This window comes from Burkholderia sp. CpTa8-5 (genome assembly GCF_017815045.1).
GTDB classification, from domain to species: domain Bacteria; phylum Pseudomonadota; class Gammaproteobacteria; order Burkholderiales; family Burkholderiaceae; genus Burkholderia; species Burkholderia sola.
The window spans coordinates 1-56,900 of record NZ_JAGIQD010000011.1 but is presented as its reverse complement, the minus strand read 5'-3'; the positions used below and the strand labels follow the sequence as shown (position 1 = coordinate 56,900).

Annotated in this window: 53 protein-coding genes, 1 other RNA gene and 1 pseudogene (1 of these 55 running past the window's edge); 34 read left to right on the top strand and 21 right to left on the bottom strand. The window is 66.1% G+C overall.

Annotation, left to right across the window (positions count from 1 at the left end):
* The 4 genes from xdhC to J8I35_RS18360 form a co-directional block, all read right to left on the bottom strand.
* Positions 1-751, bottom strand: the 5' portion of a protein-coding gene (xdhC, locus tag J8I35_RS18375) for a xanthine dehydrogenase accessory protein XdhC (RefSeq protein ID WP_050011566.1). 254 nt of this gene lie to the left of the window's left edge; only the first 751 of its 1,005 coding nucleotides appear in the window; the start codon lies at positions 749-751; the stop codon falls past the left edge of the window.
* 620 nt (positions 752-1,371) lie between these two features.
* A complete protein-coding gene (locus J8I35_RS18370) occupies positions 1,372-1,884 on the bottom strand; it encodes a disulfide bond formation protein B (protein ID WP_050011565.1) in 513 nt (170 codons plus the stop codon).
* Between the two features lie 158 nt (positions 1,885-2,042).
* A complete protein-coding gene (locus J8I35_RS18365; RefSeq protein WP_050011564.1) occupies positions 2,043-3,419 on the bottom strand; it encodes an amidase in 1,377 nt (458 codons plus the stop codon).
* A gap of 6 nt (positions 3,420-3,425) precedes the next feature.
* Positions 3,426-4,106 (bottom strand): GntR family transcriptional regulator, encoded by a 681-nt coding sequence (locus J8I35_RS18360; RefSeq protein ID WP_209926473.1) that lies wholly within the window; start codon positions 4,104-4,106, stop codon positions 3,426-3,428.
* A gap of 280 nt (positions 4,107-4,386) precedes the next feature.
* On the opposite strand from J8I35_RS18360, the gene J8I35_RS18355 reads away from it, so the two are divergent.
* Both J8I35_RS18355 and J8I35_RS18350 read left to right on the top strand, forming a co-directional pair.
* Positions 4,387-5,577, top strand: a complete 1,191-nt coding sequence (locus J8I35_RS18355; protein WP_050011561.1) for a type 1 glutamine amidotransferase — start codon at positions 4,387-4,389, stop codon at positions 5,575-5,577.
* Positions 5,578-5,692: 115 nt separating this feature from the next.
* Positions 5,693-6,391, top strand: a complete 699-nt coding sequence (locus J8I35_RS18350; RefSeq protein ID WP_209926472.1) for a DUF2968 domain-containing protein — start codon at positions 5,693-5,695, stop codon at positions 6,389-6,391.
* A 78-nt stretch (positions 6,392-6,469) separates the two neighbouring features.
* On the opposite strand, the gene J8I35_RS18345 is transcribed toward J8I35_RS18350, so the two are convergent.
* Positions 6,470-7,438, bottom strand: coding sequence for a hypothetical protein (locus tag J8I35_RS18345; RefSeq protein WP_209926471.1), 969 nt, complete (start codon positions 7,436-7,438; stop codon positions 6,470-6,472).
* Positions 7,439-7,791: 353 nt separating this feature from the next.
* Between J8I35_RS18345 and J8I35_RS18340 the strand changes: the two genes are divergently transcribed.
* Positions 7,792-9,087: an MFS transporter gene (locus J8I35_RS18340; protein WP_050011558.1), complete on the top strand. Its 1,296-nt coding sequence runs from the start codon at positions 7,792-7,794 to the stop codon at positions 9,085-9,087.
* Between the two features lie 81 nt (positions 9,088-9,168).
* Here J8I35_RS18340 and J8I35_RS18335 read toward each other — a convergent pair whose 3' ends face one another.
* On the bottom strand, positions 9,169-11,076 hold the full coding sequence (locus J8I35_RS18335) for a tetratricopeptide repeat protein (RefSeq protein ID WP_050011557.1): 1,908 nt from the start codon (positions 11,074-11,076) through the stop codon (positions 9,169-9,171).
* Positions 11,077-11,134: 58 nt separating this feature from the next.
* Between J8I35_RS18335 and J8I35_RS18330 the strand changes: the two genes are divergently transcribed.
* Positions 11,135-12,778, top strand: a complete 1,644-nt coding sequence (locus tag J8I35_RS18330; RefSeq protein WP_209926470.1) for an FAD-dependent monooxygenase — start codon at positions 11,135-11,137, stop codon at positions 12,776-12,778.
* Between the two features lie 8 nt (positions 12,779-12,786).
* Here J8I35_RS18330 and J8I35_RS18325 read toward each other — a convergent pair whose 3' ends face one another.
* The 4 genes from J8I35_RS18325 to J8I35_RS18310 are packed head-to-tail and all read right to left on the bottom strand — an operon-like array spanning position 12,787 to position 18,089.
* Complete coding sequence (locus tag J8I35_RS18325; protein WP_050011555.1) at positions 12,787-13,038, bottom strand: formate dehydrogenase subunit delta; 252 nt, start codon at positions 13,036-13,038, stop codon at positions 12,787-12,789.
* 7 nt (positions 13,039-13,045) lie between these two features.
* Positions 13,046-15,997: a formate dehydrogenase subunit alpha gene (gene fdhF, locus J8I35_RS18320; protein WP_050011554.1), complete on the bottom strand. Its 2,952-nt coding sequence runs from the start codon at positions 15,995-15,997 to the stop codon at positions 13,046-13,048.
* 17 nt (positions 15,998-16,014) lie between these two features.
* On the bottom strand, positions 16,015-17,592 hold the full coding sequence (locus J8I35_RS18315; protein WP_124595023.1) for a formate dehydrogenase beta subunit: 1,578 nt from the start codon (positions 17,590-17,592) through the stop codon (positions 16,015-16,017).
* A complete protein-coding gene (locus tag J8I35_RS18310) occupies positions 17,589-18,089 on the bottom strand; it encodes an NAD(P)H-dependent oxidoreductase subunit E (protein ID WP_089488256.1) in 501 nt (166 codons plus the stop codon). Before J8I35_RS18310 ends, J8I35_RS18315 begins: the two co-directional genes overlap by 4 nt.
* A gap of 131 nt (positions 18,090-18,220) precedes the next feature.
* Between J8I35_RS18310 and J8I35_RS18305 the strand changes: the two genes are divergently transcribed.
* The 3 genes from J8I35_RS18305 (at position 18,221) to J8I35_RS18295 (ending at position 20,406) form a co-directional block, all read left to right on the top strand.
* Entirely contained in the window at positions 18,221-19,327 is a 1,107-nt protein-coding gene (locus J8I35_RS18305; protein WP_124629891.1) for a substrate-binding domain-containing protein, read from the top strand.
* Positions 19,328-19,428: 101 nt separating this feature from the next.
* Positions 19,429-19,698, top strand: coding sequence for a hypothetical protein (locus J8I35_RS18300; protein ID WP_050011550.1), 270 nt, complete (start codon positions 19,429-19,431; stop codon positions 19,696-19,698).
* 354 nt (positions 19,699-20,052) lie between these two features.
* Positions 20,053-20,406: a DUF4148 domain-containing protein gene (locus tag J8I35_RS18295; RefSeq protein ID WP_050011549.1), complete on the top strand. Its 354-nt coding sequence runs from the start codon at positions 20,053-20,055 to the stop codon at positions 20,404-20,406.
* 402 nt (positions 20,407-20,808) lie between these two features.
* Here J8I35_RS18295 and J8I35_RS18290 read toward each other — a convergent pair whose 3' ends face one another.
* The 4 genes and pseudogenes from J8I35_RS18290 to J8I35_RS18275 form a co-directional block, all read right to left on the bottom strand.
* On the bottom strand, positions 20,809-23,082 hold the full coding sequence (locus J8I35_RS18290; RefSeq protein ID WP_209926469.1) for a VapE domain-containing protein: 2,274 nt from the start codon (positions 23,080-23,082) through the stop codon (positions 20,809-20,811).
* Between the two features lie 124 nt (positions 23,083-23,206).
* A complete protein-coding gene (locus J8I35_RS18285) occupies positions 23,207-23,572 on the bottom strand; it encodes a hypothetical protein (protein ID WP_175978912.1) in 366 nt (121 codons plus the stop codon).
* Positions 23,569-23,814: an AlpA family phage regulatory protein gene (locus J8I35_RS18280; protein WP_209926467.1), complete on the bottom strand. Its 246-nt coding sequence runs from the start codon at positions 23,812-23,814 to the stop codon at positions 23,569-23,571. Before J8I35_RS18280 ends, J8I35_RS18285 begins: the two co-directional genes overlap by 4 nt.
* Before the next feature lie 1,121 nt (positions 23,815-24,935).
* A pseudogene (locus J8I35_RS18275) lies at positions 24,936-25,564 on the bottom strand (iron chelate uptake ABC transporter family permease subunit); the annotation flags it as partial.
* Positions 25,565-25,791: 227 nt separating this feature from the next.
* On the opposite strand from J8I35_RS18275, the gene J8I35_RS18270 reads away from it, so the two are divergent.
* The 9 genes from J8I35_RS18270 to J8I35_RS18230 all read left to right on the top strand — a co-directional run bounded on the left by J8I35_RS18270 (position 25,792) and on the right by J8I35_RS18230 (position 31,981).
* Positions 25,792-26,043 carry a hypothetical protein gene (locus tag J8I35_RS18270; RefSeq protein WP_157727002.1) on the top strand — a complete coding sequence of 84 codons (252 nt, stop codon included), beginning with the start codon at positions 25,792-25,794 and terminating at the stop codon, positions 26,041-26,043.
* A 3-nt stretch (positions 26,044-26,046) separates the two neighbouring features.
* Complete coding sequence (locus tag J8I35_RS18265) at positions 26,047-26,709, top strand: hypothetical protein (RefSeq protein ID WP_209926466.1); 663 nt, start codon at positions 26,047-26,049, stop codon at positions 26,707-26,709.
* Positions 26,706-26,999, top strand: a complete 294-nt coding sequence (locus J8I35_RS18260; protein WP_175978916.1) for a hypothetical protein — start codon at positions 26,706-26,708, stop codon at positions 26,997-26,999. Before J8I35_RS18265 ends, J8I35_RS18260 begins: the two co-directional genes overlap by 4 nt.
* The gene (locus tag J8I35_RS18255; protein WP_175978917.1) at positions 26,986-27,186 is read left to right on the top strand and encodes a hypothetical protein; all 201 of its coding nucleotides are present in this window, start codon (positions 26,986-26,988) and stop codon (positions 27,184-27,186) included. The genes J8I35_RS18260 and J8I35_RS18255 overlap by 14 nt, the downstream gene beginning before the upstream one ends.
* Entirely contained in the window at positions 27,183-27,485 is a 303-nt protein-coding gene (locus tag J8I35_RS18250; RefSeq protein WP_209926464.1) for a hypothetical protein, read from the top strand. Before J8I35_RS18255 ends, J8I35_RS18250 begins: the two co-directional genes overlap by 4 nt.
* Before the next feature lies 1 nt (position 27,486).
* Entirely contained in the window at positions 27,487-28,161 is a 675-nt protein-coding gene (locus J8I35_RS18245; protein WP_209926462.1) for a hypothetical protein, read from the top strand.
* Complete coding sequence (locus J8I35_RS18240; protein ID WP_209926460.1) at positions 28,161-28,397, top strand: hypothetical protein; 237 nt, start codon at positions 28,161-28,163, stop codon at positions 28,395-28,397. The genes J8I35_RS18245 and J8I35_RS18240 overlap by 1 nt, the downstream gene beginning before the upstream one ends.
* A 53-nt stretch (positions 28,398-28,450) precedes the next feature.
* Positions 28,451-30,784 carry a right-handed parallel beta-helix repeat-containing protein gene (locus J8I35_RS18235; protein WP_209926458.1) on the top strand — a complete coding sequence of 778 codons (2,334 nt, stop codon included), beginning with the start codon at positions 28,451-28,453 and terminating at the stop codon, positions 30,782-30,784.
* Positions 30,785-30,865: 81 nt separating this feature from the next.
* Positions 30,866-31,981 carry a hypothetical protein gene (locus J8I35_RS18230; protein WP_209926456.1) on the top strand — a complete coding sequence of 372 codons (1,116 nt, stop codon included), beginning with the start codon at positions 30,866-30,868 and terminating at the stop codon, positions 31,979-31,981.
* 235 nt (positions 31,982-32,216) lie between these two features.
* On the opposite strand, the gene J8I35_RS18225 is transcribed toward J8I35_RS18230, so the two are convergent.
* Complete coding sequence (locus tag J8I35_RS18225; protein ID WP_209926455.1) at positions 32,217-32,651, bottom strand: hypothetical protein; 435 nt, start codon at positions 32,649-32,651, stop codon at positions 32,217-32,219.
* A gap of 435 nt (positions 32,652-33,086) precedes the next feature.
* On the opposite strand from J8I35_RS18225, the gene J8I35_RS18220 reads away from it, so the two are divergent.
* The gene (locus tag J8I35_RS18220) at positions 33,087-33,341 is read left to right on the top strand and encodes a hypothetical protein (RefSeq protein WP_209926453.1); all 255 of its coding nucleotides are present in this window, start codon (positions 33,087-33,089) and stop codon (positions 33,339-33,341) included.
* Positions 33,342-33,408: 67 nt separating this feature from the next.
* Positions 33,409-33,789: a helix-turn-helix domain-containing protein gene (locus J8I35_RS34860; RefSeq protein WP_348522271.1), complete on the top strand. Its 381-nt coding sequence runs from the start codon at positions 33,409-33,411 to the stop codon at positions 33,787-33,789.
* A gap of 12 nt (positions 33,790-33,801) precedes the next feature.
* Here J8I35_RS34860 and J8I35_RS18210 read toward each other — a convergent pair whose 3' ends face one another.
* The 6 genes from J8I35_RS18210 to ompA form a co-directional block, all read right to left on the bottom strand.
* Entirely contained in the window at positions 33,802-34,329 is a 528-nt protein-coding gene (locus J8I35_RS18210; protein ID WP_209926451.1) for a hypothetical protein, read from the bottom strand.
* A gap of 8 nt (positions 34,330-34,337) precedes the next feature.
* Positions 34,338-35,579, bottom strand: coding sequence for an integrase arm-type DNA-binding domain-containing protein (locus J8I35_RS18205; RefSeq protein ID WP_209926450.1), 1,242 nt, complete (start codon positions 35,577-35,579; stop codon positions 34,338-34,340).
* A 179-nt stretch (positions 35,580-35,758) separates the two neighbouring features.
* Positions 35,759-36,128, bottom strand: a transfer-messenger RNA (tmRNA) gene (gene ssrA / locus J8I35_RS18200).
* Between the two features lie 17 nt (positions 36,129-36,145).
* The gene (gene gph, locus J8I35_RS18195; RefSeq protein ID WP_089488627.1) at positions 36,146-36,859 is read right to left on the bottom strand and encodes a phosphoglycolate phosphatase; all 714 of its coding nucleotides are present in this window, start codon (positions 36,857-36,859) and stop codon (positions 36,146-36,148) included.
* Positions 36,860-36,872: 13 nt separating this feature from the next.
* Positions 36,873-37,571, bottom strand: coding sequence for a bifunctional 2-polyprenyl-6-hydroxyphenol methylase/3-demethylubiquinol 3-O-methyltransferase UbiG (ubiG, locus tag J8I35_RS18190; protein WP_124556037.1), 699 nt, complete (start codon positions 37,569-37,571; stop codon positions 36,873-36,875).
* A gap of 152 nt (positions 37,572-37,723) precedes the next feature.
* A complete protein-coding gene (gene ompA / locus J8I35_RS18185) occupies positions 37,724-38,392 on the bottom strand; it encodes an outer membrane protein OmpA (RefSeq protein WP_050011546.1) in 669 nt (222 codons plus the stop codon).
* 562 nt (positions 38,393-38,954) lie between these two features.
* On the opposite strand from ompA, the gene gyrA reads away from it, so the two are divergent.
* The 16 genes from gyrA to cysM all read left to right on the top strand — a co-directional run bounded on the left by gyrA (position 38,955) and on the right by cysM (position 56,681).
* Positions 38,955-41,558 (top strand): DNA gyrase subunit A, encoded by a 2,604-nt coding sequence (gene gyrA, locus J8I35_RS18180; RefSeq protein WP_050011545.1) that lies wholly within the window; start codon positions 38,955-38,957, stop codon positions 41,556-41,558.
* Between the two features lie 83 nt (positions 41,559-41,641).
* Entirely contained in the window at positions 41,642-42,241 is a 600-nt protein-coding gene (locus J8I35_RS18175) for a DUF2059 domain-containing protein (protein ID WP_006486966.1), read from the top strand.
* A gap of 157 nt (positions 42,242-42,398) precedes the next feature.
* On the top strand, positions 42,399-43,481 hold the full coding sequence (serC, locus tag J8I35_RS18170) for a 3-phosphoserine/phosphohydroxythreonine transaminase (RefSeq protein ID WP_050011544.1): 1,083 nt from the start codon (positions 42,399-42,401) through the stop codon (positions 43,479-43,481).
* A 33-nt stretch (positions 43,482-43,514) separates the two neighbouring features.
* Complete coding sequence (pheA, locus tag J8I35_RS18165) at positions 43,515-44,597, top strand: prephenate dehydratase (protein WP_050011543.1); 1,083 nt, start codon at positions 43,515-43,517, stop codon at positions 44,595-44,597.
* Between the two features lie 176 nt (positions 44,598-44,773).
* Positions 44,774-45,700 carry a prephenate dehydrogenase/arogenate dehydrogenase family protein gene (locus J8I35_RS18160; protein ID WP_209926449.1) on the top strand — a complete coding sequence of 309 codons (927 nt, stop codon included), beginning with the start codon at positions 44,774-44,776 and terminating at the stop codon, positions 45,698-45,700.
* Between the two features lie 13 nt (positions 45,701-45,713).
* Positions 45,714-47,018 (top strand): 3-phosphoshikimate 1-carboxyvinyltransferase, encoded by a 1,305-nt coding sequence (gene aroA, locus J8I35_RS18155; RefSeq protein ID WP_209926448.1) that lies wholly within the window; start codon positions 45,714-45,716, stop codon positions 47,016-47,018.
* A 12-nt stretch (positions 47,019-47,030) separates the two neighbouring features.
* Positions 47,031-47,717: a (d)CMP kinase gene (gene cmk / locus J8I35_RS18150; RefSeq protein WP_006476573.1), complete on the top strand. Its 687-nt coding sequence runs from the start codon at positions 47,031-47,033 to the stop codon at positions 47,715-47,717.
* Between the two features lie 124 nt (positions 47,718-47,841).
* The gene (gene rpsA / locus J8I35_RS18145) at positions 47,842-49,572 is read left to right on the top strand and encodes a 30S ribosomal protein S1 (RefSeq protein ID WP_011694214.1); all 1,731 of its coding nucleotides are present in this window, start codon (positions 47,842-47,844) and stop codon (positions 49,570-49,572) included.
* Between the two features lie 22 nt (positions 49,573-49,594).
* Complete coding sequence (locus J8I35_RS18140) at positions 49,595-49,918, top strand: integration host factor subunit beta (RefSeq protein ID WP_006486894.1); 324 nt, start codon at positions 49,595-49,597, stop codon at positions 49,916-49,918.
* Between the two features lie 221 nt (positions 49,919-50,139).
* On the top strand, positions 50,140-50,433 hold the full coding sequence (locus J8I35_RS18135) for a LapA family protein (protein ID WP_012328123.1): 294 nt from the start codon (positions 50,140-50,142) through the stop codon (positions 50,431-50,433).
* 55 nt (positions 50,434-50,488) lie between these two features.
* Positions 50,489-51,661: a lipopolysaccharide assembly protein LapB gene (gene lapB / locus J8I35_RS18130; protein WP_050011540.1), complete on the top strand. Its 1,173-nt coding sequence runs from the start codon at positions 50,489-50,491 to the stop codon at positions 51,659-51,661.
* Between the two features lie 66 nt (positions 51,662-51,727).
* The gene (locus J8I35_RS18125; protein ID WP_209926447.1) at positions 51,728-53,128 is read left to right on the top strand and encodes a UDP-glucose/GDP-mannose dehydrogenase family protein; all 1,401 of its coding nucleotides are present in this window, start codon (positions 51,728-51,730) and stop codon (positions 53,126-53,128) included.
* A gap of 7 nt (positions 53,129-53,135) precedes the next feature.
* A complete protein-coding gene (rfaE1, locus tag J8I35_RS18120) occupies positions 53,136-54,086 on the top strand; it encodes a D-glycero-beta-D-manno-heptose-7-phosphate kinase (RefSeq protein WP_124557718.1) in 951 nt (316 codons plus the stop codon).
* A gap of 63 nt (positions 54,087-54,149) precedes the next feature.
* A complete protein-coding gene (gene rfaD, locus J8I35_RS18115; protein ID WP_050011537.1) occupies positions 54,150-55,142 on the top strand; it encodes an ADP-glyceromanno-heptose 6-epimerase in 993 nt (330 codons plus the stop codon).
* A gap of 74 nt (positions 55,143-55,216) precedes the next feature.
* Positions 55,217-55,564 carry a helix-hairpin-helix domain-containing protein gene (locus J8I35_RS18110; protein WP_209926446.1) on the top strand — a complete coding sequence of 116 codons (348 nt, stop codon included), beginning with the start codon at positions 55,217-55,219 and terminating at the stop codon, positions 55,562-55,564.
* A gap of 214 nt (positions 55,565-55,778) precedes the next feature.
* Complete coding sequence (gene cysM / locus J8I35_RS18105) at positions 55,779-56,681, top strand: cysteine synthase CysM (protein ID WP_050011535.1); 903 nt, start codon at positions 55,779-55,781, stop codon at positions 56,679-56,681.
* Positions 56,682-56,900 lie beyond the last annotated feature (219 nt).

Sequence of the window (56,900 nt, the reverse complement as noted above, 5' to 3'; positions counted from 1 at the left end):
GCACGAAATCGAGTGCGTGGTCATGCGTCATCACGACGAAGTAGGACTGCGGCGGCGCCGCGTCGACCGCGTCCGCCGGGGAAGCGGCCGCGTCGATCGCGAGATTGCCGATGCCGGCGAGCGCGTCGGCCGGCGGGAACGCCGCATCGGGCCGGTCGATCCAGCGCACGTGGCACGGCAGCGTCGCCAGCACCTTCACGAGCGCGGTGCCGATATGCCCCGCGCCGAACAGCATGACGGGGAACGCATACGGCGCGATCGTTTCGGTCATCAGCGATACGCCGCCGGTTTCCCACAGCAGGCAGTCGGCGCGCGCGGCTTCCGATTCGGGCTCGCTCAACAGCGGCGCGCCCGGCGAGGGGCCGAATGATACGCTACGCACGGTCGCGGCGCCGGCCGCGACGCGCTTCGCGAGCGACATGATCCAGCCGAGGTCGCCGACGTCGAGCCGCTCGAACGCGAGCACCACGGCGCCGCCGCAGCACTGGCCGAGGCTCGGGCCGAGCGCGAGCCGCTCGAGCCGGCGCGCGTGCGGCACGTGCGCGCCGTCCTTCAGCAGGTGCCGCGCGATCTCGATCGCCTTCCATTCCAGATGACCGCCGCCGATCGTATGGCGGGCCGTGTCGCGCGTGACGAGCATCTTGGTGCCGGCCTCGCGCGGCGCGGAGCCGTCGGTATGCGCGACCGTCACGAGCACGGCCGCTTCGCCGTGCGCGAGCAGTTGCTGCAGATCGCCGAGCCAGGCTTCCATCAGCACGCTCCGTTCGGGACGACGCCGCACGACGCGCGGCGCGCTCTGGCGGGCGCGGCGGCAACGAGGGCGGACAGGAGCGGGGCTGGCCGGCTGCACGGCCGATGCCGTGCGGCGGCCGCGGACCGACGGCGTGCGCGACCGGCGCCGCCGGACGCGCGGACGCCATGAGGGTGACGGATGCGGATGGTTTGCGTTGTCATGATGAATCCAGTCGACATTGCGGATCGGGCGCGCGTTACGCAGGCAGCGGTGAGACCGCCTGGCCTCGCGCACGTAGATCGCCATCCAGCCCCGAAGATAGCACCGCCACGCGGCGGGAACATGGCCGGGCGGTGATCCGGGCTATCAGGCGGCGATCATGTCGATCATAGGCCCGCCGCGCGGAATCGGGGGACCGATGCATGTACATCGGGCCGAAACGCATGTGGGGCGGGGCGGGGGTGTGGCGATCGCGCGACGCGCGCCAGCCCGGAACGCCGGGCGGCGGCGGGATAGGTGTTTATACGCGGCGACCGGGCAAGGCCGGCGCAGGCCGCAGCCGGGTGACGACTCGCCGGCGGCGCGCGGCCCATTCGGTCGGGCCGCGCATGCGATGGGCCGGCACCGCGGCCGGTGGGTCAACCCGCGAGCTTGCGGCGATGGCGCCAGAGGCTCGCGACGACCGCAATCAGGATCGCGGCGAAGCCGATCAGCGCCCAGCCGGGCAGCAGGATGCCCAGGATCGGCGGGTAGACGGTCTCGCACAGCCCGGCGACCTTGAACATGCCGGGGAACCACTGCGCGGGCGGCAGGCTGTCGACGATCGGCTGCAGCGTGTCGAAGCCGCAACTGAAGCCCGGATTCATCTGGATCGACAGGTGCCGCGCGGCCGTGCCGACACCGCCGGCCGCGGCGATCGCGATCAGCAGTTCGAGCACCCAGACGCCGCGCCAGTTGCGGATCCCGGCAGCCAGGAACGCGAAGATCCCGATCGCGCAGAAGAAGTAGCGCTGGATGATGCACAGCGGGCACGGGTCTTCGTTCTTCACGTACTGCAGGTACAGCGCGCCGGCCAGCAGGGCGATGCACACCCATCCGAGCAGCATCAGCAGGCGGCGTTCGCGGCGGAGGGCAAGCGTGTAGTCGTTCATGTCGGCGGGATTCCTCGTCGGTCGGTCCGGAAAACAATCGCGCGATTTTAGCGCGAATGATCTGGCACGAAACTGACAGCGCGCGTGCGGCAACCTGCCGCACCGCGCGCGGGCCGCCGGCGATCGGCTCGCCATCGGCTTGCGATCGGCCGGCGCGGTCAGCGGATCGTGTTCAGTACGGCCTCGACCGATTGACCGATCGCAAGCAGCGCGTCGTCGCGATGCGGCGCCGCCGCGAGCATCAGGCCGACCGGCGCCGCGTCGCGCGGATGGCACGGCAGCGACAGCCCGCACGCGTCGAGGAAGTTGAACGCGCTCGGGTTGCGCAGGATCAGCGCGTTGGTGCGCGTGAACGCGTCGTCGTCGGTTTCGAGTTCGGCGATGCGCGGCGGCACGACCGGCACCGTCGGCGCGACGAGCGCATCGAAGCGCGACCAGACCGTGTGCGCGGCTTCGTCGAGCATCGCGGCGCGCGCGGCCAGCAGGTCGAGATAGTCGGCCGCGCTCGCGGGTTCGCCCTTCAGGATCCGCGTCAGCACGCGCGGGTCGTACTGGTCGCGATGCTTCGCGAGCAGCGGACGGTGCCACGCGTACGCCTCGATCGGCGAGAAGCCGAAACGGTTGATCTCCGGCAGCCGGTCGAGCGCGGGGAAGCGCACGTCGGTGACGATCGCTCCGGCCGCTTCGAGATGCTTGAGCGCGGTGTCGAGCGCGGCCGCGACGTCGGCATCGACGCCGTCCGTCACGTAGTTCGTCAGCACGCCGAGCCGCACGCCTTCGAGCGGCCGCGCGGCCGGTACGTGCGGCTCGAGCCCCGCGAGCATCCGGTCGACCAGCGCGCAGCACGCGACCGTCAGGCCGATCGGGCCGAACGAGTCGAGCGTCGTCGACAGCGGCACGCCGCCTTGCGTCGGGATCCGGCTCGCGGTGGGCTTGAAGCCCGTCAGCCCGCATAGTGCGGCCGGAATGCGGATCGAGCCGCCGGTGTCGGTGCCGAGCGCGACGGCGGCCATCCCGTCGGCGACCGACGCGGCCGCCCCCGACGACGAGCCGCCCGAAATCCGCGCATCGCCCGGTACGTCGCGGTGGTACGGCGAGCGCGGGTGGCCGAAGTGCGGATTCAGCCCGAGCCCGGAAAACGCGAACTCGCTCATGTTGGTGCGGCCGACCAGCACCGCGCCCGCGCGCTTGAGCCGCGCGACGGCGACCGCATCGGTGTGCGCGGCCGGCGCGCCGTCGAGCACCCGCGAACCCGCGCGCGTGACCTGGCCCGCGACGTCGAACAGGTCCTTGACCGACACCGGAATGCCCGCGAGCGGCGACAGCACCGTGCCCGCGGCGCGCAGCCGGTCGTGCGCGTCGGCGGCCGCGCGGGCGTTGTCGGCATCGACTTCGGTGAAGACGACGGCGCCCTGGCCCGACGGATCGGCGATCCGGTCGAGCGCGGTGTCGACGAGCACGCGGCTCGTGGTCCGGCCGGCGGCGAGGTCGGCGGCGAGCTGGGCGAGCGGGGGGAAGGGCGTGAAAGTGGTCATGGCGGCTCAGGGGCGAAGATGTTGAAGAAGCGTGGAGCGGAACGAATCGATATGGCTTTCGACGGCCGCGCGCGCACCGGCGGCGTCGCGCGCGGACAGCCGGTCGAACAGCGCGCGGTGCTCGTGCTGGACGTCGGCGAGATGGTGCGGTTCGGACAGCGTGACGAACCAGAAGCGCAGCGAGCGCTCGTGCAGCGCGCGCAGGATGTCGGCGAGGACCGCATTGCGCGCGGCCGCGGCGATCGTCTGATGAAACGCGCGGTCGAGCTCCATCATGCCCTCGACGTCGTGCATGTCGACGCAGGCCTGCCCGTCGTCGAGCAGCGTGGCCAGGCGCGCGAGATCGTCGGGGGTCGCATGGCGCGCGGCGAGTTCGGCGCAGTGCGCTTCGTTGACGCGCCGCACGTCGATCACCGCGACGATGTCGTCGAGCGACAGCGGCTGCACCATCAGGCCCTTGCGCGGCATCACGGACAGCAGCCCTTCGAGCACGAGCCGATGCACGGCCTGATGCACCGGCGTGCGGCCGATGCCCGTGCGTGCGACGAGGTCGGCTTCGTTCAGCGCGGCGCCCGGCTTCAGGCGCATCGTGATGATGTCGCGCTGGATCAGCGCGTACGCGCGGTCGGCGAGGCTGGCTGGCGACGCGGCGGCCCGGTCGAGGGTGAGGTCGGTCACGGTACTCATGCCGGTGGCGGCGCGGCGGCCGGGAGGGGCGCGATCATGGCGCGGAGGCTCCGGAAGCGTGGACGATCGCTGGATATTATTGTGATATATCAGTAGTGTCCAGTGCCGGCGAGGCCGGGCAATCGGTGCCGACGCGCGAACGGCGTCGTTCTGCGGCGTGCGTGGCCGCCGACTTGCAACAATATCGACAGGATGTTGCAGGTTTGCCGCGCGATCGTGCACTGAAGCATAATGAATCCTCGTCTATCCCTACGCGCGAGCGACGCATCAGACTATCGTCATGAGCGAAAACACGCCTTCCCCGGCCGGTCTGCCCGGCACCTCTTCCGCTTCTTCCGATTCCCCCCGTCCCGATCCGGCGAAAACGCCCGATGCGCCGGCCACGCAGGCCGCCGCGGAGCATGTCGCCGATGACGGCGCGTCGCCCGTCACGGCTGCATCCGAACCCGGTGCGCCCGGTGCGGCAGGCGCCGTCGGCGACGGCGCGGCCGCGCCCGCGCCGCTGAAGCCAGGCGCACCGCCGCCCGGATTCGGCGCGCCGCCCGATTTCGACACGCCGCGGCCGCCGCCCGCGAGCGCGCAGAATGCGCCGCCCGCCTATCTGAAGCAGAGCGACACGCCGTGGTCGGTGTTCGGCCGGATCGTCGCGGCGCGCGCGCGGCGGCTGTTCGACCGCGCCGGCCAGCGCATCACGCAGCGCACGCTGCGCATCGGCGTGTCGGCGCGGATCTTCCATCCGGAGCCGGGCGCGAAGGGGCTGCGCGGCAAGACGCTGCAGTATCTCGAGGAATCGATCGCCCACTGGGTGATGTCGCGCGACGTGCTCGTGTTCATGATTCCGACCGTCGGTCATCAAGGCATGATCCATCCGAGCAACATCCGCCTGCGCGATTACGCGAAGCATCTCGACGGCCTGCTGCTGCAAGGCGGCGCCGACGTGTCGCCGCAAACCTATGCGGCGTCGGATGCGCGTCCCGAATGGCCGGGCGATCGCGTGCGCGACATGTACGAGCTCGAACTGCTGCACGAATTCGTCGAGTCCGGCAAACCCGTGCTCGGCGTATGTCGCGGCTGCCAGCTGATCAACGTCGCGTTCGGCGGCTCGCTGTACCAGGACATCGCGACCGACGTGCCGACCGCGCACGCGCACGTGAGCGAGCATTACGACCAGCATCGTCACGCGATCCGCTTTCCCGATTCGTCGACGCTCGCGAGCATGTTCCCGGGGCGCAGCGAAGCGATCGTCAACTCGATTCACCACCAGGCGATCCGCGATCTCGGCCGCGATCTGAACATCGAGGCCGTGTCGGCCGGCGACGGGATCATCGAAGGCATTCGCCATCGCCGTTCGCCGTTCGTCGTCGGCGTGCAGTGGCATCCGGAGTTCCATCGCGCGGGCGGTTCCGAACTGCTCGACTGCACGCCGCTGCTCGACGCGTTTCTGCGCGCGGCGCGCGAAACGCGTCTGTAGCACGCCGTATTTTCCGTGCTGAACGAAGGCCGGCCGCATCCCGATTAATTCGAGATGCGGCCGTTTCGTTTTGCACGATAATCGCCAGTTCCGATTCGTTCGCCGGAGTCTGACGTTGGCTTTCCGAAATTTCCCCCCTGCACGATGCGCAACGTGGATCGTTGCGCTGGCTGCCTGCGCGCAAGCGGGCACGGCCTGGTCTACCGACGCGACCGCACCCGTCGCCGGTACGCGTCCGGCGGTCACGAGCCTGAGCGGCAGCGCGGCGCCGGCGCCGGCGGCGTCGGCCGCGACGGACGCCGCCGTGCAAGGCAACGTCGCCGAGCTGACGCAGATGCTGCACGACGGCCGGATCGTCGAGATGCGCACGACGTACAACGGCAGCTACGGTGCGAGCCTGATGTTCGATCCGCGCGAGATGACGTATTACGTCGCGCTGTTCCAGGACAAGAACCTGTGGCGCGTGATTCGTTCGCAGGAAAAGACGCGCGCGGAGATGGTGTACGCGAATTTCGTCCAGCAGACGGCGCAGCTCGCCGAGATCGAGATCCGCCGGACCGAGCTGCAGGCGCAGAAGGCATTTCTCGAACGCGTGATCGCGCTGCAGGCGAATCGTGCGCAGCAGTTGCAGGCCGATCTGAGCGTCGCGCGCAGCCAGCAGGCCGAAGTCGCGCAGCGGCAGAAATCGGCGCAGGAGCAGGCGCAGGCGCTGCAGGTCGAGAAGCGGGCGGCGCAGTTGCAGTTGCGCGATCTGCAGGAGCAGGTGCGGCAACTCGAGAAGCAGACCGAGACGGGGCTGCCCGTGCACAAGTAACGTGTCGTCGAGCGGACGAAACGAGACGAGCGAAAACCCGGCGAAGCGATCTTCGCCGGGTTTTTTATTGCGCGGGCGTCAATGCGCGAACGCGTCCGGCACGTCGGTCACGCGGCGGTGCGACAGGTGCGACGTCCAGTCGACGCCGGCCGGCGGGTGCGCCGGCCGGGCCGGCTGCGCGGCGCGCAGCGCGTTCGCCATGGCGATCAACGTGGCCGGATCGTCGAACGAGTCGCGTGTATCGCGCGTATCTGCCGTGCGCAGCGGCCGAGCGAGTCGATCGCGTGTGCCGGTGTTGGCCGCGTCGCGCTGGAACGGCGCACGCTGGAGCGGCTGATGTGCGGCGAGCCGCGGCACGACCGGCGTACGGGTCGGGGCGTTTGCCGTGCGCTGGCCGGTTGCCCGACGTGGCGAAGCAGGGGCGGCATGCCGCACGTCGGCCGTCGCTTGCGGGTGAAGCGTTGCGGGTCGAAGCGCGACGCGATGCTTGGCTGGCGGCGATTCGACCGTGTTCGCGACAGGCGTCGCCACCTTGTGCTGCGGCATCGCATGCGTCGACGTATCCGGTTGCGCCGCCGCGATACGTATCGTACCGGTCGATGTCGCGGCGTGATCGGGCGTACTGCCGGCCGCCTGGATCGCGTACGCGGGACCGGAACCCGCGGGCCGGTCGTACGTGCCGATCAGCCAGCCGATGATGCCGAGCGCGCCGATGCTCCAGCAGACGACGTACATCGCGCGCCGGTCGCGAGCGTGGCGCGCGGAATGGCGCAAGCGCCGGCCCGGGACAACTGTCGACGGGACAGGCAGCCCGGCCGAAGCCGGCAGCGACGCCGCCACGGATAGCGGCTGCCATCGGCACTCGCGGTGCGGTCGGTCGACATCGATGCAGGACGTCGTCAGCGTCGCGAGGCAGTTCCTGCCGGGCCCTGCGCCGGGTGCGCCGCGAAATCGCCATTCGCGGCCGAACGGCGGGACGTGGTCGAGCGGGGTGGCGCGAGGGCGGGCGAGCGCGCCTTCGACCGGGACGAGGGGCGATGGGATCATGGCAGGGGCGTCGTGCGACACGGGCATCCGTGCCGGCGCGGCGTGAAAATGTCGTCGCAAATCGTGACATTGTGGTCAGCCGGCGAAGGTCGGTCGATCAGATCGATCTGATTCTTGTGTCCGCTTCGGGGCGACTTGTACGAGGCGGACATCGCGACGTCGGTGACAGGGGCGCTACAAGGCAAATGTCGGGTTGCCGTGGCATGATTCGCGGATCATGCCGGCGGCGCGCCGTTACGCGCCGTGCCGCCGGCGGGCAGCGATGCCCGTGCGCGTCGGCCCGACCCGGCGCGGCGCGCGTCGCCGGATCCATGCGGCGCGGTATTCGCGCCATCCGAGCTGAGCGAGAAACCATGTCCACAGCGTCGCCTGCCATCGCGCAGGAATCGAAAGTCCGCACCGTCTTCCGGGTCGTCAGCGGCAACTTCCTGGAAATGTACGACTTCATGGTCTACGGGTATTACGCGTCGGCCATCGCGAAAACGTACTTTCCGAGCGGCAACGCGTTCGCGTCGCTGATGCTGTCGCTGTCGGTATTCGGCGCGGGCTTCCTGATGCGACCGGTCGGCGCGATCGTGCTCGGCGCGTATATCGACCATCACGGCCGCCGCAAGGGGCTGATCCTGACGCTCGGGCTGATGGCGATCGGCACGCTCGCGGTGGCCGCGATACCGGGCTATGCGACGATCGGCGTGCTCGCGCCGGTGCTCGTGCTGCTCGGCCGGTTGTTGCAGGGCTTCTCGGCGGGCGTCGAACTCGGCGGCGTGTCGGTCTACCTGTCGGAGATCGCGACGAAGGGCCACAAGGGGTTCTATACGTCGTGGCAGTCGGGCAGCCAGCAGGTGGCCGTCGTGTTCGCCGCGTTCGTCGGCGTCGTGCTGAACCGCGCGCTGCCGGTCGAGGAAATGACCGCGTGGGGCTGGCGCATTCCGTTCCTGATCGGCTGCCTGATCGTGCCGTTCCTGTTCCTGATCCGCCGTTCGCTGAAGGAGACCGACGAATTCCTCGCGAAGCGCCACCGCCCGACGATGGGCGAGATCATGCGCTCGATGCTCGACAACTGGGGTGTCGTGGTGGCAGGCATGGGGATGGTGATCATGACGACGGTGTCGTTCTACATGATTACCGCGTACACGCCGACGTTCGGCAAGGAAGTGCTGCATCTGTCGTCGCTCGATGCACTCGTCGTGACCGTCTGCGTCGGGATCTCGAATCTCGTGTGGCTGCCGCTGTCCGGTGCGCTGTCCGACCGTATCGGCCGCCGCCCGGTGCTGATCGCGTTCACCGTGCTGACGCTGCTGTCGGCTTACCCGGCCGTGCGCTGGCTCGTCGGCGATCCGTCGTTCCTGCGGCTGCTCGCGGTCGAGCTGTGGCTGTCGTTCCTGTACGCGTCGTACAACGGGGCGATGGTCGTCGCGCTCACCGAAGTGATGCCGGCCGACGTGCGGACGGCCGGTTTCTCGCTCGCGTACAGCCTGGCCACGACGATCGGCGGCTTCACGCCGGCGATCTCGACGCTGCTGATCCACCAGACCGGCAACAAGGCGGCGCCGGGGCTGTGGCTGAGTGTGGCCGCGATCTGCGGCTTGATCGCGACGCTCGTGCTGTACCGCACGTCCGACGCGCGCAACCAGTACAAGTCGGCCTGACGGCGGCCGGCATAGCGCGCGACGTCGGCCGCGGATCACCTTGAACAAGGGAGCGCAATGCGCTCCCTTGTTCGTTTGCGGTCATGCTTCGCGCAGCATGTCGGCCACCGTGGCCGCCACGTCGGGCCACGCGCCCGGCGCAGGCTGGCGCGCGATGCTGGCGCGCGCATACCACGGACAGTCGTCGCCGGTGAACCAGCGCCAGTCGGGAGCGAACGGCAGCATGACCCACAGCGGCTTGCCGAGCGCGCCCGCGAGGTGCGCGACCGCCGTGTCGATCGTGACGACGCCGTCGAGGCGCTCGACCAGCGCGGCCGTATCGGCAAAGTCGTTCAGCCGGCCGTCGAGACGATGCACGCGCGGATGCGCGTCGACGCGCGCGCGTTCGTCGTCGTCGAGCGCGGGCTGCAGCACGATCCAGTCGATGTCCGGCAGCGCGAGCAGCGGCGCGAGCGCATCGAACGGCATCGAGCGGTTTTCCTGCGCCTGTCGGCGCCCCGACCACGCGAGGCCGAACTTGCGCTTCGACTGCCCGCCGAGCGAGCCGCGAAAGCGCCGCCGGGCGCCGTCGGGTGCATCGAGGTAGCGCGAGCCGACGATGTCTTCCGGCTGAAGCCCGAGCAGGAACGGCAGGCTCATCAGCGTGCAGGCGACGTCCGCGGCCGGCGGCTTCGCGGCGCCTTGCGGGACGAGCGTCACGCGCCAGCGCGCGGCGGCCGGCGTCAGCAGCGCGACGAGTTCCGGCTGGACTTCGAGCACGACGCGCGCGCAGCGTGCGCGCACCTGCGGCACGAAGCGGACGAACTGCAGCGTGTCGCCGAACCCCTGTTCCGCGCGGATCAGCAGCGTGCGCGACGTAATCGGCTCGCCTTGCCAGCGCGGCAGCGCGCCGAGCGGCGTCGCGCCGGGCGTCTCGTGACGCGCTTCGTACGCGGGCAGGCCGCGCGTGAAGTCGCGCAGCGTCAGCAGCGTGACCGCGCGATGCAGCCGCGCGAGCGTGAGATCGGGCGCGACGCGCAGCGCCTGGTCGAATGCGCGCAGCGCCATCTCGTGCGCGCCGAGCGCGTGATGTGCGTTGCCGAGATTCAGCCACGCGAGCCCGAACGACGGATCGAGCCCGACGGCGCGCTCGTAGTAGGGCAGCGCGTCGCGGTGGCGCGCCTGCGCGCAGAGTGCGTTCGCGAGCCCGAACAGCGCGAGCGGAAACGGCGGGTGCAGTGCGAGCGCGGCTTCGAACGCCGCGGCCGCCTCGGCATGCCGGCCGACCGCATCGAACGTGTTGCCGAGATTGAAATGCGCGGCGACGAACCGCGGCTGCGCGGCGATCGCAGCCTGGAAGTGCGCGATCGCATCGTCGGCGCGACCCATCGCGCTCAGCGCCATCGCGAGGTTGTTGTGCGCGCCCGCATGGCCGGGCCGTAGCTCGAGCGCGCGACCGAACGCGGCGAGCGCGTCGTCGTGGCGGCCGAGCGCGTTCAGCGCGTTGCCGAGATTGTTGTGGATCGATGCGTCGTCGGGCGTGAGCCGCAGCGCACGGCCGAACGCGTCGATCGCATCGTCGTGACGCTGCAGCGCCGCATACGCGTTGCCGAGGTTGTAGTGCGCGAGCGGGAATTCGGGCGCGAGCGTCAGCGCGTTGCGGAAGCGGTCGATCGCTTCGTCGAGCCGGCCCAGCGCTTTCAGCGCGTTGCCGAGATTGAGCTGCAGCGCGGCATCGTCCGGACGCAGCGCGACGGCGCGGCCGACGAGGTCGGCTGCCTCGGCATGCTGGCCCTGCTGGTGCCGCAGCACGCCGAACAGGTGCAGCGCGTCGGCGTTGGCGGGGTTGGAGGCGAGTGCGTGGCGATAGCCGTGCTCGGCCTCGGCGAGGCGGCCCGCGCGATGTGCGGCGTACGCCCGGTCGAATGCGGAATCCATGACGCGAAAAGGGGCGGAAAGCGCGTATTTTCCCACACCGCGCGGCGAGGCCGCGCATCGGCCGGTCGGCATATGGCCCCGTCACGCGGAGCGGCGTAGACTGGCAGGGTCGCGTGTCATCGAGGTCTCCATGGCTGACACACTATCCGATATCCCGCCCGTGCTGATCGTCGGCGCGGGGCCGACCGGCCTTGCCGCGGCGATGAGCCTCGCGCGGACTCGCGTGCCGGTGCGCATCATCGATCGTCTCGCCGCACCGGCGCCGTTTTCGCGTGCGATCGGCATCCAGGCGCGCACGCTCGAACTGCTGGAGCAGCATCGCGCGGTCGAACCGTTTCTCGCGCTCGGCCATCGCGCGCATGCGGCCGAGCTGCATGCCGACGGCCGCGTGATCGCGCGACTCGATTTCGATCCGCTGCAAACGCGCTATCCGTATCTGATGTTTCTCGACCAGAGCGTCACCGAGCGGCTGCTCGCCGAGCACCTGGCCGGAATGGGCGTGACCGTCGAACGCGGTACGGCGCTGGCCGCGTGCGACACGGGCGCTACGTCGCTCGACGTGACGCTGCGCCGCGCCGACGGCCGCGACGAGTCGTTCGCGCCGTCGTACCTGATCGCCGCCGACGGCGCGCACAGCACGGTCAGGCACCTGCTCGGCCTGGGCTTTACCGGACATGCGTTCGAACAGACTTTCCTGCTGGCCGATTTCGCGGCGATACCCGACTGGTCCGACGAGGAGATCCACCTGTTCACGACGCCCGCGGGCATCGCGGGCCTGTTTCCGATGGGCGGCGGCCGTTACCGGCTCGTCGCCGACCGGCCGCCCGGCAGCGGCGCGTCGCCCGACTCGACGCCGTCGCTCGACGAATGCGACGCGATCATCCGCGCGCGCGTCGGCGCATCGATCTCGCCAAGCGATCTCGCGTGGTCGTCGTATTTCCATCTCCACAGCCGGATGGTCGACCGGCTGCGTCACGGCCGCGTGTTTTTCGCGGGCGACGCCGCGCACGTTCACAGCCCGGCCGGCGCGCAGGGCATGAACACAGGCATCCAGGAGGCGTTCAACCTCGGCTGGAAGCTCGCGCGCGTGCTGCGCGCCGGTGCGCCCGAGCGGTTGCTCGACACGTATCACGCGGAGCGCCATCCGATCGAGCGCGACGTGTTGCGGCAGACCGGTTTCGTCACGCAGGTGGTCGAAGCCGAGCGCGGCGCGATGAAGCTGCTGCGCGATCACGTCGTGCCGCTGCTGGCATCGTTCGGGCCGATGCGCGACGCGCTCAGGCGCACGGTCAGCGAGCTCGGCGTGCAGTACCGGAAGAGTCCGCTCACGCTCGAGCGTGTGCTCGACGGCGGTCCGCGCGCGGGCGAGCGCGCACCCGACGCGCTCGTGCACGTGCTCGACGGGCCGCTCGGTCGCGCGCCCGGCACGGCGCGGCTATACGATCTTCACGATCCGGCGAGTTTCACGCTGTTGCTGCTGGAAGAGCCGGCGAATACCGACGCCGGCGAGGTGCCGCCGATCCCGGCCGATGCGCAGGCGCTCGTGCAGGGGCTCGAACGGATCATGCCGGAAGCGGTGCGCGTGTGGCGCGTCGCCGATGCCGAAGGCGACGGCGCCGCGGGGCTCGCGCAGGAATACGGCCGCTCGCGGCCGTCGTTCTATCTGCTGCGGCCGGACGGCTATGTCGCCGCGCGCGGGCGCACGGCGACCGACGCGAACGCGCTGCTGCGCCACTGCGAAAGCTGGTTCGCGGGCATGTCGGTATCCGCGTAGCCGCGCGCTCAGGCGGGCGCCGCGGCAGGGACGAGCGACGCGCGATGCGCGGCGATCGCATCGCGCACGATCGGCGCCGCGCGCTGTCCGGCTTCACTCGACGGATCGTCGAGCGCGGCGAGCAATGCGCGACGCATCCGCGGCTCCCAGAAGCGCCGGATATGCTCGGCGATGCCGGCCAGCGCTTCGTCGCGATCGGGCATCGATTCGAAGAACGCGCCGATCTGGTTGGCCATGTCGATCAGGTGGTCGTGGTCCATGGTTGCCTCACTTGCCCGTCGTCGCGGCGGCCGGCTCGGCGGCGCGGCGCTCGAGCAAATCGAGCTGCTCCGAGTTGAAGCGCGCATACGCTTGTTGCCAGTCGGACGGTTGCGCCACCGGCAGCACCTGCACGGCCGTCACCTTGTATTCCGGGCAGTTCGTCGCCCAGTCGGAGCTGTCCGTCGTGATCACGTTCGCCCCCGATTCGGGGAAGTGGAACGTCGTGTACACGACGCCCGGCTGCATGCGCTCGGACACCAGCGCGCGCAGCACCGTCTGCCCCGCGCGCGATTCGATGCCGACCCAGTCGCCGGTGCGGATCCCGCGATCCTCCGCGTCGTGCGGATGGATCTCGAGGCGATCCTCTTCGTGCCACCGGACGTTTTCGGTCCGGCGCGTCTGCGCGCCGACGTTGTATTGCGACAGGATGCGGCCCGTCGTCAGGATCAGCGGATAGCGCTGTGTGACCTTCTCCGGCGTCGGAATGAACTTGGTGATCACGAACCGCCCCTTGCCGCGCACGAACGTGTCGATGTGCATGGTCGGCGTGCCTTCCGGCGCGTGTTCGTTGCACGGCCATTGGATGCTGCCGAGCGCGTCGAGCTTCTCGTACGACACGCCCGAGAAGGTCGGCGTGAGTCGCGCGATCTCGTCCATGATTTCCGACGGATGCGTGTAGTGCATGTCGTAGCCGAGCGCCTGCGACAGCAGCAGCGTGACTTCCCAGTCCGCGTAGCCCGCGAGCGGCGGCATCACCTTGCGCACGCGCGAGATCCGGCGCTCCGCGTTCGTGAACGTGCCGTCCTTTTCGAGGAACGTCGAGCCCGGCAGCAGCACGTGCGCGTATTTCGCGGTTTCGTTCAGGAAGATGTCCTGCACGACGATGCATTCCATCGCCGACAGCGCGGCCGCGACGTGCTGCGTGTTCGGGTCCGACTGGACGATGTCCTCGCCCTGGCAGTAAAGCCCCTTGAAGCTGCCGTCGAGCGCCGCGTCGAACATGTTCGGGATGCGCAGCCCCGGCTCCGGCTGCAGCGTGGCCGACCACGCCTGTTCGAACTGCGTGCGCACGACCTCGTCGCTGATGTGCCGGTAGCCGGGCAGTTCGTGCGGGAACGAGCCCATGTCGCACGAACCCTGCACGTTGTTCTGGCCGCGCAGCGGATTGACGCCGACGCCTTCGCGGCCGACGTTGCCGGTCGCCATCGCGAGGTTCGCGATGCCCATCACCGTCGTCGAGCCCTGCGCGTGTTCGGTCACGCCCAGGCCGTAATAGATCGCGGCGTTGCCGCCCGTCGCGTACAGGCGTGCGGCCTCGCGCACCAGCTCGGCCGGCACGCCCGTCACGTCCGCGGTCGCCTCGGGCGAATTGTCCGCCTGCGCGACGAAGTCGCGCCATTGCTCGAACGCGCGCGTGTCGCAGCGCTCGGCGACGAAGGCGTCGGCCACCAGCCCTTCGGTGACGATTACGTGCGCCAGTGCGTTGACGATCGCGACGTTGGTGCCGGGGCGCAGCTGCAGATGATGCGTGGCCTTCACGTGCGGGCCGTCGACGACGTCGATGCGGCGCGGGTCGATCACGATCAGCTTCGCGCCTTCGCGCACGCGCCGCTTCAGCCGCGAGCCGAACACCGGATGGCCGTCGGTCGGGTTCGCGCCCATCACGACGATCACGTCGGCCTGGCCGACCGATGCGAACGTCTGCGTGCCGGCCGATTCTCCGAGCGTCGTCTTGAGGCCATAGCCGGTCGGCGAGTGGCACACGCGGGCGCAGGTATCGACGTTGTTGTTGCCGAACGCCGCACGCACGAGCTTCTGCACGAGATAGGTTTCCTCGTTCGTGCAGCGCGACGACGTGATCCCGCCGATCGAATCGCGGCCGTACTTCTGCTGCAGCTTGCGGAATTGCGTCGCCGCGTAGGTGAGGGCCTCGTCCCAGCTCACTTCGCGCCACGGGTCGGTGATCTTCTCGCGGATCATCGGCTTCGTGATGCGGTCCTTGTGCGTCGCATAGCCCCACGCGAAGCGTCCCTTCACGCACGCGTGGCCTTCGTTCGCGAGACCGTTCTTGTGCGGCGTCATGCGCACGACCTGCGTGCCCTTCATCTCGGCCTTGAACGAGCAGCCGACGCCGCAATACGCGCAGGTCGTGACGACCGAGTGCTCGGCCTGCCCGAGCTGCACGACGGATTTTTCCTGCAGCGTGGCCGTCGGGCAGGCGGCGACGCACGCGCCGCACGACACGCATTCCGACGCCATGAACGATTCGCTTTCGCCGGCGGCGACGCGCGATTCGAAGCCGCGCGCGGCGATCGTCAGCGCGAACGTGCCCTGCGTTTCCTCGCACGCGCGTACGCAGCGGTTGCAGACGATGCACTTCGACGGATCGTACGTGAAGTACGGATTCGATTCGTCCTTCGTGTCCTTCAGGTGATTGGCGCCATCGAAGCCGTAGCGCACTTCGCGCAGCCCGACCACGCCGGCCATGTCCTGCAGCTCGCAGTCGCCGTTGGCCGGGCAGGTGAGGCAGTCGAGCGGGTGATCGGAGATGTACAGCTCCATCACGTTGCGGCGCAGGGACTGCAGCCGGTCCGACTGCGTGCGCACCTTCATGCCGGCTTCGGCCGGCGTCGTGCACGACGCCGGATAGCCGCGCCGGCCTTCGATCTCGACGAGGCACAGCCGGCACGAGCCGAACGGCTCGAGCGAATCGGTCGCGCACAGCTTCGGGACGTTGACGCCGGCTTCGATCGCCGCGCGCATCACCGATGTGCCGGCCGGCACCGTGACCGGCTGGCCGTCGATTTCGAGCGTGACGTCGGTATCGGCGTACCGTTGCGGCGTGCCGTAGTCGGTCTCGTCGTGCGGATCGCGTGCGTGCGCCTGGGCGGCGCTCTTGCACGCGCATTGGCCCGAGCCGCAGCCGCCTTGGCGGACGTTGTTCGTGTCGAGGGACATGCAGGGCTCCTTCTGGGTCAGGCCGCAGCCTTGACCGGGCCCGACGCGGCATCCTTGCCGGCAGCGAGCCCGAAATCTTCGGGGAAATGGTCGAGCGCGGACAGCACCGGGTACGGCGTCATGCCGCCCATCGCGCACAGCGAACCGGCGAGCATCGTGTCGCACAGGTCGCGCAACAGCGTGATTTGCCGCTCCGACGTGTCGCCGTCGCGGATCCGCGCGATCGTCTCGACGCCGCGCGTCGAACCGATCCGGCACGGCGTGCACTTGCCGCACGATTCGATCGCGCAGAACTTCATCGCGTATTCGGCCAGCTCGGCGAGATTCGACGTGTCGTCGTGCAGCACGATGCCGCCGTGGCCGACCACCGCGCCGATCGCCGTGTACGCCTCGTAGTCGAGCGGCACGTCCCACTGGTGATCGGGCAGGTAGGTGCCGAGCGGGCCGCCGACCTGCGCGGCGCGGGCCGGCCGGCCGCTGGCCGTGCCGCCGCCGAAGTCGAACAGCAGTTCGCGCAGCGTGACGCCGAACGCGAGCTCGACGAGGCCGCCGTGACGGATGTTGCCCGCCAGCTGGAACGGCAGTGTGCCGCGCGAGCGGCCCATCCCGTAGTCGCGATAGAACGCGGCGCCGCGCGCGAAGATCACGGGCGCCGTCGCGAGCGTGATCACGTTGTTGATCACGGTCGGCTGGCCGAACAGGCCCGCGAGCGCGGGCAGCGGCGGCTTCGCGCGCACGACGCCGCGCTTGCCCTCGAGCGATTCGAGCAGCGCCGTTTCCTCGCCGCACACGTACGAGCCCGCGCCTTTCGCGACGTGCAGCTCGAACGCATGCGCGGAGCCCAGCACGTGCTCGCCGAGCCAGCCGGCTTCGCGTGCGCGGACGATCGCGGCTTCGAGCGTCGCGATCGCGTGCGGGTATTCGCTGCGCACGTAGATGTAGCCGACCGTCGCGCCGGTGGCGACGCCCGCGATGATCATCCCTTCGATCAGGCAGTACGGATCGCATTCCATCAGCAGGCGGTCGGAGAACGTGCCCGAGTCGCCTTCGTCCGCGTTGCAGACGATGTATTTTTGCGCGGCGCGGGCTTGCCGCACGGTACGCCACTTGATGCCGGCCGGGAACGCCGCGCCGCCGCGGCCGCGCAGCCCCGACTCGATCAGCGTTTCGCATGCGGCGTCACCGTCGAGCGCCAGTGCGTTCTTCAGGCCGGCGAGGCCTTCGTGTTTCAGGTAGTCGTCGATCGACAGCGGATCGGTCAGGCCGATCCGCGCAAACGTGAGTCGTTGCTGGCGGGCGAGATACGGCAGCGCGTCGACGAGGCCGACACCGCTCGGATGCGCGCCGCCATCGAGCCAGTCGGCGTCGAACAGGGCCGGCACGTCGGCGGCCGACAGGTTCGCATAGCCGACGCGGCCCGCGGCCGTCCCGACCTCGACGAGCGGCTCGAGCCACAGCAGCCCGCGCGAGCCGTTGCGGACCAGTTCGATCGCGACGCCGCGCCGTTCGGCTTCGGCCGCGATCGCGGCGGCGAGCGCGTCGGCGCCGAGCGCCAGCGCGGACGAATCGCGCGGAACGTAGATGCGGGTCGTCATGCGGCCTCCGGCGTGTGGGCGACCGCGTCGGCCAGCAGCGCGTCGAACTTCTCCGGCGTGACCTTGGCGTGGAGCACGCCGTTGACCGTCATCGACGGCGATTGCGCGCACAGTCCGAGGCAGTAGACCGATTCGAGCGCGACGTCGTCCGGCGTGTGGCCCGCGGCCCCGTCGCCGTGCGCGGCGTCGAACCGGCAGCCCGTGCGGGCTTCCGCGTGGGCAGCGAGCGTTTCGCAGCCCATGCTGCGGCACGCTTCGGCGCGGCACATCTGGATCGTCACGCGCGCGGGCGGCGCGGTGCGGAAATGGTGGTAGTAGGTCAGGACGCCGTGCACTTCCGCGCGCGACAGGTTCAGCGCTTTGGCGAGCGGTGCGACGCAGCCCGAAGGCACGTAGCCCGCGTCGTCCTGGATCGCGTGCAGGATCGCGACGAGCGACCGGCCGGCGCGCGCATGGCGCTCGACGAGCGCGTCGGGCGCAGGGGAATTCGGGGACATCGGTTATGCTCCTCCAAAGTCTCATATGCGCTCGGAATTCATATAGTGCGCAGCGTGACTTCGTTCTGATTGATTTTCACCAACGATAAGCGGAAGATTTCGCGGTCGCAATAGGAAATCGGAGTACATAATTGATTCGGATCGAATGCGACGCGTATCTGACCGTGCGCGACACCGAAGGCCGGTCGGCCAGCCTGTCCGACGTCGCGCCGCTGCTGGAACTCGTGGCCGGGACGGGCAGCATCGCTCAGGCCGCGCAAGCCAAGGGGCTGTCGTACCGGCACGCGTGGGGCATGCTGCGCGCGCTGGAGTTGTGCGTCGGCGGCGCGCTGATCGAGACCGCGCGCGGCAAGGGGTCGACGCTGTCGGCGCTCGGGCAGGCGGTCGTCGATGCGCAGCGCCTCGCGCGCAGCCGCCTCGACGGGAACCTGCGCACGCTGGCGGCCGAGGTGGCCAGCGAGCTGAACCGCCGGCTCGCGCAGCGCGACGGGGCCGTGCGCATTCATGCGTCGCACGGGTACGCGGTGGCGACGCTCGTCTCCGCACTCGTCGATGCGCAGGCGGCCGTCGACATCAAATACCGCGAGAGCGTCGAGGCCGTGCAGGCGCTCGCGCGCGGCGAATGCGACCTCGCCGGCTTCCATTTGCCGCGCGGCGCGTTTCGCGCGCAGTGCGCGCAAATCTACCGGCCGTGGCTCGACGACACGCGCCACGTGCTGATTCACCTGACGCGCCGCCAGCAGGGATTGTTCGTTCCCCGCGGCAACCCGAAGCAGGTCCGCGGGCTCGCGGATCTGGCACGCAACGACATCCGCTTCGTCAACCGGCAGCCGGGGTCTGGCACGCGCATGCTGCTCGATCTCGCGTTGCGCGCGATCGGCATCGATCCGGAGCGCATCGACGGCTATGCGTCGGCCGAACTCACGCATTCGGCGATCGCGGCGTTTGTCGCGAGCGGCATGGCCGATCTCGGTTTCGGCGTCGAGCCGGCCGCCCGTCATTTCGGGCTCGACTTCATCCCGGTCGTCGACGAGGACTATTACTTCGCCTGCGAACGCGCGCGGCTCGATGTGCGGCCGCTGGCCGATGTGCTGGCGCTGCTGCGCGACGCACGCTTCGTCGAGCGCGTCGCGCATCTCGACGGCTACGATCCGGCCGCGTGCGGCGCGCTGGAGCACATCGCGACCGGGCTGGCCGGCGGCGACGGCGCGCGCGCGCCGGACGGCAATTCCCGGTAACGCGGCGGCGATCGAATCGCGCTGCAGCAGCGAGGGATTTGCGCTACGCTTGCCGCTCGATCAACGTTCCAACAAGCACGCCGTTCAGGCGTCATCCCGACATGAAATTTTCCGTTCCCCTTGCCGCGGCAGCGTTGACCGCGGGGCTGCTGGTCGTCGCTTCGCCGTTTGCGTTCGCGCAGAATTCCCCGGGTGTGCCCGGCGGCATCCTGAGCGAACAGTTCCGCCTGAACGAACACCCGCAGATGCCGTTCGCGGCGTCGGCGCCGTCGGAGAAATATCAGAGCGGCAAGAAGTCGGCATTGCGCCGCAAGGGTGACCTGGGCGACCCGAACGGCTGCAACCTGAAGTGCCCGATGGATACCCGGTAACGGGCAGGCAGCGTGTCGGCGCCCGAGCGGGGCGCCTCTTCTGCGCCGCAGCGTGATCCACTGACGGACGCTGCGTACGTTCCACCCCGATCTCGCTTGATTCGAGCCCCGCGAAGCCCGTCGCTTCGCGGGGCTCATGCTTTCTGGCGAGCGTTCATGTAATGCGGGATGGACGAAGCGGCCGTTCGCCCGCATGGGCCGCGCCGACAGTGATTAAGGGTTAACCCGTAAATCAGGAAGGATGTCTTCCTCAAACCTGCCTTATTCTTAAGCATCCACCTACATAAACTTCGGTTTGTCGGCGCTGATCAAGGTGTTCACCGCCGAATCAGACAAATCTGGAGGTAGGTCATCATGAAGTCGCTCGTTCAAGCCGTTGTCGTTGCCGCTGCTCTCGTTGCTCCGGTCGTGTCGTTCGCCCAGTCGGGTTCGACGATCACCCGTGCGCAGGTCCGTGCCGAACTGGTTCAACTCCAGCAGGCCGGTTACAACACCGCCCGCGGCGAGGACCCGCATTATCCGGAAGCGATCCAGGCCGCAACGGCGCGTGTCGCGGAGCAGCAGCGCAGTGCGCTCGCACAGGCTCGAGGCGCCGACGCCGGCGGCTACGGTGCGCAGGCGCAGGGCGCATCGGCGTCGGGTTCGCGCGCAATGGGTGTGCGCCCGGCCAGCGCGGAGGAAATGAAGTCGCTGTATCGCGGCAGCTAAGCGGCACCTCGCCCGGTATGGGCGGCGCGGGCCCCGGCGCGGCGATGCGTCGCGCGCTGCCCGAAGCCTGACCACCGGGCCGGCCGCCACCCGGCGCAATCGACGATGGCGCGGGCGCGGCAGAAACATCCGTCACCTCCGGCCGCCGAACACCGGCGGCATTCCGCCCGGCCCGTCCGTGGCTGGGCGCTTTTTCGGAAGGGAAGGCGTGGGGCGTGCGCGTTACGCCGGCAACAAAAAACCCCGCAGACTGGCGTCATGCGGGGTTCGTGCGACGAGCGCGGAATTTGGTGGGGCGGCGGCACTCGCATTGTGGCGTGTAATCCTTTCCTGTATTGGGATTTCATGTATTTTTGAATTGAAGAACCCCCAAAAAAGCCCCCGGCGATGACGCGTTGGTGGTCAGTCCAGATCCGGGAACCAAGCTTTCCGAACCCGCGCGCCGATGCGCTTATCCCGCTTCTCGTAACCGAGCTGGCGCAGGATTTTTCCGATTCTCATGTCGGTTGCGCGATTCAGTCGGCTAGCGTCTAGGCGCAGTGCCTCAGCGGCTACATCGCATATGAGCAGGTATTCTCGCTCGCCCGGCGCGGGCTCGTCGTCGAACCGAGTGGCAGCAGCGCCGTTGAGCCACTGCTCGACCATCGGCAGCCACGGGTCGTCGTTAGCCGGCGCGGCCGCGAACGCAGCGTGTTCGTCCTTGGCAAGGCGTTCGGCTGCCTGCCAACGGATACCGCCGTTCATAAAAAGAGTGCGGCCTTCGGCCCACAGCTGATCTCGATCGCGCATTACCGCGTCTATGTCGACGTTTCCGACGCGTATCGGGAGCCAACGTCGGTTGCCAGTTTCGTCGATCAAAATGCCTTCTTCGTTGCTGGTGCCAATGAAGACCAGGCGACGGGGCACTGTCGTGGCGTGCTCTTTGTACAACTGCCGATACGTATCTTGCGTCGCGGTAATGAATGCCTTGATCGACTCGATTTCGCGCGTGCGCATGCCCTTCAGTTCTGCTATTTCGCCTACGAGGGCGCCCCGCATCTTACGGGCGGTTTCGGCGTCCCGCGTGCCGAGGTCGATTTCGACATACTGATCGGCGTGCGGTACCATCGCCGCGATTGCCGATGACTTTCGCAGACCCTGATCGCCGATGAAGATAGGCACCATATCGGCCTTGACGCCCGGTTCAAGCACGCGGCCCGCGAATGCGGTCCAGAGGTAGAGCGACACGGCGCGCGCGTACGGCGAGTCAGGTACGCTGAAATACACCTCCATGAATCGATCGACGCGCGGTGCGCCATCCCACGACAAGCCGTTCAGCCAGTCAATCGCCGAATCGAATTTCCGCTCGCGGGCAACGAGGTGCACCGCGTCGCGGATCATCTCTCGGCCGATCGGCTTAAAGCCGCCCTGCTCGAGGCGGATGCGGAGCCGTGTGTAGTCCTCGTCAACGAATGGGCGCCACATAGGTGCGTCGGGATCCGACCACGTCAGCTCGTCGCGGAAGGTGTCAAAACGGATGTCGGCGCCGGCAACGTGAGGTGCGCGTAGCGCGAGCTGCGTGTTTCCGATCGTCGCTAGGATCGCACCGGCCTTGTCGTACTTAAATGGCGGTCGGTAGGGCTCCTGCTGTGCGAGTTCGGCCGGCATAGCCGTAAAGTCCCCCTCGATCTGCTCACGCTCCCATTCGTCGTATGCGGCTGGGCTGTATCTCTTTGCCAGTGTATGAAGCGTGCCGATCGTGGCCGCGTCGGAGCGTTCCGTGCTTGCACTGTTCCACACCTTCTCGACCGCGGCGCGGCCGCCGTAAGCGTATTCGGCGGTTGCCGACCATTCGTCGCAAATATCCATGCCTTCGGCAGAGCCGCGGGTTTCATGGTGGACGCCAAATTGCACGTCTCGCCATTCGGCATAGCTCCCGTCTGCGGGAATCATGCCGAGCAGCGCGCGAATTTCGTCAATGCGCGGTGCGGTCGACGGTAAGGCGCGGCCGCGCATATGTTTGGCGGAGATGTCGTCGGTCTGGATATGGGCCAATGCCGCCAGATCGGGAAGCGTGTACGTGCGATCTGTCGCGTAGAGAATGCGCGATGCGCTCGGCGCAGTGGGGTAACCCTTTCTGAGTTTGGACTCGGTCGGCCAGTTCCATGTGCCTGGCACTCGCATGATCCGGTCGCAGTTGTGTGTGTCGGGCCCGTCGAATTCCTTGCCGATAGCCGCGTTGATCTGTTCGTAGTTCGTCGCCCACTCATCGGTCAGCGGCGTTGGCGCGGCAAGCCGGAAAAACGCTTGCAGCCCGTTGCCCGAATCGATGATGAAGGACGCATGCTTGCGTAGACGATCGGCGTGCGGGCCGAGCAAGTGACCGCGCGCCGCGTCGTATGAGCCGAATCCCTTAATGTCTGGATCGCAGTCGCTCCACGCGAATCGCGCCGACGCCATGTCCGCTTTTGCGGGTTTGCGTTCGAAGCACGTAGCGTCGTTAGGTAGCCAATAGATATTGCTCGCGGCAGTGTTGTGCGTGCGCGCATACTCGATCAGTGCATCGGTTTCCGCCGGTACCGCGAAAGTCCGTGCTCGCGGCTTGCTTCCAGCCGCAGCGGCGATGCGGAGCAACATCAACTGACCGCCGTCGGGGCGCGCCAGAGTGACGAACTGACGCAGCACGTCGACGTCCACTTCAGCACGCGGGCGACTCGATTGGTCTTTAATTTCTGTAGGAGTTCTATTCATTAAAGGGCGATTGGCTTAGCCATTGTGTACCTGTTTTACCGGCTCGCCGGCAGCGTAAGGTAGCCGGCGCTCACGTGGCCAACCCGCACATGCGTTTCAGTTTCTTGTTCGCGTTCGGCAACGTGCCGCCGACCTTCGACAAGGTCAGCCCTACGCAGTGTCCGCTGAGGTGCCATTCGACGGCTTGTTGCGCACGTCGGCCACCTCCAGGGCGATGAGTTACGCGATTGTCCGGTTCGATGATCGCGTCCGGCAGGCCGCGGTCCTCGAGGGGACCGTAGGGCATTTCGATCGGATAGACCTCGGTGCGGATGCCGTCTTGAGCGCTGACAATGCGCCACGCAACAACGGTTGTTACTCGAACGCAGTGTTCCTCGTCGAGCACGCGCAGCGCGAGCGTGCCGGCGGCGGCTGGAATAATCGTCGCTTCGCTCATGCTGCCACCTCGTCAGTTTGTTGCGCGCGATAGCCGTTGGGATCCGCGAACCAGCGATGAATTTCACGGTTCGGCCAAGCCACCGAATAGCTACCGAGCTTGACCCGTTTCGGAAAGCGGCCGGCACGTTCGCGATTTGTGACCGAAGACAAACACAGCGGAACGAATTGCTTCAGTTCACCCCATCGCGTGTAGCCGTCCAGGGGGAGCGTCAATGGTGAGGTGCTGCGGTCTGCGGCCATTTGTTTCGCCTTGTGGTGCGTTGAGATAGCCGCATTTCAACGTGCCGCGCATAGGTCTGACAACCCTGTAAGGCTGTGCCGTACACCCCAAAATGTCCTGGTATTGCGTACATACCTTGACACCCCGGACGCGCATGTTTGACAAGGCGATGCGGGAATCGAATTCGAAATATGAGGCGTTCGAAGACAGTGGATGTTGTTTTCTGATGTACAGCGCAGCCTTACAGCGATTTGCTGCGAAAGTGCAAGGTTTTGCTATCCGTGATCGAGTTTCGGGGAGGGTGTTTTATCTGGGCTCGCATTTCGGGTCAAATCTTGCGTATTTGCCGCTTCCATGCTGTGTAGAGGGGAGACTCTAAATTGCCATTCCGGGTGAGCGGATGCGGCGTGCCGGGCGATCGCGTTGCTACCACCGGTTGATGAGGCTACAGAGGTAGGCAACGCGCCGGGCCTTATTCAGCGGGCCTGTTGCCTCTGTTGCCTCTGTTGCTACCTCTTATAAATAAAGGGTGGAAAAGAGTAGCTTGCAAGAGCGCGCAGCAGTACGGGGGAGTTTTGCAACTAGAGGTAGCAACAGGCAACAGTGGCAACACTTCCACCAAACCCGCGCCAAATAAGGCGTCCGGCATGTTGCCACCGCATGGCGGCGTCGTGGAGGTAGCAACGCTGGCCGGAATAAACCAAGCACCAAATCGCGAAAAACATCCTACTCGTAGAAAACAGCGCGTTCGGCAATACGCCCGTGGCAGGTAGCGACGGAGTGTGAGTTCGCTACCTGCGCAGCAAAGTGCTGAGAAATACCAAGCACAGCCGCCGCGACATGCAGAACCGTCTTCACATTCGCGTGACAGCGGTAGCGAGCGCGGCCGTCGCACCCCTATTTCGGTCACTTGGCCCGACATCGACGACTTAGGCCCATCGCGAGCCGCTGCCCGCAGCACCGACCATGATCTATTGAAATCCCCATTGGCGATTTCAACTCGCTGCTCGGCGCATTGCTAGGCGGACGTTACGCGTTGTGCCACTCGCCCAGACCGCACGTAGCTACCCGGTTGGCTACCCGATGTCGATCCAGCAGGCCGCGCGGTCGTGAGTCGTAAGCATGCGCGGCATCGCGCGGGCACCTTGGCGCCGGCGTCCGTGTTGCGCACGACGCTCTGCGTCGCGACGCCGCTCACGGCTCGCGAGGAGCGCGCACAGCCGCCGCGGCATCCCCAGGTCGATCAGCATCCGCGCAAGCGCATCGTGGCCCGACAGCGCGCCCAACCAGTGCGCGGGCGACAGCCATTCGGGGACGGTCGACACGCCGACACGCCGACGAGCGCGATCGCGACACCCGTCGACAGCGTCGCGTCGAGGCCCGACCCGAGCACCGCGCTGTCGGTAACGAGCACGAGTGCGCCGACAGCGGCACCCGCACGCCAAGCCGCGCCACCCGGGTCCCGGGTCCCGGGCCCCGTGCACCTCGCGCAGCAGGTTCGGTGCGACGAGCCGCAACGGCGTCGCGCGCCAGCCGCTCGCCGCCCGCCGCGGCGATCGCGCACGCCGCGGCGGACAGCCCGCACACGAACAGCAGCGGCACCGATGCGGCGCCCGCCAGTGCGGGCACGAGCATCGCCGCGAGCGGGCCGAGCTGTGCGCCGCTGATCATGCCGAGCAGGTCGGGCCACGCGGGCGGATTGCGCGTGAGCGACTCGAACAGCGCGCTGGCGATGCCGAGGCTGCCGCCCGCCACGACGGCCGCCACGACGGCCGCCACGACGGATCAGCGCTGGCGAGCGCAAGCACCTGGTGCGCGTGAAGCGGTCGAGCCGCAAGCGGCCGACCCGCGCGACGACGGACTGAGAAACGCAAGATTCCGCGCGCCAAACGACGCACGATCCTGCATGACCGTATGCGCATAGTGATATGCCACAAACGCAAGATTCCGCGTCGCGCTGATGCGACGCTGAACGAATGCCTACACAGGAGCCGAGCATGGCAGCAACGAACATTTATATGAGGGACGCGACACGTAGCCGGCTGCAGGCATGCGCCCTGTTGCGTGGGACGTCGATGGCGTGCGTTGTGGAAGACGCACTCGCCGAATTCATCGAGCGCCACGGACTTCTGAAAGGCGGCGAATGGCGGATCCGGCCGGACGCGGGTCACGCGTGGTGCCGCGCGACGGCAGCGCAGGCCGACGCGGCTCGCGTAATGGATTGGGATGTCGAACTGGTGGAGGATTGATCGATGGCCGATATCCGACTGATCGAAGCGCAACTCGCGGAAGCGCGACAGCAGACCGCCACGGCGCAGCGGCAACTCGAGGATCGACTGCTCGAGAACAACGGTGCAGAGGACGAGGAAACGGCGTCGCTGCGTGCTGTCGCTGATCTGCACCGGTCGCGCGAAGCGTCGCTCGTCCGTGTGCACGCGGCCGCGCAGCGCGCCAACACCGCCGCCGCGCTCGAAGCGCGGCACCAGGAATCGCAGAACGGCGTGCGCGCGGCTCGCGCTCTGGAACGTCGCTACGTCAACGCGGCGAAGGCGCTGGAAGCCGCGCTCGAGGCGGTTGCTATCGCGCGCAGCGAGTTCCTGCAGGTCGACGCCGAACTGCACACGGCGATCCGCGCTGTCTGCATGAATCCGGAGCTGAACGATGCGCAGACGTCCGGGCTATACGTGAGTGGCACTCGCGCATGGATTTCCGACCAGGCCGTGCGGACGTACGTCAGGTCGATGTTCGACGAAGATCGGCGACCCGACAGCCTCGGCGCCGTCGCAGCGAGGCACATGCAGCAGACGATCGTGCGCCTCGAAGACGCGGCCGCATATCGGAAGCCGAGCCGCCGACCGCCGTACATCATCGACAGCGAAACCGCGCTGCGATCGGCCGCGGAGGATGTTCAGTGACCACGAACCGTCGATCGTTGCCCCCGAATGCAGGAAAAGGGCGTAAGCCTGGCGTCCCGAATAAGACAACACAGGCGTGCCGCGACGCGCTCGTCGAGGCGTTCGACAAGTTGGGGGGCGTGGCCGCACTGGTGAAGTTCGGCAAGGCAGATCCGGCCGCCTTCTACAAGATTTGGAGCAAGTTGCTGCCGCGCGAAATCAAGGCCGAAGTGACAGACATGACGCGCGAGGAACGTCTCGAACGGCTGAAAGAACTGATCGGTGTTGGGAGCGCACATGGTGAGGATTGACGCGGATCGCCTCGAGCAGTTGACCGATGCCGAGCTCAGCCAACTGGAGCAGCTTCTCGCGCCGCGGCTTGATGCGCCGATGCTGATCGTCGGCGAGCGCGAGGACCGGCGTGCTCGCGTGGCCGCATATGTCGCTGAGCATGCCTGCATGCCGGAAACGACTGTCGTTATCAGGAGATTCACGTGACGATTCTCGATGCGGTCCGTGCATTGCCGGCCGGCGAACAGGAAGAAGCGCTCGAACTGCTCGCACCGCCGGCACGCGCAAAAATTCTCGTGCTGCGACGTGGTGAGGACCGGGACGCGGAGGTTTCGGCCTACGTCGAGCGTCACGGATATTTGCCGCCATTCGTTGTCGAGCTCGACAAGGTCGACCGATTCGTGACGCACGTATGGGGCGTGAAGGATGGAAAACCGCCGCTCGTCCACATTGTCGATCTCACGGGCTGGCGGTTCCCGTACGAAGGGTTTCCCAAGGAAGTTTGATATGGATACCGAACAGCAATCCGCACCCGTCGAGAAGACGCTCGAGGAACGCGCCGCGGCGTTCTACTCGAACACCAAGTTCCCGGGCGCGGCCGAGACGCCGCGCGCGCCGGTCGAGCAGCCGAAGGCATGGAACGCCGCGGAGAATCTGCGCCTCAACGACGAGCAGCGCACACCGCAGGCCGTCGACCAGGATGCGCTCGCGCTCGTTCGCAACGATCGAGAGCGCAAGTTCTACGGCGACGAGGGTGCGCACGGCGTGCTGTACGACGAGCTGACCGGCTCCGGGCAATGGGGGCAGGAGCTCGTGGCCGCGATCGACGACGGCTTGGGCGGAACGATCGATCGCAAGGAGTTCGCGGCGATCGTCGCCGACCACGGCGGCAACCAGACCGACGTGCGCGAATTCCTCGCCGACGCCCGGCTGTTTGCGCAGGCTTGGCCGGCGCTGCCCGAGGCCGACAAGCAAGCCCACCTTGCCGATGCCGTGCAGGGCATGAAAGAGACCTTCGGCAGCGATTGGGAGCAGGCGTGGGACGCCGCGAATGCGCTCGCAAAGCGCGACCCCCGCGTCGCTAAGGTGCTCGTCGAGACGGGCCTCGGCGCCGATCGCAAGACGGTCATCAAGTTCGCGCAGGAAGCGCTCCGGCAGCGGGCCGCAGGGAAGCTGAAGTGATGACCTCGGCGATCAGCTGGCGCGAGGTGCTGTTTGACCTGCATTGCGTTGGTTTGCCGCCGAGGGCCGTGTTTCGGGAGATACAGGGTGCGATTTCGCTATCGATGCTGCGCAGTTATGGCCGAGGGACGGCCGAGCCGTCTCACGTGCGCGGCGAGCTGATCCTCGATCTCTGGTGCGAAAAGACGGGCAAGCGCCGCGAAGACGCGCCACGCCGGCCGCTACGTAGGCCGTAAGAGCAAGAAATACGCGGAATGAAACTGAGCCGAAAACTAAATAAGGACTACATATGACTGTCACATCGAGTATTCAGGACGTTAGCTACGCTACCGACGGATCAACCGTCGATTTCCCCACGGTCTTCTACTTCCTTGACGCGAACGAGGTTTTCGTCGACAAGATCGACGCAAACGGAGCGCTCACATCGCTCGTGTTCGGTACCGACTATTCGGTGAGTGGCGCCGGAGTGGAAAGCGGCGGCGCAGTCGCGACGAATGTCGCATATGCGTATGGGTCAACGCTTCATATCTACCGCCAGGTTCCGGTGACGCAAGAAACCGAATACCAGCAGAACGATCCGTTCCCCGCGAAGGCAACCGAAAAAGCGCTCGACAAGCTGACGATGATCGCGCAGCAAGTGAGCGCGGTTGCTGTCAACTCGATCCGCTATCCGCTTTCCGAATACGGAACCGACGGCACGTTGCCGAAGAAAAATGATCGGGCAGGAAAGGTACTGGCGTTCGACAGCACCGGCCAGCAAACGCTGGTGCCGCTCCCCGCAAGCGTCGGTGCCGGCGATCTGAAAAACGAAGTTTGGACCGATGGCATCGACTACACGGCCGGCACTTCAAGCAGTGTCAGCCTGTCGCGAGCGTACGGCGCGAAAGCCAATCTCGGCATCGTCGTCATGGCCGGTGTTTCGCAAGATCCCGCGAGCTACTCGCTCACCAATGGCGGCATGACGCTGCAGTTCGACGCGGTGATCCCCCTCGGCGTGTCGCGCATCTGGTGCGTTGGCGGGACGACCCTCTCGCTCTATCTTCCGCCAGACGGGTCGGTCGGCGATGATCAACTGGCTTGGGGGAATATCCTTAATCGCAACGTCGACGCGATTGCAGCGCTTCGCGCGCTGGACTCCACTGTCCATAAACGCGCGTTCGTGACGGGGTATTACGCTGCCGGTGACGGCGGTGGTGGCGCGTACTACCTTGACCAGAGCGATACCACGAGCGCAGACAACACGGGCACTATCATCGTTGCGAACGATGGTGCTCGATGGAAACTGCGGGTGACGAATTCCGTCAGCGTCAAGCAGTTCGGCGCGACCGGCAGCGGCACGTCCGGATTCGACGATTCTGCCGCTATCCAGCGCGCAACCAACTGGGCCGCTGCCGCGGGAAAGACGCTGTTCTTCCCCGCTGGAACCTATCGTCTCAGGTCGTTCGTGACATGGCCGGCCGGAACGAAATGGCTCGGCGAACCGGGAACGCACGTCTATCTTGACCCGGCGATGACGTTGGGCATCAATATCGGCGGCCTCAACCGCGGGTTGTACAACGTCGGCGCCGGTTCTCTTTCGCTCGAGGGGATCGTTTTCGAAAGCGTAAAAACGGGGCTCACTCAATCGGTGTCGGTGGCCGTGGAAAACACCGTAGGCGTTCGAATTACCAACTGCACGTTCCGGAACTTTGGAGACGCTACGCATTACGCACAAGGCTTTATCGCGTTCCAAACGACGGATATCCGTCTGCTGAACAGCCGCTTTTATAACTGTTCCGGCGACGGTGCGGCGCTCGCGAGCAATATCGTCAATTTCAATGTCTCCGGGTGTGAATTCTCGCAAAACGGGGATTGGGGTTTGGCACTCTCCGTTGGCGTCACGCAAGGCGCGGTCCAAGGGTGCATGTTCACCGGCAACGTTGGGACAGCGGTTGGTGCGGATCGTTGTACCGATGTGGCATTTATCGGAAATACAATGGTTAATAATTTGCACGGTGTGCGCGTGTGCAAATTTGGGGCAACGCCGGACGTCAATCGAAACATTACGATTTCGGGAAACAACATTGTCAACGCCGGCGCTATCGGTATTTCAATTGAGCAGGCCGGGGATTTCAACACCGGCGCCAATGCCAATATCGCGGTAACCGGAAACACGATCACGGGGTCGGGCGGCCAAGGCATCAACGTGAACGATTCGACCGATGTCGCCGTGGTCGGAAATGCGGTTTTCTCGACCGTGAGTGAGGCCGTTCTCCTGAACGCATTTACCGCCGGGTGGGAGACTGGTCGCATCACCGTCAGCGGAAACAAGATCGATACGTGCGCCTACGGCATTCGTCAGCTCACCGGAGGTGGTACGGCGTCGCGCTCGACCGTGGTCGGCAACGACATTACCGGCGCCTCGGTCATGGCGACGAGTTTCCCCAATCCCGCGCTCGTGGATTACATCGACGGCAACAGCAGCACGAGCTATTTCGATCTCTCTAAAACAATAAATGTCCCGTCCGGGAGTATGGCGACCACTGCATCATCGGGCGGAATCGCGCTGCCGGCACAAGTTTGGCAGTTCCTACCGATCTATGTGGGCGGGGCCCTCAAGAAGATCCCGGTATACAACGCGTAACAGCAAATGCATGGGCGACGTGATTTACACGATTCACGTCGTCCGCTCGGCCATATCTCCTACCTATATAGAGGAATCCAAATGAAGAAGATCCTGATCGGCGCAGTGCTCGCGCTGACGACAGTCGCGCACGCCGCAACGAAGGTTCCCGTGCAGATGCTCGACACGAGCAGCTCGACGAACGGGCAGGTCATCGTATCGCCGGGGCCGTCCGGCGCTGCTGCGTGGGGTAGCGTTTCGGTCGGCGCGCTGGCGCCTATGGCGGCGAATACGGTGCTCGGGAACTCGCTCGGCGCGACAGCTACGCCGACCGCTATCCCGATGCCGAGCTGCAGCGGATCGAACAACGCGCTGCGCTGGACGTCCGGTACTGGCTTCACGTGCGCGAGTTCGATCGCACTGACGTCAAGCGGCCTGAATCAGTTTGCGGCGACGACCTCGGCACAGCTGGCCGGCGTGATTTCGGACGAGACGGGCAGCGGATCGCTGGTGTTCAACACTGCGCCGACGCTCGCCGGCACGGTGACGGTGACAGGCTCGACCGGCACCGCGTTGCAAGTCACGACGAGCGGATCGAGTCACGCATTGCAGATCACCGACACGGGCGCGGGCGGTGCGACGCTGACCCTTGCCGGTAACGGCGCCACGTCGCCGTCAAAGACACTTCGCGTCGCGAACGGCTGCTTCCAGCTCATCAACAACGCCTACAGCCAAGCGCTCGCCACGATGTGCGAAGACGGAAACCTGACCGTCACGGGCGCACTCGTGCCGTCCACGACTGGCGGTATCGTCGGTACGACGACGAACAACAACGCGAGTGCGGGGAGCGTGGGCGAGTACCAGGCCATTACGGGATCGGCAGCATCATTGACGTCTGGCACTTACACCGACATCGCAACGCTCACGCTGTCGGCGGGTGACTGGGACGTAGAGGGCAGTATTGGTTTTGCAAATTCTGGCGCCACTACGAACGCTTTTGTTGGCGGTTTGAATACGGTCGCGAATGCGAATCCAAACAGCACGCCGGGAGTTGGATTTACCGTGTCGAACTCGGCCGGAAGTTCTACGTACCTGTCGACGCCGGTGGTCAGGTTCAGCCTTGCGTCCTCCACGACTGTTCGCTTGGGTGCACAAGCGAACTTTACCGGCGGAAGCGTAACAGGCACCGGCATGCTTCGAGCTCGACGGGTGCGTTAAGCCCGTGCAGCGGGATCGGCTCCCAAGCCGCGCTTTCCGATCAGCAGGCCGCGCAGTCTACGGGAGACAGGCGGCGGCCTGTTCTCGAGCAGCACGCGCGGCTCGTTCTAGTCGCTCGGCGGTCTGTCGTCGTTCGATCGCGCCGGTAATCCGCGCTGTGCACCATGCCGTGATGCGTGCCGGCTATCGCCAGATCGGCGCTCGCGCGCGATAGCCGGCGCCTCACTAAACGCGGTCAGCGAACCGGGCCGAAGGTCACGGCCGCATCGTACATGCTGACCAGGCTCGCGATTCCACCGCTACCGCACACCTGCACGTGCACGAAGTAGCGCTTACCGACGCGAATGAGATTGTTCGCGCGCTGTCGGTCAACATTCGATAGCCGGCCGATGTTCGTTGGCACGGACCATTGGGTTCCATTCTTGTCAGTGAATCGAAACGTTTCGAGGGTGCCGCCGCTCGGTGTGAACTGGATGCCCTCGACGGTGACGGGCCCGATGAATTGCGTGCAGTTGTCGCCGGGACGGTCGTAAACTTCGTCCATTTCTTCGAGCGCAGCGAGGCGCTCTACGGCCGTCGATTTACCCGTGAGATCCTTTGCTTGCCAGGTCGTGACAAGGCGCGCATGCGCGTTGAATGACTGCGCGTCGGCCGTCGCCGACAAGATCATAGCCGCGCTCACGCACGCGGCGAATGCAAAGCGTCTAGTTGAATTCACAGCGCCCCCGTTTCGTTGTTGTGGTTCGGCGCATTCTAACGCGCGGCATGCCTGCCGGCGAGCTACGCTCAAGTTGTGTCAGGGGTGGCTGTACACGTCGTACAGAGTTGCCTAACATACTGATTTTGTTGCAATTTTGCTTTCGTTTGCCCTATACTGAACCCGTCGATGCAAACAACGTCGGCCGGGTTTAGCAGCCCGAATGCATGCGGCGGTCAACCGCTCGCGATAGCGGTTTTTCTTCGTCTGTACTTCGCGCCTTCTATGGGCGGCGATGGTGGGGAGGCTTCGGCCTGCCGGGTTCCGTATGCCCCGGTCTGCTAACCCCGTCATCGACGCCCGCCCCCGGTTAGCAGCGGGGTGGCGCACGCGCATACGGAGCTCACTATGAACGTCAACGTTCAATCTCTTGCTTTCCCTATCGGTAGTATTCCTGATCAAGTTACGGTGTCGTCGCATGACCTTGCGGCTATCTACGCGCTGCAGGGCGAACTCCGTACGTGCATCTTTGCGCTTCGTGGCGCGTTCGCTCAGCACGTCGACCTCGACACGATACCTAGCGCTTCATGGTTTTGGCAGCGGGCCGAAGCAGCGACCGACGAGCTGGATGCAGCGATTACCAAGGCTATCGGCCTGGACTGAAAACCGGCGCGCCCCGTCGAACGAAGCGGGGCGCTGTCTGTGGCGATCGATATCGAAGGAGGTGCATGTGCCGTACGTACCGAAGACCGCCAAGGCCGGCGCTGTCACGCTGACTGGCCGCGACGTGGTGCTGAGCGAGGATCTGCTCGACCTGCTCGCGGATCGGATCGCGAGCCGCGTTGCCGCGCGGCTGCGCGAGCGGGCTCCAACACCTCTGGCGACGCATCGTCACGAGCAGCCGGATACCGTTGCGCCGGCGGCGCCTACGCTTCGTCCTGACAGGCTGTACCGCATCGCTGAGGCATCGAAGATGCTCGGCGTCTGCAAAGCGACCGTCTACAATCTCGCGCGCGACGGCCGGCTTGAAGTCGTGAAGATTGGCGCGCGGGCCAGTGGGGTGACGGGCAAAAGCCTGATCGCGTTGATCGAGCGGAATCGAGGCGCGTAGCGTGCGACGGGGCTACCGTCGCATGGCGTCGAGCACGTCGCGGCCTTTCGCTAACTGGACTGCACGCGTCTTGCCGCGGAGATCGCCGAAGAACTGAGCGGCGTGAGCAAAGAGCTCATCCTCGTACCCGAGGCCACTGGGATCGTTGCACGCGATGTACCAGAGCTCGAGCGTGCTTTCCTCGAGCCCGAGCTTTCCGAAGTTGGCGAGGTTGCGGGTGGCGCCGAACGCGAGGGCGTCCGCTTCGATCGGCTCGAACTCGTGCACCGCATCGACGTCGCGGTCGGCATGCTTCAAGAAGTTTTGCGTCGACCTGGCGATGGCGAAATATTCCTGAGCGCTGATGCCGTTCGCGTCCTGTGCCCACGATTCCCACTGCGCGTCTGGGTGATGGTGCTTCGCGAGATCAGCGGCGAGCACCGACGCTACGCCGACCAGCGTGTGCACGACAACCGGATCGGCGTCGTTGAACAGCAGCACAATCGCCGCACGTAAATGCCGGCGTGCGGCCTCTAGCTTCGAAATGCGAATGGTCGACATGATGTGCGTCAGTTTGTCGCGCCGGCGAGCGGCACGATGCGCGCGCCGGCCTTGAGCTGATCGAGGTAGTCGGCCCACTGCTGCATCATTTCGCGGCGCTGCGGCAGGTGAGCCGTGCGGTTGTACGCGCGCCCGAGTGGATCCTTCACGGCGTGCGCAAGCTGCGCCTCCACGACCGCCGGAGCCACGCCGAGCACTTCGTCGAGAATTGTCCGGGCCATAGCGCGGAAGCCGTGACCGGTCATCGTATCGCCGTCGTACCCGAGCCGGCGCAGTGCGCCGTTGATCGTGTTGTCGGACATGGGCCGGTCCTTCGTGCGCACGCTCGGGAACAGGAACCGGCCGTTGCCCGTCAGCGAGTGCAGCTCGCGCAGGATCGCTACGGCCTGCGACGGCAGCGGCACGATGTGCGCGGCGCCGGATGCCTTGCCCTGCTTCGTGCGCTTCATCCGTTCGCTCGGGATCTCCCATGTTGCGCTATCGAGGTCGAACTCGGCCCACTCGGCCGCGCGCAGCTCGCCCGGGCGCTGGAACAGCAGCGGCGCAAGGCGAAGGGCGCATTGCACGGGGAAGGTGCCGTGATACCCGTCGATCGCGCGCAGGAGCTCGGCGACCTGCTTCGGGTCAGTGATCGCGGCCATGTGCTCGGTCTGCACCGGCGGCAGGGCGCCGCGGAGGTCCGCCGTGACATCCCGCTTCGCGCGGCCGGTCGCCACGGCGTAGCGGCACACCTGGCTGATGTTGGCCTGCAGTCGGTGCGCCGTCTCGAGCGCGCCGCGCTTCTCGACTCGCCGCAGCGCGTCCAGCACGTCAGGCGGCTCGACGTTGGCGATGGCGGTGCCGCCGATCCACGGGAAGGCGTCCACCTCGAGCCGACGCAGGATCCGCGCCCCGTGGCTTTCGGACCAGGTCGGCGCGTATTTGGCGTGCCACTCGCGCGCGACGGCCTCGAAAGAGTTCTCGGCGCTGAGGCGCTGCGTCCGCTTCTCGGCCTTCTTTGCGGCGCCCGGGTCGATCCCGGCTGCCAGTTTGTCACGGGCCTCGTCGCGGCGCTTTCGGGCCTCGGCCAGCGCTACGGCGGGGTAGGTGCCGAGCGCCAGGCTCTTTTCCTTCCCGCCGAACCGGTACTTGAGCACCCACCGCTTGCCGCCGGCCGGTTTGATGAGCAGGAACAGGCCGCCACCGTCGAACAGCTTCTGCTGCTTGTCGGACGGCTTGGCGTTGCGGATTGCTACGTCGGTCAGGGGCATGGGGACTCCGGCGCGTGGGGGTTCTCGATCATGGGATACAGCGAAGAACCCCCGAAAGAACCCCCATCGTTATGTGGCTGTGGTTGCGATTCCTTGAGATAGTTTGCAACAAAAAACCCCGCGGAGCCAAGCCCGGCGGGGTTCAATCGCAACGCGTTGATCTGCGTTGAGAGGGTGTTTGGTGGAGGCGGCGGGAATCGAACCCGCGTCCAGAAGCGCTCCACGACTAGTTCTACATGTTTAGTCCAGTCTTTTGATTTAACCGCAGCGACGCGGACGAACACGCTGCACTACGGCGATTCGCTAGATTTTCGACCCTGGCGTCGCGACGCCGACAGGGCTTAACTGACGTAAATGACCTCTGGCGGTATTGCTACCGGTCTTGCGACACTAGCCCGTCAGTGAACTAGGCAGAGGACGGCGGCCCTTAGGCTGCCAGTGCGAACGTATCGTCGTTTGCAGTTACGATTTTCCCATTGATTAACGAGGTGACGGGTCCTCGACATGCCCTAGCCGCTTCACAACCCCTGTCGAAACCAGGTCGCCCCCGCGGATAAGATCAATCATTATAGCCCAACATCGCGCAGCAGGTCCCGCAGTTCCTGCGTCGTATCGACGAGGTGCTGGGCCTGCCAGTCGGTCGGCGCGACGCCGTCGCCGCAATAGCCGTATGCGGCTGCGACGGTGGCCATGCCGGCGGCGCTGCCAGCCTGAATGTCGCGCAGGTCGTCGCCGACGTAGACGATACGCTCGGGCGCGAGCGTCAACTGGTCGGCCGCATGCAGCAGCGGGGCCGGATGCGGTTTCGGGTGCGGCGTAGTGTCGCCCCCGACGATGCAGGCGGCGCGCGGCGCGAGGCCGAGCAGCTCGACGAGCGGCGCGGTGAGCCGCATCGCCTTGTTCGTGACGATGCCCCAGCGTACGCCGCGCGCATCGAGTTCGTCGAGCACGTCGCCGATGCCGGGGAACAGCGTCGTATGCACGCAGAGGTCGGCTGCGTAGTTGGCCAGGAACTCGTCGCGCATCGCTTCGTAGCCGGCCGTGTGCGGATCGATGCCGAACGCGCCGCCGAGCAGGCCGCGTGCGCCGGCCGAGGCCAGCGGCCGCAGCACGTCGAGCGACGTTTCGGGCAGGCCGCGCGCGCGCTGCATCTTGTTGACGGCTGCCGCGAGATCGGGCGCCGTGTCGGCGAGCGTGCCGTCCAGATCGAACAGGACCGCATCGCAGTGCAGCAGGCGCGGTTCGTCTGCGATCCGCGCGGTCGAAAGGGGAGTCGTCATGCCGGTCAGCAGGTCATGCGCCGCGTCGGCATGCGACGAGGTAGTTGATGTCGGTGTCGTTCGACAGCGCGAAGCGCTTGCCGATCGGGTGATACGTGATGCCCTTGATCTCGGCGATGTGCAGATCCGTCGCGCGCACGAATCCGGCCAGTTCCGACGGGCGGATGAAGCGCGCGTAATCGTGCGTGCCCTTCGGCAGCATTTGTGCGATGTATTCCGCGCCGATCACCGCGAACAGGTAGGACTTCAGGTTGCGGTTCAGCGTCGAGAAGAACACCCAGCCGCCCGGCTTCACGAGCGTCGCGCACGCGGCCACGATATCGGCGGGCGACGGCACGTGCTCGAGCATCTCCATGCACGTGACGACGTCGTAGCTGCCCGGTTCGCGCGCGGCGATCGCTTCGGCGGCGATCGCCTCGTAATCGACCGAAATGCCGCTTTCGAGACTGTGCAGATCGGCCACGCCAAGCGCTTCGGTCGACAGGTCGATGCCTTTCACCTGTGCGCCGAGTCCGGCCATCGATTCGGACAGGATGCCGCCGCCGCAGCCGATGTCGAGCACGCGCTTGCCGGCCAGGTGCGCATGCGCGTCGATCCAGCCGAGCCGTACCGGGTTCAGGTCGTGCAGCGGTTTGAATTCGGCATTCGGGTCCCACCACCGATGGGCGAGGTCGCTGAATTTCTGGAGTTCGTGCGGATCGGCGTTGGTCATGTCGGCAAACGGGCTACGAGGAGAGGGCGGTGCGTCGGTGCGTCAGCCCCGAGTATATAAGCGGGCGGACGGCGAGGCCAGCGAGCGCCTGGACGGGCGTCAATGAAAAAGCCCCGCCGGAGCGGGGCTTTGAAGCAGTCGAAAACCGCGGCTTAGTTTGCCGGAACGGTCGTCTTCTGGACTTCTTGCGTACCGACCACTTCGACTTCCACGCGGCGGTCCGGTGCGAGGCAGGCGATGAGTTGCTTGCGGTTCTTCTGGTTGCAGCCGGTCGTAACCGGGTTGCGCTTGCCCTTGCCTTCCGTGTAGATCTTGTTGGCCGGCACACCCTTGCTGACCAGGTACGACTTCACGGCTTGCGCGCGGCGCAGCGACAGACGGTCGTTGTACTTGTCCGAACCGATGCGGTCCGTGTAGCCCGTTGCGACGACCACTTCCGTGTTCATGCCCTGGATCTTCGACGACAGTTCGTCCAGCTTTTGCTTGCCCAGCGGCTTGAGCGTTGCCTTGTCGAAGTCGAACAGTGCGTCAGCTTGATACGTGATCTTCTGGCTCGTGATGGCCGGAGCGACCGGAGCGACCGGCGGCTGCGGTGCCTGGGCGACCAGTGCGCCATCGCACTTCGCGTTGGCGGTGGCCGGCGTCCAGAACGCATCGCGCCAGCAGAGCTCGTTCGTGCCGTTCATCCACACCCATTCGCCCGTGCCGTTCACCCAGTTGTCATTGACGGCTTGACGCGACGCCGGCACCGACTGTGCCGAAGCGGATGCAGCCATAACTGCGGTAGCTGCAATGAACGCGAGCTTTGAAAGTTTATTCATATTTCTCCTCTCGAAATTGAGATTACCGCAGGTTTACTGCGAGCCTGTTGACGGTGACAAGTCATACATTGCTCGAAGTATAACATTGGTGCGGCACAAAAAACGCGGCACCGCTCTGTGTAGACTTCGAGCAGCGTCTAACTTTCAGTGCGTTGGCATTTTGCCATATCGTTCCCTTCCTACGAAAAAAAATCCTCCCCACCCCAAGATCGCTTCAACTTTGTGGTGCATGCGCAACACCCGCCTGCCGTAACTTTTAGAGATTGTCAAGAGCGGGGCGGCGAAATTGCGCGATTGCATGCGGTTGTTTACTCGCGCGCAGGAAACGCGGCGGATGCGATCGCTTGCGACGTCGCGTCGCGTACCCGCGTACCCTTTCGTCGGCCCGATTTCGACCGAGGATTTCGGCCGATTCGCCGCGGCCGCGATTTTTGCTGTTTACATATAGTGGGGGAGGCGGATTGGCGGCCGATGGGTGCATGTTAGAATCTCGCGTTGCGTTGCGCATGCAGCGCCCACGCGAAAGGCGTTCGCCGTCTTCGCTCCGAAACGATACGGATACATGGATCAATTCGCCAAAGAGACCCTGCCCACCTCCCTAGAGGAGGAAATGCGCCGTTCGTATCTCGATTACGCGATGAGCGTGATCGTCGGACGTGCCCTCCCGGATGTCCGCGATGGCCTCAAGCCCGTGCACCGGCGCGTGTTGTTCGCGATGCACGAACTGAACAACGACTGGAACCGCGCGTACAAGAAGTCGGCGCGTATCGTCGGTGACGTGATCGGTAAATACCACCCTCACGGCGATACCGCGGTCTACGACACGATCGTGCGGATGGCGCAGGATTTCTCGCTGCGCTACATGCTGATCGACGGGCAGGGCAACTTCGGCTCGATCGACGGCGACAATGCCGCGGCGATGCGTTACACCGAAATTCGCATGGCGAAGATCGGCCACGAGCTGCTCGCCGACATCGACAAGGAAACCGTCGATTTCGAGCCGAACTACGACGGCAACGAAATGCAGCCGTCGGTCCTGCCGTCGCGCATTCCGAACCTGCTGATCAACGGCTCGTCGGGCATCGCGGTCGGCATGGCGACCAACATCCCGCCGCACAACCTGAACGAAGTCGTCGACGCGTGCCAGCACCTGCTCGGCAACCCGGAAGCGACGATCGACGAGCTGATCGAGATCATCCCAGCGCCGGACTTCCCGACGGCCGGCATCATCTACGGCGTCGCCGGCGTGCGCGACGGCTACCGCACCGGGCGCGGCCGCGTCGTGATGCGTGCGGCCACGCACTTCGAGGAGATCGACCGCGGCCAGCGGATGGCGATCATCGTCGACGAGCTGCCGTATCAGGTGAACAAGCGCTCGCTGCTCGAGCGGATCGCCGAGCTCGTCAACGAGAAGAAGCTCGAAGGCATTTCCGACATCCGCGACGAGTCCGACAAGAGCGGCATGCGCGTCGTGATCGAGCTCAAGCGCGGCGAAGTGCCGGAAGTGGTGCTGAACAACCTGTACAAGGCGACGCAGCTGCAGGACACGTTCGGCATGAACATGGTCGCGCTCGTCGACGGCCAGCCGAAGCTGCTGAACCTGAAGGAAATCCTGCAGTGCTTCCTGTCGCACCGACGCGAAGTGCTGACGCGCCGCACGATCTACGAACTGCGCAAGGCTCGCGAACGCGGCCACGTGCTCGAAGGTCTCGCGGTCGCGCTCGCGAACATCGACGAGTTCATCGCGATCATCAAGGCCGCGCCGACGCCGCCGATCGCGAAGCAGGAACTGATGGCGAAGCCGTGGGATTCGTCGCTCGTGCGCGAGATGCTGACGCGCGCCGAGAGCGAGAACGCGGCGGCCGGCGGCCGTTCCGCGTACCGTCCGGAAGGCCTGAACCCGGCGTTCGGGATGCAGACCGACGGGCTGTACCGCCTGTCCGACACGCAGGCGCAGGAAATCCTGCAGATGCGTCTGCAGCGCCTGACCGGCCTCGAGCAGGACAAGATCATCGGCGAGTACCGCGACGTGATGGCGCAGATCGCCGACCTGCTGGACATCCTCGCGCGCCCCGAGCGGATCACGACGATGATCGGCGAGGAACTGACCTCGGTGAAGGCCGAATTCGGCGACGCGCGCCGCTCGAAGATCGAGCTGAACGCGACCGAGCTGAACACCGAGGATCTGATCACGCCGCAGGACATGGTCGTCACGATGTCGCACGCGGGCTACGTGAAGTCGCAGCCGTTGTCCGAGTACCGCGCGCAGAAGCGCGGCGGTCGCGGCAAGCAGGCGACGCAGATGAAGGAAGACGACTGGATCGAGACGCTCTTCATCGCGAACACGCACGACTACATCCTGTGCTTCTCGAACCGCGGCCGCGTGTACTGGGTCAAGGTCTATGAAGTGCCGCAGGGCTCGCGCAATTCGCGCGGCCGTCCGATCGTCAACATGTTCCCGCTGCAGGAAGGCGAGAAGATCAACGTCGTGCTGCCGGTCAAGGAATTCTCGGCCGACAAGTTCATCTTCATGGCGACGTCGCTCGGCACCGTGAAGAAGACGCCGCTCGAAGCGTTCAGCCGCCCGATGAAGAAGGGCATCATCGCAGTCGGCCTCGACGACGGCGACTACCTGATCGGTGCGTCGATCACCGACGGCGCGCACGACGTGATGCTGTTCTCGGACTCCGGCAAGGCCGTGCGTTTCGACGAGAACGACGTGCGTCCAATGGGGCGCGAGGCGCGCGGCGTGCGCGGCATGCAGCTCGAGGACGGGCAGCAGGTCATCGCGATGCTCGTCGCGGGCAGCGAGGAGCAGACCGTGCTCACCGCGACCGAAAACGGCTACGGCAAGCGCACGCCGATCACCGAGTACACGCGCCATGGCCGCGGCACGAAGGGTATGATCGCGATCCAGACGTCCGAGCGCAACGGCAAGGTCGTGGCTGCCACGCTCGTCGACGCCGAGGATCAGATCATGCTGATCACGACGGCCGGCGTGTTGATTCGCACCCGCGTGTCCGAGATTCGCGAGATGGGGCGCGCCACGCAAGGTGTTACACTCATCAGTCTCGATGAGGGTACGAAGCTCTCTGGCCTCCAGCAGATCGCCGAGGCCGAAGAGGGAGAGGGCGAAGCCGACGAGGCGTCGGACGGCGAAGCCTGAAGAACGGATGAGACTCTGGCCGCCGCGGGCGAAAAGCGCCGCGGCCGGCGAGCAACCATTCATATTTCCAAAAGGGAGTGATGATGCAAAAGCAATTCAAGCAACTGGTTCTGCTGGCTGCACTGGTGCCGACTTTCGCGATGGCGCAGGCGCTGTCGAATTCCGCACCGGCTGCTCCGGCGGCAGCTGCGCCGATCGACGCCGACAAGAAGGCAGCGATCAAGGATCTGCTCGACGCGATCGACGCGCCGAAGCTCGTGTCGGCAATCGGCAACAGCGCCGAAATGCAGGCCAAGCAGCTCGTGCCGGCCATCCTGTCGGACGCGCTGTCGGAAAACAAGACGCTGAACGACAAGCAGAAGCAGGCTGCCGTTCCGACGCTGCAGAAGAACGCGGTGCCGAAGCTGGTCGACGGTGCTGGCAAGGTGTTCGGCACGCAACAGTTCCAGAGCGACGCGATGTCGGCTCAGTACGACGCGTACGCGAAGTACTACAGCACGTCGGAGATCAAGGATCTGACGACGTTCTACAAGAGCCCGACGGGCCGCAAGTTCATCCAGGTTCAGGATCAGGTCGGTCGCGACGTGGTCAACGGCCTGATGCAGAAGTACATGCCGCAAGCGATCCAGGCAACGCGTACGCAGGCTGACAAGGAAGTCGCAGCAGTCAAGCCGGGCAAGTAAGCTGTCCGGGCGCGCGCCCCCGGCCGTTCGGCCGGGTTTGGCGGGAGCCTGACGACAGTGCGATAATGGCCGTTTGCGCGCGAGCGCAAGCGGCCATTTCTTTTCTGGCGCGTTTTGCCGGCGACAAGCCGGTCGCGTCCCTCCCGAGGTTTTCACGATGCGCGTCTTTAATTTCTCCGCCGGCCCTGCGGCGATGCCCGAGGAAGTGCTGCGGCAGGCCGCCGACGAAATGCTCGACTGGCACGGCAGCGGCATGAGCGTGATGGAGATGAGCCATCGCGGCAAGGAATTCATGTCGATCCACGAGGCCGCGCTGACCGACCTGCGCGACCTGCTAGGCGTGCCGGCGAGCCACCGGATCCTGTTTCTGCAGGGCGGCGGCATCGCGGAAAACGCGATCGTGCCGATGAACCTGCTGGGCGCGCGCAAGACGGCCGACTTCGTCGTGACGGGTTCGTGGTCGCAGAAATCGTTCGGCGAGGCGAACAAGTTCTGCACGCCGCATCTGGCCGCGAGCGGCAAGACGGAAGACGGCTTCACGCGTGCGCCCGTGCGCGCGGAATGGCAACTATCGGACGATCCGGCCTACGTGCATCTGTGCACCAACGAGACGATCGACGGCGTCGAGACGTTCGAGATCCCCGATCTCGGCGACGTGCCGCTGGTCGCGGATGTCTCGTCGCACATCCTGTCGCGTCCGATGGACGTCGCGAAGTACGGCGTGCTGTTTGGCGGCGCGCAGAAGAACATCGGGATGGCCGGCGTGACGGTCGTGATCGTGCGCGAGGATCTGCTCGATCGCGCGCTGTCGATCTGCCCGTCCGCGTTCGAATGGAAGACCATCGCCGCGAACAACTCGCTGTACAACACGCCGCCCACCTACGCGATCTACATCGCGGGCCTCGTGTTCCAGTGGCTGAAGCGGCAGGGCGGCCTCGAAGCGATCGAGGCCCGCAATATCGAAAAATCGAAGCTGCTCTACGACACGATCGACGCGAGCAGCTTCTATCTGAACAAGGTCGAGCCGGCAGCACGTTCGCGGATGAACGTGCCGTTTTTCCTGGCCGACGAAACGCGCAACGAAGACTTCCTTGCCGGCGCAAAGGCGCGCGGGCTGCTGCAGCTGAAGGGCCACAAGTCCGTCGGCGGCATGCGGGCGTCGATCTACAACGCGGTGCCGCTCGAGGGCGTGAAGGCGCTCGTCGAGTACATGAAGGACTTCGAGCAGCGCGGCGCCTGACGGCGGCGCTGCTCAAACAGCACGGCAAAACGCATGGACGACGAACTGAATTCCCGCCTGAAACCGCTGCGCGACCGCATCGACGCGATCGACGCGCAGCTGATCGCGCTCCTGAACCAGCGCGCCGCGGTGGCGCTCGAGGTGGGCGAGGTCAAGAAGCATTTCAACGCGCCGGTGTTCCGGCCCGAGCGCGAGCTGCAGGTGATCGCGCGGCTGCAGGACATGAGCGCCGGGCCGCTCGCGAGCGAGCACATCAGCGCGATCTGGCGCGAGATCATGGCGGCGAGTCGTGCGCTCGAGCAGACGATCCACGTCGCGTTCCTCGGGCCGGTCGGCACGTATAGCGAGCAGGCGATGCTCGAGTATTTCGGCCAGTCGATCGAAGGGCTGCCGTGCCCGTCGATCGACGAGGTGTTCCGCTCGGTCGAGGCCGGTGCGTCCGCGTTCGGCATCGCGCCGGTCGAGAATTCGACCGAAGGCGCGGTATCGCGCACGCTCGACCTGCTGCTGCAGACCCAGCTCGTGATCAGCGGCGAACTCGCGCTGCCGATCCATCACAACCTGCTCACGCAGAGCGGCACGCTCGACGGCGTGACGCGCGTCTGCGCGCATGCGCAGGCGCTCGCGCAATGCCAGCAGTGGCTCGCGGCGAATGCGCCGCAGCTCGAGCGGCAGGCCGTGGCGAGCAACGCGGAGGCCGCGCGCCTCGCGGCGGCCGATCCGACCGTCGCGGCGATTGCCGGCGACCGCGCGGCCGCACACTATGGATTGCAGATCGCGTTCTCGCTGATCCAGGACGATCCGCACAACCGCACGCGCTTCGTGATCGTCGGCAAGCAGCCGGCCGGGCAGAGCGGTCACGACCAGACGTCGCTGATCGTGTCCGTGAAGAACGAGCCGGGCGCCGTGTTCAAGCTGCTCGAGCCGCTCGCACGGCACGGCGTGTCGATGACGCGCTTCGAGTCGCGTCCGGCGCGCGTCGGCACGTGGGAGTACTACTTCTATATCGACATCGAAGGGCACCGTGACGATGCGGCGGTGGCGGCCGCGCTCGCGGAACTCGGCCAGAAGGCCGCGTTCCTGAAGATACTCGGTTCGTATCCGCGCGCACGCTGACGCGCGGCGGCCGTCGCTTGCTTGGCGCAGGCGGGGCGGGCAGGGCAGGCCGGTCCGCTGCCGAAGGCGGGTTCGGGCGGTATCCGGCGCAGGTGGCGCCGGGTGCGGGCCCGTTGCCCGGAATCTGGAATTCCGCGTGCGGGGCGTCGTTTCGCGCGCGTAACTTGGCTCTTGTCGTGTCAGGCTTTGCATTCAACAAACTGGTCATCTTCGGCGTCGGCCTGATCGGCGGATCGCTGGCCCGCGCGCTGCGCGAGCGCGCGCCGGGCGGCGCGGGCGAGATCGTCGGCGTCGGCCGTTCGCGCGCGTCGGTCGAACGTGCGTGCTCGCTCGGCGTGATCGACCGCGCGGCGGCGCTCGACGACGACGCGCAATTGCGCGACGCGCTTGCCGGCGCCGATCTCGTCCTGCTGGCCGCGCCCGTCGCGCAGACGGGCCCGTTGCTCGCGCGCATCGCGCCGTGGCTCGACGGTGCGACGATCGTCACCGATGCCGGCAGCACCAAGTCCGACGTCGTCGCGGCTGCGCGCGACGTACTCGGCGCGCGGATCGCGCAGTTCGTGCCCGGTCATCCGATCGCGGGGCGCGAATCGAGCGGCGTCGAGGCGGCGTTGCCGGACCTCTACGTCGGCCGCAACGTCGTGCTGTGCCCGCTGCGGGAGAACGCGCCCGACGCGGTGGCCCGGATCGACGCGATGTGGCGCGCGACCGGCGCCGACGTGCGCACGATGAGCACGGAGCAGCACGATCGCGTGTTCGCGTCGATCAGCCATCTGCCGCACGTGCTGTCGTTCGCGCTCGTCGAGCAGATTCTCGGCGAGGCCGACGCGGAACTGAAATTCTCGTACGCGGCCGGTGGTTTCCGCGATTTCACGCGTATCGCGGCGTCGAACCCGGAAATGTGGCGCGACGTGTGCGTCGCGAACCGCGCGGCGCTGCTCGACGAACTCGACGGCTACACGCGCGTGCTCACGCGGCTGCGCGCGGCGATCGACGCCGGCGACGGCGCGGCGCTCGAAGCCGTATTCACGCGCTCGCGCGCCGCACGCAAGGCATGGCAGGAGCGCGGCGGCGCGCCCGCTGCCGAACCGGTCAAGAAATAACAGGACGATTCCCATGGACTATCTCGATCTCGGCCCGTACTCCAGCGCTTCGGGCACCGTGCGCCTGCCCGGCTCGAAGAGCATTTCGAACCGCGTGCTGCTGCTCGCGGCGCTCGCCGAAGGCGAAACGACGATCACCAACCTGCTCGACTCCGACGACACGCGCGTGATGCTCGACGCGCTCGGCAAGCTCGGCGTGAAGCTCGCGCGCGACGGCGACACCTGCGTGGTCACCGGCACGCGCGGCGCGTTCACCGCGAAGACGGCCGACCTGTTCCTCGGCAACGCGGGCACGGCCGTCCGGCCGCTGACCGCCGCGCTCGCGGTAAACGGCGGCGACTATCGCGTGCACGGCGTGCCGCGCATGCACGAACGGCCGATCGGCGATCTCGTCGACGGCTTGCGCCAGATCGGCGCGCAGATCGACTACGAGCTGAACGAAGGCTACCCGCCGCTGCGGATCAAGCCCGCGACGATTGCGGTCGATGCGCCGATCCGCGTGCGCGGCGACGTGTCGAGCCAGTTCCTCACCGCGCTGCTGATGACGCTGCCGCTCGTGAAGACGAAGGACGGCACGACCGTCGTCGAAGTCGACGGCGAACTGATCTCGAAGCCGTACATCGACATCACGATCCGGCTGATGGCGCGCTTCGGCGTGACCGTCGAGCGCGACGGCTGGCAGCGTTTCGTCGTGCCGGCCGGCGTTCGCTACAAGTCGCCGGGACGGATCATGGTCGAGGGCGATGCGTCGTCCGCGTCGTACTTCCTCGCGGCCGGTGCGCTGGGCGGCGGCCCGCTGCGGGTCGAGGGCGTGGGGCGCGCGAGCATCCAGGGCGACGTCGGTTTCGCGAACGCGCTGATGCAGATGGGCGCGAACGTGACGATGGGCGACGACTGGATCGACGTGCGCGGCATCGGCCACGATCACGGCAAGCTCGAGCCGATCGACATGGACTTCAACCTGATTCCCGACGCAGCGATGACCATCGCGGTTGCGGCGCTGTTCGCGAGCGGCACGAGCACGCTGCGCAACATCGCGAGCTGGCGCGTGAAGGAGACGGACCGCATCGCCGCGATGGCGACCGAGCTGCGCAAGGTCGGCGCGATCGTCGAGGAAGGCCCCGACTATCTCGTCGTCACGCCGCCGGAAGAGCTCACGCCGAACGCGGCGATCGATACGTACGACGATCACCGGATGGCGATGTGCTTCTCGCTCGTCAGCCTGGGCGGCGTGCCCGTGCGGATCAACGATCCGAAGTGCGTCGGCAAGACGTTCCCCGACTATTTCGACCGCTTCGCCGCGCTCGCCAAGGCCTGACCCACTGTTCCGATGAAATCGACCCGACCCTTTCACCCGACTCCCGTCATCACGATCGACGGCCCGACCGCCTCCGGCAAGGGCACCGTCGCGGCGCTCGTCGCCGCGCACCTCGGCTTCCACCTGCTCGACAGCGGCGCGCTGTACCGGCTCGCCGCGCTCGCGAGCGTGCGCTACGGCATCGCCGCGGAGGACATCGACGCGCTCGTGAAGCTGATCGACGATCTGCACATCACGTTCCGTGAAGGGTGCGCGCAGCTCGACGGCGTCGACGTGTCGAACGACATTCGTGCCGAAGCGGTCGGCAACCGCGCGTCGGCCATTGCCGTGCACGGCCCCGTGCGCACCGCGCTCGTCGCGCGCCAGCGCGCGTTCCGCAAGACGCCGGGCCTCGTGGCGGACGGGCGCGACATGGGCACGGTGATCTTCCCGGACGCCGTGCTGAAGGTGTTCCTGACGGCCAGCGCCGAGGCGCGCGCGACCAGGCGGCATAAGCAATTGATGCAAAAAGGTTTTTCTGCTAATATAGATGACTTGCTCCGGGATCTTCGTGAACGTGACGCGCGCGACAGCAATCGCGCAGCCGCGCCGCTGAAGCCTGCGGCAGATGCCAAGCTGCTCGATACGTCGGCGCTTTCGGTCGATGAAGCGGTCGATCAGGTGCTGCAGTGGTACCGGGCGCTCGGCCAGCCCGCCTGAGAAGGCGGGCAGCGGTAGGTGCTTCGCGTCGCAAGCGCGGAGCGTGTTTCGAACCCTTAACCCCGTGTGGTCCTCGATCTGGCCCTTTCAGCCTGCCATTCCGGCCGGCGTGGCACAGCGAGCCATGCACAATCAGATTTTTATGTCCGACCTGCAAACCTCCACCCCGAATACCGAATCCTTTGCGGCTCTGTTCGAAGAGTCGCTGACCCGCCAAGACATGCGCGCCGGCGAAGTGATTTCCGCCGAAGTCGTGCGCGTCGACCACAACTTCGTGGTCGTCAATGCAGGCCTGAAGTCCGAGGCTTACATTCCGATCGAGGAATTCCTGAACGATCAGGGCGAGGTTGAGGTGCAGTCGGGCGATTTCGTGTCCGTCGCGATCGACGCACTCGAAAACGGCTACGGCGACACGATCCTGTCGCGCGACAAGGCGAAGCGCCTTGCATCGTGGCTGTCGCTGGAAAAGGCCCTCGACAACAACGAACTCGTCACCGGCACGATCACCGGCAAGGTGAAGGGCGGCATGACCGTGATGGTCAACGGCATCCGCGCGTTCCTGCCGGGTTCGCTGGTCGACACGCGTCCGGTCAAGGACACGACCCCGTACGAAGGCAAGACGCTCGAGTTCCGCGTGATCAAGCTCGATCGCAAGCGTAACAACGTCGTGCTGTCGCGTCGTGCAGTGATCGAAGCAACCCAAGGCGAAGAGCGCGCGAAGCTGCTCGAGACGCTGAAGGAAGGCGCGATCGTCAACGGCGTGGTCAAGAACATCACCGACTACGGCGCATTCGTCGACCTCGGCGGCATCGACGGCCTGCTGCACATCACCGACATCGCATGGCGTCGCGTGCGTCACCCGAGCGAAGTCCTGTCGGTCGGCCAGGAAGTCACCGCGAAGATCCTCAAGTTCGACCAAGAGAAGAACCGCGTCTCGCTGGGCATCAAGCAACTGGGCGACGATCCGTGGGAAGGCATCTCGCGCCGTTACCCGTCGGGCACGCGCCTGTTCGGCAAGGTCACGAACATCACCGACTACGGCGCATTCGTCGAAGTGGAATCGGGCATCGAAGGCCTCGTCCACGTGTCGGAAATGGACTGGACCAACAAGAACGTCGCGCCGTCGAAGGTTGTCCAGCTGGGCGACGAAGTCGAAGTCATGGTCCTCGAGATCGACGAAGACCGCCGTCGTATCAGCCTCGGCATGAAGCAGTGCAAGCCGAATCCGTGGGATGACTTCAGCCGCAACTTCAAGAAGGGCGACAAGATCACGGGCGCAATCAAGTCGATCACCGACTTCGGCGTGTTCATCGGTCTGCCGGGCGGCATCGACGGCTTGGTCCACCTGTCGGACCTGTCGTGGAGCGAAGCCGGCGAAGAAGCCGTTCGCAAGTACAAGAAGGGCGACGAAGTCGAAGCAATCGTGCTCGGTATCGACGTCGAGAAGGAGCGCATTTCGCTCGGCATCAAGCAGCTCGAAGGCGACCCGTTCAGCAACTACGTTGCAATGAACGACAAGGGCTCGATCGTCGACGGCGTCGTGAAGACGGTCGATGCGAAGGGTGCGGTCGTCACGCTGACGGGCGACATCGAAGGCTACCTGCGTGCGTCGGAAATCTCGCAGGATCGCGTCGAAGATGCACGCAACGTGCTGAAGGAAGGCGACAAGGTCAACGCGATGGTGATCAACATCGATCGCAAGTCGCGCGGCATCAACCTGTCGATCAAGGCGAAGGATTCGGCTGAACAACAGGAAGCGATCCGCGGCCTGCAGTCGGACTCCAGCGCTGCTGCGACCGGTACGACCAACCTCGGCGCGCTGCTGAAGGCGAAGCTCGACGGCCAGAACCAGTAAGCCTTACGAGGTCTGCTGAAGTATGACCAAATCCGAGTTGGTCGCGCAGCTGGCATCGCGATTTCCGCAACTTGTCCTCAAGGATGCGGATTTCGCGGTGAAAACGATGCTCGATGCGATGTCCGACGCCCTGGCGAAAGGGCATCGCATTGAAATTCGGGGTTTCGGCAGCTTCGGCCTCAATCGTCGCCCGGCGCGCGTCGGACGCAACCCGAAGTCGGGGGAGAAAGTGCAGGTGCCCGAGAAGTTCGTGCCGCACTTCAAACCTGGCAAGGAATTGCGTGAACGCGTCGACGGCCGCGCCGGTGAACCGCTGAAGGCTGACGATCCGGACGACGAGCGTTGAGCGTCGTTCGGTGAGCCCGGAACCTGTCTGGCGAAGGCTGAAAAGAAAAGCGCCCCTTGTGGGCGCTTTTTTCATTTCCGGCGGCATGTCCGGCAACCGACCCGCAACGCCGCGCACAGGATCTGCGCAGCCGCGGAAACGCTTCCTTTACAATACGGGTCGATTCGGTGCGACGAAGGGGAGTCGCGCGCCGCGGCAAACCTCAACAAAGAGAGGGCTTCATGAAGTTTATCGTCTGGCTGATCCGGGTATTGGTGTTCGTCCTGCTGCTGGTGCTTGCGCTGGCCAATACACAAACCGCGACGCTGAATTTCGTTGCCGGCTATGCATGGCAAGCGCCGCTGATCCTGATCGGCCTGGCATTCTTCGCCGTGGGGCTGCTGGCCGGCCTGCTGTCCGCGCTGCCTTCGATCTTTCGTTTGCGTCTCGAGAACGGGCGTTTGAAGCGCGATCTGCGTGCGGCGCGCGAAACGCCTGCCGTCATCGACCAGCCGCCGATGCCGCCCGTCATTTAACCCCGGACGCCGCGCGATTCCTCGCGCGGTTTTCGTCTCTGCTTCGATATTTCGCATGGATCTGGATTTCTGGTGGTTGCTCGCGATTCCGGTTGCGTTCGCGCTCGGTTGGGCGGCGTCACGCTATGACCTGAAGAATCTCCTGTCGGAGAGCGCCAACCTGCCGCGCTCGTATTTTCGCGGCCTGAATTTTCTGTTGAACGAACAACCCGACAAGGCGATCGATGCGTTCATCGAGGTGGCCAAGCTCGACCCCGAAACGGTCGAGCTGCACTTCGCGCTCGGCAACCTGTTTCGCCGTCGCGGCGAGACCGACCGCGCGATCCGCGTGCACCAGAACCTGCTGAGCCGCACCGACCTGCCGGTCAACGAGCGCGACCACGCGCTGTACGAACTGGGTCAGGATTTCCTGAAGGCCGGCCTGCTGGATCGCGCCGAAGAGGCGTTCCACAAGCTCGCGGACGGCGACTACGCGCTCGGCGCACAGCGGGCGCTGCTGACGATCTACGAGATCGAGAAGGACTGGAACAAGTCGATCGATACGGCGAAACGTATCGAATCGATGAGCGACAAGCCGCTCGGCATCGAAATTGCGCAGTTTCACTGCGAACTCGCGCAGGACGCGCTGCAGCGCAAGCAGGCCGACGTGGCGGCCGAACAGTTGCGCCGTGCGCTGACCGTGAATCCGCAGAACGTCCGTGCGACGATCCTGTCCGGCGACGCGGCGCAAGCGGCGGGCGACCACGCGGCCGCGATCGAGCACTGGAAGCGCGTCGAAGCGCAGAACCCGGCGTATCTGCCGCTCGTCGCCGACAAGCTGATGAAGGCGTACGTCGCGCTCGGCAAGAACGTCGAAGGCGCCGAGCTGCTGATGGGGTACGTCGATCGCTATCCGTCGAACGACCTGCTCGACATCGCCTATCAGCATATCGCCGGGTTGCGCGGCCAGGATGAGGCGCACACGCTCGCGCGCACGCAGATGGAAAAGTCGCCGAACCTGTCGGGGATGCTGCACCTGCTCGATGCGCAGATCGCGGCGGCCGACGAACCGCGTCGTAAGGAACTTGAAATGATGCGTGCGCTGATCAAGCAGCGTACGAAAAATCTGCCGCGGTATACGTGCCAGAATTGCGGTTTCCGGGCACGGCTCTTCTACTGGCAGTGCCCCGGATGCAGCGGCTGGGAAACCTATGCGCCGCGCCGCGTCGAACCCGCGATGCCGGGCTGATCCCGGCACGCGGAGCCGACGCGCTGCGGCCAAGTTAGTCTATTACCGGGAAGTACCGGAACATCTATGAAAATCACCATCATCGGCACCGGCTATGTCGGCCTCGTCACGGGCGCGTGCCTCGCGGAGATCGGTCACGACGTCTTCTGTCTCGACGTCGATCCGCGCAAGATCGACATCCTGAACAACGGCGGGATGCCGATTCACGAACCGGGGCTGCTGGACATCATCGCGCGCAACCGCACGGCGGGGCGCCTGCGCTTCTCGACCGACATCGAGGCGAGCGTCGCGCACGGCGAGATCCAGTTCATCGCGGTCGGCACGCCGCCCGACGAGGACGGCTCGGCCGACCTGCAATACGTGCTCGAGGCCGCGCGCAACATCGGCCGCCACATGACGGGCTTCAAGGTGATCGTCGACAAGTCGACGGTGCCGGTCGGCACCGCGCGGCGCGTGCACGGCGTGGTCGACGAGGCCCTGGCCGCACGCGGCCTCGCGGGCAGCGTCGCGCATCGCTTCTCGGTCGTGTCGAACCCGGAATTCCTGAAGGAAGGCGCCGCGGTCGAGGACTTCATGCGCCCGGACCGGATCATCATCGGCGTCGACGACGACGAAACCGGCACGATCGCACGCGAGAAGATGAAGAAGCTCTACGCGCCGTTCAACCGCAATCACGAGCGCACGATCTACATGGACGTGCGTTCGGCCGAATTCGCGAAGTACGCGGCGAACGCGATGCTCGCGACGCGCATCTCGTTCATGAACGAGATGTCGAATCTCGCCGACAAGGTCGGCGCCGACATCGAGGCCGTGCGCCGCGGGATCGGCTCCGATCCGCGCATCGGCTATCACTTCCTGTACGCCGGCGTCGGCTACGGCGGCTCGTGCTTCCCGAAGGACGTGCAGGCGCTGATCCGCACCGCGGGTGAGAACGGCCAGCCGCTGCGTATCCTGGAGGCCGTCGAGGCCGCCAACCATGCGCAGAAGGACGTGCTGATCGGCAAGATCGAGCAGCGTTTCGGCGCCGACCTGACGGGCCGCGAGTTCGCGGTCTGGGGCCTGGCGTTCAAGCCGAACACCGACGACATGCGTGAGGCGCCAAGCCGCCGCCTGATCGCCGCGCTGCTCGAGCGCGGCGCGACCGTGCGCGCCTACGATCCGGTTGCCGTCGACGAAGCGCGGCGCGTGTTCGCGCTGGATTTCGGCGACGATGCCGGCGTGCTGGCGCGATTGCACCTCGTCGACACGCAGGACGCCGCGGTCACGGGCGCGGACGCACTCGTGATCGTGACCGAGTGGAAGGAATTCCGCAGCCCCGATTTCACGCGCCTGAAGGCCGAGCTGAAAGCGCCGGTGATCTTCGATGGGCGCAACCTGTACGAGCCGGATGCGATGGCCGAACTCGGCATCGACTACTACGCGATCGGTCGGCCGTACGTCGATCCCCAGTCGTTTTCCCGTGGCTGAACGTACGATGAATACTCTTCGTGAAGTCGTTCCGGTGCCGCGCGAGCAACTCGCGCGTTCGCGTGTGCTCGTCGTCGGCGACGTGATGCTCGACCGCTACTGGTTCGGCAACGTCGATCGCATTTCGCCTGAAGCGCCGGTGCCGGTCGTGCACGTGCAGCGTCAGGAAGAGCGGCTCGGCGGCGCGGCCAACGTGGCGCGCAATGCGGTGACGCTCGGCGGCCAGGCCGGGCTGCTGTGCGTCGTCGGTTGCGACGAACCCGGCGAGCGGATCGTCGAGCTGCTCGGCAGCAGCGGCGTGACGCCGCATCTCGAGCGCGATCCGGCGTTGCCGACCACGATCAAGCTGCGCGTGCTCGCGCGCCAGCAGCAACTGCTGCGCGTCGACTTCGAGGCGATGCCGACGCACGAGGTGCTGCTCGCGGGGCTCGCGCGCTTCGATGCGCTGCTGCCGCAGCACGACGTCGTGCTGATGTCGGATTACGCGAAAGGCGGCCTCACGCACGTCACGACGATGATCGAGAAGGCGCGTGCGGCCGGCAAGGCGGTGCTGGTCGACCCGAAGGGCGACGACTGGGCACGCTATCGCGGCGCATCGCTGATCACGCCGAATCGCGCGGAACTGCGCGAGGTGGTCGGGCAGTGGAAATCGGAAGACGACCTGCGCGCGCGCGTCGCGACCCTGCGTGCGGAGCTCGGCATCGACGCGCTGCTGCTCACGCGTTCGGAAGAGGGCATGACGCTCTTTTCCGCGGGCGGCGAACTGCATGCGCCGGCGCTCGCACGCGAAGTGTTCGACGTGTCGGGCGCGGGCGACACCGTGATCGCGACGGTCGCGACGATGCTCGGCGCCGGTGTGCCGCTCGTCGATGCCGTGGTGCTCGCGAATCGCGCGGCAGGCATCGTGGTCGGCAAGCTCGGCACGGCCACGGTCGACTACGACGAACTGTTTCACTGAGCGCATTCGGCGGCGCGACGAGCGCGCCGCACGAATGGCTCGCACTTTTCAGGCAGGACGATCATGACCCTCATCGTCACCGGCGCAGCCGGTTTTATCGGCGCGAACATCGTCAACGCGCTCAACGCGCGCGGCGAGACGCGCATCATCGCGGTCGACAACCTGACGCGCGCGGACAAGTTCCGCAATCTCGTCGACTGCGAGATCGACGACTATCTCGACAAGACCGAATTCGTCGAACGCTTCGCGCGCGGCGATTTCGGCAAGGTACGCGCGGTATTTCATGAAGGCGCCTGTTCGGACACGATGGAAACCGACGGCCGCTACATGATGGACAACAATTTCCGCTACAGCCGCGCGGTGCTCGATACCTGCCTCGCGCAGGGCACGCAGTTCCTGTATGCATCGTCGGCCGCGATCTACGGCGGCTCGACGCGCTTCGTCGAGGCGCGCGACGTCGAGGCGCCGCTGAACGTGTACGGCTATTCGAAGTTCCTGTTCGACCAGGTGATCCGTCGCGTGCTGCCGAGCGCGAAGAGCCAGATCGCGGGCTTCCGCTATTTCAACGTGTACGGCCCGCGCGAGACGCACAAGGGCCGCATGGCGTCGGTCGCGTTCCACAACTTCAACCAGTTCCGCGCGGAAGGCAAGGTGAAGCTGTTCGGCGAGTACAACGGTTATGCGCCGGGCGAGCAGACGCGCGATTTCGTGTCGGTCGAGGACGTGACCAAGGTGAACCTGTTCTTCTTCGATCATCCGGAGAAGTCGGGCATCTTCAACCTCGGCACGGGCCGCGCGCAGCCGTTCAACGATATCGCGTCGACGGTCGTCAATACGCTGCGCGCGCTCGACAACCAGCCGCCGCTGACGCTCGCGCAGCAGGTCGAGCAGGGATTGATCGAATACGTGCCGTTCCCCGATGCGCTGCGCGGCAAGTACCAGTGCTTCACGCAGGCCGACCAGACGAAACTGCGCGCGGCCGGCTACGACGCACCGTTCCTGACCGTGCAGGAAGGCGTCGACCGCTACGTGCGTTGGCTATCCGGCCAGGTTTAAACCGGCGCGTTGCATCGATAGACTGGGTCTCACGGTCGGCAGCCGCCGGCCGTTTTTCTTCGGAGATCCAGCACATGATCAGGAAATGGTTTGCCGCAGCGGTCATGCTCGGCGCAGTGGCGTCGGCCTGGGCGGCCGTCGACGTCAACACCGCGAACGAGGATGCGCTCGTCGGCATCAAGGGCATCGGCCCGGCGCGGGCGAAGGCGATTCTCGACGAGCGCGGCGCACGCGGTCCGTTCAGGAATGCGGACGATCTCGCCGCACGCGTGAAGGGCATGGGCGGGCATACCGTCGAGCGGCTTCAGCAGGAAGGGTTGACGGTCGGTACGGCGGTGGGCGCGGGCACGACGCCGACGGCCGCGGTCAAGCCGGCGGCAGCGAAGCCCGCCGCCGTGCCGGCCCGCACCGCGCAGAAATAACGGGTCGCGCGTACCCGACACAGGGCTCCTTCAGTCGCCGTCGTTGCGACGGCTTCCCGCGGCATGCCGCGGGTTTTTTGCGTGGGGCCGCGCGCGCGGCGAAACGCGAACCGCGCGGTACGCGTATTCCATCGTCGCAAAGGGGTTGCCGGCGCGCGTGCCGGTGCTGGTTTACAATCGATCGATTGATCGGCCTCGCACTCACGGTATATCCATGGCTTACAAAACTATCGAAGACACGATCGGCAATACGCCGCTCGTGCAACTGGTCCGCCTGCCGGACGACGAGATTCGCGCGCGCAACAACGTGCTGCTCGCGAAGCTCGAGGGCAACAATCCGGCCGGTTCCGTGAAGGATCGCCCGGCGCTGTCGATGATCAGCAAGGCCGAGGCGCGCGGTCGCATCAAGCCGGGCGATACGCTGATCGAGGCGACGAGCGGCAACACGGGCATCGCGCTCGCGATGGCCGCGGCGATCCGCGGCTACAAGATGGTGCTGATCATGCCGGAGGATCTGTCGGTCGAGCGCCGCCAGAGCATGGCGGCCTACGGCGCCGAAATCATCCTGACGCCGGTGAAGGGCGGGATGGAGCTGGCGCGCGACCTCGCGGAGCAGATGCAGCGCGAGGGCAAGGGCGTGATCCTCGACCAGTTCGGCAACCCCGACAATCCCGTCGCGCACTACGAAGGCACGGGGCCGGAGATCTGGCGCGATACCGAAGGGCGCATCACGCACTTCGTGTCCGCGATGGGCACGACGGGCACGATCATGGGCACGTCGCGCTATCTGAAGGAACAGAATCCGGCGATCGAGATCGTCGGTGCGCAGCCGGAAGACGGCTCGCGTATCCCGGGCATCCGCAAGTGGCCGGAAGCGTACATGCCGACCATCTTCGATCGCAGCCGCGTCGATCGCGTCGAGAGCGTGAGTCAGGCTGCGTCGGAAACGATGACGCGCCGGCTGGCGGCGGTCGAGGGCATCTTCGCGGGCATTTCGTCGGGCGGCGCATGCGAAGTCGCGATGCGCATCGCGCGTCAGGTCGAGAACGCGACGATCGTGTTCATCATCTGCGATCGTGGCGACCGCTACCTGTCCACGGGCGTGTTTCCAGCGTGAGCCCGGGCGGCACGCACTGCCGCCACACGCGAAAAAAACGCCGCATATGCGGTAATGCCGTTCAGTTAAGCGACCGAAGGGCATTTTTGTTTTGTGGAAGGAGTGGTTGTAAACGTTGCGCTGAGATGTTAACTTTTCGGCACGATGCTGACCGACCACCTGACCTTCATGCTGGATGCCGGCCCAACCGACCTGAGCCGGTTGGCGGAGCATCTGCCG

Bases quoted from the DNA above. Each gene is read 5' to 3' on its own strand.
- J8I35_RS18370 (WP_050011565.1), bottom strand. From the start codon at position 1,884: ATGAACGACTACACGCTTGCCCTCCGCCGCGAACGCCGCCTGCTGATG.
- J8I35_RS18365 (WP_050011564.1), bottom strand. From the start codon at position 3,419: ATGACCACTTTCACGCCCTTCCCCCCGCTCGCCCAGCTCGCCGCCGAC.
- J8I35_RS18360 (WP_209926473.1), bottom strand. From the start codon at position 4,106: ATGAGTACCGTGACCGACCTCACCCTCGACCGGGCCGCCGCGTCGCCA.
- J8I35_RS18355 (WP_050011561.1), top strand. From the start codon at position 4,387: ATGAGCGAAAACACGCCTTCCCCGGCCGGTCTGCCCGGCACCTCTTCC.
- J8I35_RS18345 (WP_209926471.1), bottom strand. From the start codon at position 7,438: ATGATCCCATCGCCCCTCGTCCCGGTCGAAGGCGCGCTCGCCCGCCCT.
- J8I35_RS18340 (WP_050011558.1), top strand. From the start codon at position 7,792: ATGTCCACAGCGTCGCCTGCCATCGCGCAGGAATCGAAAGTCCGCACC.
- J8I35_RS18335 (WP_050011557.1), bottom strand. From the start codon at position 11,076: ATGCCGACCGGCCGATGCGCGGCCTCGCCGCGCGGTGTGGGAAAATAC.
- J8I35_RS18330 (WP_209926470.1), top strand. From the start codon at position 11,135: ATGGCTGACACACTATCCGATATCCCGCCCGTGCTGATCGTCGGCGCG.
- J8I35_RS18325 (WP_050011555.1), bottom strand. From the start codon at position 13,038: ATGGACCACGACCACCTGATCGACATGGCCAACCAGATCGGCGCGTTC.
- fdhF (WP_050011554.1), bottom strand. From the start codon at position 15,997: ATGTCCCTCGACACGAACAACGTCCGCCAAGGCGGCTGCGGCTCGGGC.
- J8I35_RS18315 (WP_124595023.1), bottom strand. From the start codon at position 17,592: ATGACGACCCGCATCTACGTTCCGCGCGATTCGTCCGCGCTGGCGCTC.
- J8I35_RS18310 (WP_089488256.1), bottom strand. From the start codon at position 18,089: ATGTCCCCGAATTCCCCTGCGCCCGACGCGCTCGTCGAGCGCCATGCG.
- J8I35_RS18300 (WP_050011550.1), top strand. From the start codon at position 19,429: ATGAAATTTTCCGTTCCCCTTGCCGCGGCAGCGTTGACCGCGGGGCTG.
- J8I35_RS18295 (WP_050011549.1), top strand. From the start codon at position 20,053: ATGAAGTCGCTCGTTCAAGCCGTTGTCGTTGCCGCTGCTCTCGTTGCT.
- J8I35_RS18285 (WP_175978912.1), bottom strand. From the start codon at position 23,572: ATGAGCGAAGCGACGATTATTCCAGCCGCCGCCGGCACGCTCGCGCTG.
- J8I35_RS18280 (WP_209926467.1), bottom strand. From the start codon at position 23,814: ATGGCCGCAGACCGCAGCACCTCACCATTGACGCTCCCCCTGGACGGC.
- J8I35_RS18270 (WP_157727002.1), top strand. From the start codon at position 25,792: ATGGCAGCAACGAACATTTATATGAGGGACGCGACACGTAGCCGGCTG.
- J8I35_RS18265 (WP_209926466.1), top strand. From the start codon at position 26,047: ATGGCCGATATCCGACTGATCGAAGCGCAACTCGCGGAAGCGCGACAG.
- J8I35_RS18255 (WP_175978917.1), top strand. From the start codon at position 26,986: ATGGTGAGGATTGACGCGGATCGCCTCGAGCAGTTGACCGATGCCGAG.
- J8I35_RS18245 (WP_209926462.1), top strand. From the start codon at position 27,487: ATGGATACCGAACAGCAATCCGCACCCGTCGAGAAGACGCTCGAGGAA.
- J8I35_RS18240 (WP_209926460.1), top strand. From the start codon at position 28,161: ATGACCTCGGCGATCAGCTGGCGCGAGGTGCTGTTTGACCTGCATTGC.
- J8I35_RS18235 (WP_209926458.1), top strand. From the start codon at position 28,451: ATGACTGTCACATCGAGTATTCAGGACGTTAGCTACGCTACCGACGGA.
- J8I35_RS18230 (WP_209926456.1), top strand. From the start codon at position 30,866: ATGAAGAAGATCCTGATCGGCGCAGTGCTCGCGCTGACGACAGTCGCG.
- J8I35_RS18225 (WP_209926455.1), bottom strand. From the start codon at position 32,651: ATGATCTTGTCGGCGACGGCCGACGCGCAGTCATTCAACGCGCATGCG.
- J8I35_RS18220 (WP_209926453.1), top strand. From the start codon at position 33,087: ATGAACGTCAACGTTCAATCTCTTGCTTTCCCTATCGGTAGTATTCCT.
- J8I35_RS18210 (WP_209926451.1), bottom strand. From the start codon at position 34,329: ATGTCGACCATTCGCATTTCGAAGCTAGAGGCCGCACGCCGGCATTTA.
- J8I35_RS18205 (WP_209926450.1), bottom strand. From the start codon at position 35,579: ATGCCCCTGACCGACGTAGCAATCCGCAACGCCAAGCCGTCCGACAAG.
- gph (WP_089488627.1), bottom strand. From the start codon at position 36,859: ATGACGACTCCCCTTTCGACCGCGCGGATCGCAGACGAACCGCGCCTG.
- ubiG (WP_124556037.1), bottom strand. From the start codon at position 37,571: ATGACCAACGCCGATCCGCACGAACTCCAGAAATTCAGCGACCTCGCC.
- ompA (WP_050011546.1), bottom strand. From the start codon at position 38,392: ATGAATAAACTTTCAAAGCTCGCGTTCATTGCAGCTACCGCAGTTATG.
- gyrA (WP_050011545.1), top strand. From the start codon at position 38,955: ATGGATCAATTCGCCAAAGAGACCCTGCCCACCTCCCTAGAGGAGGAA.
- J8I35_RS18175 (WP_006486966.1), top strand. From the start codon at position 41,642: ATGCAAAAGCAATTCAAGCAACTGGTTCTGCTGGCTGCACTGGTGCCG.
- serC (WP_050011544.1), top strand. From the start codon at position 42,399: ATGCGCGTCTTTAATTTCTCCGCCGGCCCTGCGGCGATGCCCGAGGAA.
- pheA (WP_050011543.1), top strand. From the start codon at position 43,515: ATGGACGACGAACTGAATTCCCGCCTGAAACCGCTGCGCGACCGCATC.
- aroA (WP_209926448.1), top strand. From the start codon at position 45,714: ATGGACTATCTCGATCTCGGCCCGTACTCCAGCGCTTCGGGCACCGTG.
- cmk (WP_006476573.1), top strand. From the start codon at position 47,031: ATGAAATCGACCCGACCCTTTCACCCGACTCCCGTCATCACGATCGAC.
- rpsA (WP_011694214.1), top strand. From the start codon at position 47,842: ATGCACAATCAGATTTTTATGTCCGACCTGCAAACCTCCACCCCGAAT.
- J8I35_RS18140 (WP_006486894.1), top strand. From the start codon at position 49,595: ATGACCAAATCCGAGTTGGTCGCGCAGCTGGCATCGCGATTTCCGCAA.
- J8I35_RS18135 (WP_012328123.1), top strand. From the start codon at position 50,140: ATGAAGTTTATCGTCTGGCTGATCCGGGTATTGGTGTTCGTCCTGCTG.
- lapB (WP_050011540.1), top strand. From the start codon at position 50,489: ATGGATCTGGATTTCTGGTGGTTGCTCGCGATTCCGGTTGCGTTCGCG.
- J8I35_RS18125 (WP_209926447.1), top strand. From the start codon at position 51,728: ATGAAAATCACCATCATCGGCACCGGCTATGTCGGCCTCGTCACGGGC.
- rfaE1 (WP_124557718.1), top strand. From the start codon at position 53,136: ATGAATACTCTTCGTGAAGTCGTTCCGGTGCCGCGCGAGCAACTCGCG.
- rfaD (WP_050011537.1), top strand. From the start codon at position 54,150: ATGACCCTCATCGTCACCGGCGCAGCCGGTTTTATCGGCGCGAACATC.
- J8I35_RS18110 (WP_209926446.1), top strand. From the start codon at position 55,217: ATGATCAGGAAATGGTTTGCCGCAGCGGTCATGCTCGGCGCAGTGGCG.
- cysM (WP_050011535.1), top strand. From the start codon at position 55,779: ATGGCTTACAAAACTATCGAAGACACGATCGGCAATACGCCGCTCGTG.